At 56.6% G+C, this 53,176-nt stretch carries 71 protein-coding genes and 1 tRNA gene (1 of these 72 cut by a window edge); 19 read left to right on the top strand and 53 right to left on the bottom strand.

All coding sequences use genetic code 11. The features are described 5' to 3' along the window. The 6 genes in view from F617_RS0125805 to F617_RS0125780 are tightly spaced (at most 43 nt apart) and all read right to left on the bottom strand, a layout consistent with a single transcriptional unit that may run on beyond the window. Positions 1-254: the 5' portion of a hypothetical protein gene (locus F617_RS0125805; protein WP_019567286.1), read on the bottom strand. It extends 115 nt beyond the left edge of the window; 254 of the gene's 369 nt are visible here — the first part of the coding sequence; the start codon lies at positions 252-254; its stop codon lies beyond the left edge, outside the window. Beyond that, entirely contained in the window at positions 251-1,933 is a 1,683-nt protein-coding gene (locus F617_RS28985; protein WP_019567285.1) for a hypothetical protein, read from the bottom strand. Before F617_RS28985 ends, F617_RS0125805 begins: the two co-directional genes overlap by 4 nt. After that, the gene (locus F617_RS0125795) at positions 1,933-2,151 is read right to left on the bottom strand and encodes a hypothetical protein (RefSeq protein WP_019567284.1); all 219 of its coding nucleotides are present in this window, start codon (positions 2,149-2,151) and stop codon (positions 1,933-1,935) included. The genes F617_RS28985 and F617_RS0125795 overlap by 1 nt, the downstream gene beginning before the upstream one ends. 9 nt (positions 2,152-2,160) lie before the next feature. After that, positions 2,161-5,040 (bottom strand): phage tail protein, encoded by a 2,880-nt coding sequence (locus F617_RS0125790; protein ID WP_019567283.1) that lies wholly within the window; start codon positions 5,038-5,040, stop codon positions 2,161-2,163. Between the two features lie 43 nt (positions 5,041-5,083). Then, positions 5,084-5,512, bottom strand: coding sequence for a GNAT family N-acetyltransferase (locus F617_RS0125785; RefSeq protein ID WP_019567282.1), 429 nt, complete (start codon positions 5,510-5,512; stop codon positions 5,084-5,086). Next, positions 5,512-6,177, bottom strand: coding sequence for a hypothetical protein (locus F617_RS0125780; protein WP_019567281.1), 666 nt, complete (start codon positions 6,175-6,177; stop codon positions 5,512-5,514). Before F617_RS0125780 ends, F617_RS0125785 begins: the two co-directional genes overlap by 1 nt. 97 nt (positions 6,178-6,274) lie before the next feature. Between F617_RS0125780 and F617_RS0125775 the strand changes: the two genes are divergently transcribed. Then, entirely contained in the window at positions 6,275-6,502 is a 228-nt protein-coding gene (locus F617_RS0125775; protein ID WP_019567280.1) for a hypothetical protein, read from the top strand. 20 nt (positions 6,503-6,522) lie between these two features. Further along, positions 6,523-6,756, top strand: coding sequence for a hypothetical protein (locus F617_RS0125770; RefSeq protein WP_019567279.1), 234 nt, complete (start codon positions 6,523-6,525; stop codon positions 6,754-6,756). On the opposite strand, the gene F617_RS0125765 is transcribed toward F617_RS0125770, so the two are convergent. Both F617_RS0125765 and F617_RS0125755 read right to left on the bottom strand, forming a co-directional pair. Next, positions 6,757-7,401 carry a hypothetical protein gene (locus F617_RS0125765; protein WP_026331076.1) on the bottom strand — a complete coding sequence of 215 codons (645 nt, stop codon included), beginning with the start codon at positions 7,399-7,401 and terminating at the stop codon, positions 6,757-6,759. 448 nt (positions 7,402-7,849) lie between these two features. After that, on the bottom strand, positions 7,850-8,878 hold the full coding sequence (locus F617_RS0125755; RefSeq protein WP_019567277.1) for a DUF2806 domain-containing protein: 1,029 nt from the start codon (positions 8,876-8,878) through the stop codon (positions 7,850-7,852). A gap of 168 nt (positions 8,879-9,046) precedes the next feature. On the opposite strand from F617_RS0125755, the gene F617_RS27360 reads away from it, so the two are divergent. After that, on the top strand, positions 9,047-9,304 hold the full coding sequence (locus F617_RS27360; RefSeq protein ID WP_019567276.1) for a hypothetical protein: 258 nt from the start codon (positions 9,047-9,049) through the stop codon (positions 9,302-9,304). Continuing rightward, entirely contained in the window at positions 9,304-9,930 is a 627-nt protein-coding gene (locus tag F617_RS0125745) for a hypothetical protein (protein WP_019567275.1), read from the top strand. Before F617_RS27360 ends, F617_RS0125745 begins: the two co-directional genes overlap by 1 nt. A 30-nt stretch (positions 9,931-9,960) precedes the next feature. Here the strand turns inward: F617_RS0125745 and F617_RS0125740 are convergent, their stop codons facing one another. Next, on the bottom strand, positions 9,961-12,327 hold the full coding sequence (locus F617_RS0125740) for a phage tail length tape measure family protein (RefSeq protein WP_019567274.1): 2,367 nt from the start codon (positions 12,325-12,327) through the stop codon (positions 9,961-9,963). Positions 12,328-12,374: 47 nt separating this feature from the next. On the opposite strand from F617_RS0125740, the gene F617_RS0125735 reads away from it, so the two are divergent. Both F617_RS0125735 and F617_RS0125730 read left to right on the top strand, forming a co-directional pair. Then, the gene (locus F617_RS0125735; RefSeq protein WP_019567273.1) at positions 12,375-12,827 is read left to right on the top strand and encodes a YbjQ family protein; all 453 of its coding nucleotides are present in this window, start codon (positions 12,375-12,377) and stop codon (positions 12,825-12,827) included. A 17-nt stretch (positions 12,828-12,844) separates the two neighbouring features. Continuing rightward, positions 12,845-13,177, top strand: a complete 333-nt coding sequence (locus F617_RS0125730) for a hypothetical protein (RefSeq protein WP_245260864.1) — start codon at positions 12,845-12,847, stop codon at positions 13,175-13,177. Between the two features lies 1 nt (position 13,178). On the opposite strand, the gene F617_RS28175 is transcribed toward F617_RS0125730, so the two are convergent. The 15 genes from F617_RS28175 to F617_RS0125660 all read right to left on the bottom strand — a co-directional run bounded on the left by F617_RS28175 (position 13,179) and on the right by F617_RS0125660 (position 22,724). Continuing rightward, complete coding sequence (locus F617_RS28175) at positions 13,179-13,382, bottom strand: phage tail assembly chaperone (RefSeq protein WP_081626792.1); 204 nt, start codon at positions 13,380-13,382, stop codon at positions 13,179-13,181. Beyond that, a complete protein-coding gene (locus F617_RS0125725) occupies positions 13,379-13,738 on the bottom strand; it encodes a hypothetical protein (RefSeq protein WP_019567271.1) in 360 nt (119 codons plus the stop codon). The genes F617_RS28175 and F617_RS0125725 overlap by 4 nt, the downstream gene beginning before the upstream one ends. Position 13,739: 1 nt before the next feature. Next, entirely contained in the window at positions 13,740-14,171 is a 432-nt protein-coding gene (locus F617_RS0125720; protein ID WP_019567270.1) for a phage tail tube protein, read from the bottom strand. Positions 14,172-14,205: 34 nt separating this feature from the next. Continuing rightward, the gene (locus tag F617_RS0125715) at positions 14,206-14,616 is read right to left on the bottom strand and encodes a DUF3168 domain-containing protein (RefSeq protein WP_019567269.1); all 411 of its coding nucleotides are present in this window, start codon (positions 14,614-14,616) and stop codon (positions 14,206-14,208) included. Next, positions 14,616-15,110 carry an HK97 gp10 family phage protein gene (locus tag F617_RS0125710; RefSeq protein ID WP_019567268.1) on the bottom strand — a complete coding sequence of 165 codons (495 nt, stop codon included), beginning with the start codon at positions 15,108-15,110 and terminating at the stop codon, positions 14,616-14,618. The genes F617_RS0125715 and F617_RS0125710 overlap by 1 nt, the downstream gene beginning before the upstream one ends. After that, positions 15,107-15,463 (bottom strand): head-tail adaptor protein, encoded by a 357-nt coding sequence (locus F617_RS0125705; protein WP_019567267.1) that lies wholly within the window; start codon positions 15,461-15,463, stop codon positions 15,107-15,109. Before F617_RS0125705 ends, F617_RS0125710 begins: the two co-directional genes overlap by 4 nt. Positions 15,464-15,588: 125 nt before the next feature. After that, entirely contained in the window at positions 15,589-15,936 is a 348-nt protein-coding gene (locus tag F617_RS0125700; protein WP_019567266.1) for a head-tail connector protein, read from the bottom strand. Between the two features lies 1 nt (position 15,937). Further along, a complete protein-coding gene (locus tag F617_RS0125695) occupies positions 15,938-16,279 on the bottom strand; it encodes a hypothetical protein (RefSeq protein ID WP_019567265.1) in 342 nt (113 codons plus the stop codon). Beyond that, entirely contained in the window at positions 16,257-16,523 is a 267-nt protein-coding gene (locus F617_RS0125690) for a hypothetical protein (protein WP_019567264.1), read from the bottom strand. The genes F617_RS0125695 and F617_RS0125690 overlap by 23 nt, the downstream gene beginning before the upstream one ends. A 47-nt stretch (positions 16,524-16,570) precedes the next feature. After that, the gene (locus tag F617_RS0125685) at positions 16,571-17,779 is read right to left on the bottom strand and encodes a phage major capsid protein (RefSeq protein ID WP_019567263.1); all 1,209 of its coding nucleotides are present in this window, start codon (positions 17,777-17,779) and stop codon (positions 16,571-16,573) included. 11 nt (positions 17,780-17,790) lie between these two features. Beyond that, the gene (locus F617_RS0125680; protein ID WP_019567262.1) at positions 17,791-18,909 is read right to left on the bottom strand and encodes a S49 family peptidase; all 1,119 of its coding nucleotides are present in this window, start codon (positions 18,907-18,909) and stop codon (positions 17,791-17,793) included. Between the two features lie 9 nt (positions 18,910-18,918). Beyond that, positions 18,919-20,148 (bottom strand): phage portal protein, encoded by a 1,230-nt coding sequence (locus tag F617_RS0125675; RefSeq protein ID WP_019567261.1) that lies wholly within the window; start codon positions 20,146-20,148, stop codon positions 18,919-18,921. Between the two features lie 24 nt (positions 20,149-20,172). Beyond that, the gene (locus F617_RS0125670; RefSeq protein WP_019567260.1) at positions 20,173-21,816 is read right to left on the bottom strand and encodes a terminase large subunit; all 1,644 of its coding nucleotides are present in this window, start codon (positions 21,814-21,816) and stop codon (positions 20,173-20,175) included. A 12-nt stretch (positions 21,817-21,828) separates the two neighbouring features. Then, the gene (locus F617_RS0125665; protein ID WP_019567259.1) at positions 21,829-22,284 is read right to left on the bottom strand and encodes a hypothetical protein; all 456 of its coding nucleotides are present in this window, start codon (positions 22,282-22,284) and stop codon (positions 21,829-21,831) included. A 119-nt stretch (positions 22,285-22,403) separates the two neighbouring features. Then, the gene (locus tag F617_RS0125660; protein WP_019567258.1) at positions 22,404-22,724 is read right to left on the bottom strand and encodes an HNH endonuclease signature motif containing protein; all 321 of its coding nucleotides are present in this window, start codon (positions 22,722-22,724) and stop codon (positions 22,404-22,406) included. Between the two features lie 93 nt (positions 22,725-22,817). Here F617_RS0125660 and F617_RS28500 point away from each other — a divergent pair, with 93 nt between their 5' ends. Then, on the top strand, positions 22,818-23,414 hold the full coding sequence (locus F617_RS28500) for a hypothetical protein (protein ID WP_155846293.1): 597 nt from the start codon (positions 22,818-22,820) through the stop codon (positions 23,412-23,414). Between the two features lie 168 nt (positions 23,415-23,582). Here F617_RS28500 and F617_RS0125655 read toward each other — a convergent pair. From F617_RS0125655 to F617_RS0125630, 6 genes are all read right to left on the bottom strand, one after another. Further along, a tRNA-Met gene (locus tag F617_RS0125655) sits at positions 23,583-23,659 on the bottom strand. Between the two features lie 140 nt (positions 23,660-23,799). After that, positions 23,800-24,705 carry a hypothetical protein gene (locus F617_RS0125650; RefSeq protein ID WP_019567257.1) on the bottom strand — a complete coding sequence of 302 codons (906 nt, stop codon included), beginning with the start codon at positions 24,703-24,705 and terminating at the stop codon, positions 23,800-23,802. Between the two features lie 40 nt (positions 24,706-24,745). Further along, entirely contained in the window at positions 24,746-25,210 is a 465-nt protein-coding gene (locus F617_RS0125645; RefSeq protein ID WP_196811695.1) for a VRR-NUC domain-containing protein, read from the bottom strand. A 130-nt stretch (positions 25,211-25,340) separates the two neighbouring features. Next, on the bottom strand, positions 25,341-25,502 hold the full coding sequence (locus F617_RS28765; RefSeq protein ID WP_019567255.1) for a hypothetical protein: 162 nt from the start codon (positions 25,500-25,502) through the stop codon (positions 25,341-25,343). A 295-nt stretch (positions 25,503-25,797) separates the two neighbouring features. Continuing rightward, complete coding sequence (locus tag F617_RS0125635) at positions 25,798-26,694, bottom strand: hypothetical protein (RefSeq protein WP_019567254.1); 897 nt, start codon at positions 26,692-26,694, stop codon at positions 25,798-25,800. Positions 26,695-26,926: 232 nt separating this feature from the next. Then, positions 26,927-27,130, bottom strand: coding sequence for a CsbD family protein (locus F617_RS0125630; protein ID WP_019567253.1), 204 nt, complete (start codon positions 27,128-27,130; stop codon positions 26,927-26,929). 375 nt (positions 27,131-27,505) lie between these two features. Here F617_RS0125630 and F617_RS0125625 point away from each other — a divergent pair, with 375 nt between their 5' ends. Continuing rightward, a complete protein-coding gene (locus F617_RS0125625; protein ID WP_019567252.1) occupies positions 27,506-27,757 on the top strand; it encodes a DNA-binding transcriptional regulator in 252 nt (83 codons plus the stop codon). A 6-nt stretch (positions 27,758-27,763) separates the two neighbouring features. Here F617_RS0125625 and F617_RS0125620 read toward each other — a convergent pair whose 3' ends face one another. The 4 genes from F617_RS0125620 to F617_RS0125600 all read right to left on the bottom strand — a co-directional run bounded on the left by F617_RS0125620 (position 27,764) and on the right by F617_RS0125600 (position 31,286). Further along, complete coding sequence (locus F617_RS0125620) at positions 27,764-28,033, bottom strand: helix-turn-helix transcriptional regulator (RefSeq protein ID WP_019567251.1); 270 nt, start codon at positions 28,031-28,033, stop codon at positions 27,764-27,766. 290 nt (positions 28,034-28,323) lie between these two features. After that, positions 28,324-28,548 (bottom strand): hypothetical protein, encoded by a 225-nt coding sequence (locus F617_RS0125610; RefSeq protein ID WP_034502592.1) that lies wholly within the window; start codon positions 28,546-28,548, stop codon positions 28,324-28,326. 166 nt (positions 28,549-28,714) lie between these two features. Beyond that, positions 28,715-28,945: a hypothetical protein gene (locus tag F617_RS0125605; RefSeq protein ID WP_019567248.1), complete on the bottom strand. Its 231-nt coding sequence runs from the start codon at positions 28,943-28,945 to the stop codon at positions 28,715-28,717. Positions 28,946-29,060: 115 nt separating this feature from the next. Further along, positions 29,061-31,286 (bottom strand): bifunctional DNA primase/polymerase, encoded by a 2,226-nt coding sequence (locus F617_RS0125600; RefSeq protein ID WP_019567247.1) that lies wholly within the window; start codon positions 31,284-31,286, stop codon positions 29,061-29,063. Positions 31,287-31,363: 77 nt separating this feature from the next. Between F617_RS0125600 and F617_RS0125595 the strand changes: the two genes are divergently transcribed. Continuing rightward, positions 31,364-32,185: an HNH endonuclease gene (locus F617_RS0125595; protein WP_019567246.1), complete on the top strand. Its 822-nt coding sequence runs from the start codon at positions 31,364-31,366 to the stop codon at positions 32,183-32,185. A 5-nt stretch (positions 32,186-32,190) separates the two neighbouring features. On the opposite strand, the gene F617_RS0125590 is transcribed toward F617_RS0125595, so the two are convergent. Further along, positions 32,191-32,565, bottom strand: a complete 375-nt coding sequence (locus F617_RS0125590) for a DUF6511 domain-containing protein (protein ID WP_019567245.1) — start codon at positions 32,563-32,565, stop codon at positions 32,191-32,193. 72 nt (positions 32,566-32,637) lie between these two features. On the opposite strand from F617_RS0125590, the gene F617_RS0125585 reads away from it, so the two are divergent. Continuing rightward, the gene (locus tag F617_RS0125585) at positions 32,638-33,720 is read left to right on the top strand and encodes an MrcB family domain-containing protein (RefSeq protein WP_019567244.1); all 1,083 of its coding nucleotides are present in this window, start codon (positions 32,638-32,640) and stop codon (positions 33,718-33,720) included. Positions 33,721-33,737: 17 nt separating this feature from the next. On the opposite strand, the gene F617_RS0125580 is transcribed toward F617_RS0125585, so the two are convergent. Together F617_RS0125580 and F617_RS27355 are read right to left on the bottom strand one after the other, a co-directional pair. Then, entirely contained in the window at positions 33,738-34,556 is an 819-nt protein-coding gene (locus F617_RS0125580) for a methyltransferase (RefSeq protein ID WP_019567243.1), read from the bottom strand. Further along, positions 34,556-35,878, bottom strand: coding sequence for a site-specific DNA-methyltransferase (locus F617_RS27355; RefSeq protein ID WP_196811694.1), 1,323 nt, complete (start codon positions 35,876-35,878; stop codon positions 34,556-34,558). Before F617_RS27355 ends, F617_RS0125580 begins: the two co-directional genes overlap by 1 nt. Before the next feature lie 151 nt (positions 35,879-36,029). On the opposite strand from F617_RS27355, the gene F617_RS0125565 reads away from it, so the two are divergent. Beyond that, positions 36,030-37,061 (top strand): hypothetical protein, encoded by a 1,032-nt coding sequence (locus tag F617_RS0125565; protein ID WP_019567241.1) that lies wholly within the window; start codon positions 36,030-36,032, stop codon positions 37,059-37,061. 9 nt (positions 37,062-37,070) lie between these two features. On the opposite strand, the gene F617_RS0125560 is transcribed toward F617_RS0125565, so the two are convergent. The 16 genes from F617_RS0125560 to F617_RS0125485 all read right to left on the bottom strand — a co-directional run bounded on the left by F617_RS0125560 (position 37,071) and on the right by F617_RS0125485 (position 48,331). Next, positions 37,071-37,592, bottom strand: coding sequence for a siphovirus Gp157 family protein (locus F617_RS0125560; RefSeq protein WP_019567240.1), 522 nt, complete (start codon positions 37,590-37,592; stop codon positions 37,071-37,073). Next, on the bottom strand, positions 37,589-38,041 hold the full coding sequence (locus tag F617_RS0125555; protein WP_019567239.1) for a hypothetical protein: 453 nt from the start codon (positions 38,039-38,041) through the stop codon (positions 37,589-37,591). The genes F617_RS0125560 and F617_RS0125555 overlap by 4 nt, the downstream gene beginning before the upstream one ends. Before the next feature lie 80 nt (positions 38,042-38,121). Next, the gene (locus tag F617_RS29190) at positions 38,122-38,484 is read right to left on the bottom strand and encodes a super-infection exclusion protein B (protein ID WP_019567238.1); all 363 of its coding nucleotides are present in this window, start codon (positions 38,482-38,484) and stop codon (positions 38,122-38,124) included. A 141-nt stretch (positions 38,485-38,625) separates the two neighbouring features. Beyond that, on the bottom strand, positions 38,626-40,353 hold the full coding sequence (locus F617_RS0125545) for a DEAD/DEAH box helicase family protein (RefSeq protein WP_019567237.1): 1,728 nt from the start codon (positions 40,351-40,353) through the stop codon (positions 38,626-38,628). Continuing rightward, a complete protein-coding gene (locus F617_RS0125540) occupies positions 40,353-40,889 on the bottom strand; it encodes a sigma-70 family RNA polymerase sigma factor (protein WP_019567236.1) in 537 nt (178 codons plus the stop codon). The genes F617_RS0125545 and F617_RS0125540 overlap by 1 nt, the downstream gene beginning before the upstream one ends. 694 nt (positions 40,890-41,583) lie before the next feature. Then, positions 41,584-42,531 carry a hypothetical protein gene (locus tag F617_RS0125535; protein WP_019567235.1) on the bottom strand — a complete coding sequence of 316 codons (948 nt, stop codon included), beginning with the start codon at positions 42,529-42,531 and terminating at the stop codon, positions 41,584-41,586. A gap of 40 nt (positions 42,532-42,571) precedes the next feature. After that, entirely contained in the window at positions 42,572-43,624 is a 1,053-nt protein-coding gene (dnaN, locus tag F617_RS0125530; RefSeq protein ID WP_019567234.1) for a DNA polymerase III subunit beta, read from the bottom strand. A 59-nt stretch (positions 43,625-43,683) separates the two neighbouring features. Beyond that, positions 43,684-44,436, bottom strand: a complete 753-nt coding sequence (locus F617_RS0125525) for a hypothetical protein (protein WP_019567233.1) — start codon at positions 44,434-44,436, stop codon at positions 43,684-43,686. 60 nt (positions 44,437-44,496) lie between these two features. Then, positions 44,497-45,075 (bottom strand): DUF669 domain-containing protein, encoded by a 579-nt coding sequence (locus F617_RS0125520; protein ID WP_019567232.1) that lies wholly within the window; start codon positions 45,073-45,075, stop codon positions 44,497-44,499. A 30-nt stretch (positions 45,076-45,105) separates the two neighbouring features. Beyond that, positions 45,106-45,261 (bottom strand): hypothetical protein, encoded by a 156-nt coding sequence (locus F617_RS28785; RefSeq protein WP_019567231.1) that lies wholly within the window; start codon positions 45,259-45,261, stop codon positions 45,106-45,108. After that, positions 45,258-46,031 (bottom strand): ATP-binding protein, encoded by a 774-nt coding sequence (locus F617_RS0125510; protein WP_019567230.1) that lies wholly within the window; start codon positions 46,029-46,031, stop codon positions 45,258-45,260. The genes F617_RS28785 and F617_RS0125510 overlap by 4 nt, the downstream gene beginning before the upstream one ends. Before the next feature lie 89 nt (positions 46,032-46,120). Then, entirely contained in the window at positions 46,121-46,345 is a 225-nt protein-coding gene (locus F617_RS0125505) for a hypothetical protein (protein WP_019567229.1), read from the bottom strand. Next, positions 46,345-46,536 (bottom strand): hypothetical protein, encoded by a 192-nt coding sequence (locus tag F617_RS0125500; RefSeq protein ID WP_019567228.1) that lies wholly within the window; start codon positions 46,534-46,536, stop codon positions 46,345-46,347. Before F617_RS0125500 ends, F617_RS0125505 begins: the two co-directional genes overlap by 1 nt. Positions 46,537-46,596: 60 nt before the next feature. Further along, positions 46,597-47,709, bottom strand: a complete 1,113-nt coding sequence (locus tag F617_RS0125495; RefSeq protein WP_019567227.1) for a hypothetical protein — start codon at positions 47,707-47,709, stop codon at positions 46,597-46,599. Next, on the bottom strand, positions 47,709-47,990 hold the full coding sequence (locus tag F617_RS0125490; RefSeq protein WP_019567226.1) for a hypothetical protein: 282 nt from the start codon (positions 47,988-47,990) through the stop codon (positions 47,709-47,711). Before F617_RS0125490 ends, F617_RS0125495 begins: the two co-directional genes overlap by 1 nt. Further along, positions 47,987-48,331: a hypothetical protein gene (locus tag F617_RS0125485; RefSeq protein WP_019567225.1), complete on the bottom strand. Its 345-nt coding sequence runs from the start codon at positions 48,329-48,331 to the stop codon at positions 47,987-47,989. Before F617_RS0125485 ends, F617_RS0125490 begins: the two co-directional genes overlap by 4 nt. Before the next feature lie 103 nt (positions 48,332-48,434). On the opposite strand from F617_RS0125485, the gene F617_RS0125480 reads away from it, so the two are divergent. The 8 genes from F617_RS0125480 (at position 48,435) to F617_RS0125440 (ending at position 52,975) form a co-directional block, all read left to right on the top strand. After that, a complete protein-coding gene (locus tag F617_RS0125480; protein WP_019567224.1) occupies positions 48,435-49,037 on the top strand; it encodes a hypothetical protein in 603 nt (200 codons plus the stop codon). A gap of 623 nt (positions 49,038-49,660) precedes the next feature. Further along, on the top strand, positions 49,661-50,368 hold the full coding sequence (locus F617_RS27575) for an XRE family transcriptional regulator (protein ID WP_019567222.1): 708 nt from the start codon (positions 49,661-49,663) through the stop codon (positions 50,366-50,368). 98 nt (positions 50,369-50,466) lie between these two features. After that, the gene (locus F617_RS27570; protein WP_019567221.1) at positions 50,467-50,823 is read left to right on the top strand and encodes a hypothetical protein; all 357 of its coding nucleotides are present in this window, start codon (positions 50,467-50,469) and stop codon (positions 50,821-50,823) included. After that, positions 50,820-50,957 carry a hypothetical protein gene (locus F617_RS28760; protein ID WP_019567220.1) on the top strand — a complete coding sequence of 46 codons (138 nt, stop codon included), beginning with the start codon at positions 50,820-50,822 and terminating at the stop codon, positions 50,955-50,957. Before F617_RS27570 ends, F617_RS28760 begins: the two co-directional genes overlap by 4 nt. Before the next feature lie 34 nt (positions 50,958-50,991). Beyond that, complete coding sequence (locus tag F617_RS0125455; protein WP_019567219.1) at positions 50,992-51,225, top strand: hypothetical protein; 234 nt, start codon at positions 50,992-50,994, stop codon at positions 51,223-51,225. After that, positions 51,225-51,710: a hypothetical protein gene (locus F617_RS0125450; protein WP_019567218.1), complete on the top strand. Its 486-nt coding sequence runs from the start codon at positions 51,225-51,227 to the stop codon at positions 51,708-51,710. The genes F617_RS0125455 and F617_RS0125450 overlap by 1 nt, the downstream gene beginning before the upstream one ends. Then, positions 51,694-51,936 carry an AlpA family transcriptional regulator gene (locus F617_RS0125445; RefSeq protein ID WP_019567217.1) on the top strand — a complete coding sequence of 81 codons (243 nt, stop codon included), beginning with the start codon at positions 51,694-51,696 and terminating at the stop codon, positions 51,934-51,936. The genes F617_RS0125450 and F617_RS0125445 overlap by 17 nt, the downstream gene beginning before the upstream one ends. Beyond that, complete coding sequence (locus F617_RS0125440) at positions 51,926-52,975, top strand: tyrosine-type recombinase/integrase (protein ID WP_026331072.1); 1,050 nt, start codon at positions 51,926-51,928, stop codon at positions 52,973-52,975. Before F617_RS0125445 ends, F617_RS0125440 begins: the two co-directional genes overlap by 11 nt. Positions 52,976-53,176: the final 201 nt, after the last annotated feature.

Genomic DNA, 53,176 nt, shown 5'->3' with positions numbered 1-53,176 from the left:
CGCCATGCGACAAAGGCCTGGGCTTCTGCCGCCCACTTCGGTTTGGTAGACGCCGTGTAGGAAGCCAACGTCACACCATCGCGGAACTGACGCTCACGAGCGCTGCTGTCAACGAGTTCTTGGATGGCGTTTTCATAGTCGGTGATGGTGGGAGGAATTGGTTCAGGGGGAATCCCAATTTCGGCGATCTCGTCGTCGGTCATCGGGCGTTCAGTTGCTTCGCCTGTTTCGGCGTTGAATATCGCAATATTCATCCGCGAATTCCTTCAATGTGAATCAAACCGGATTGAACAGTTGAAGAATTTAATGAAAATCGAATAGCATTTTGTGCAGTTGCACGTTTGTGTGCTGAACCGATCACGCGAACATATCTGTCAGTGTTCGTGTTAATTCTACTATTGACAAACACTCCTGTGTTTCTCGCTTGATTGAATTCATATATGACGCATTCCGCTAAAGCGGGCCAACCGGTATCGCCGCCATGATATAAAAAGAGGACACCAGAACTAGCGCCGTCTTCCGTTTGTCCGACTGGTGTTGAGCCTGATGTCGGCGCTCTGGTTCCTACAAACGTGTATCTGAATTCATCACTATCGGCGCCAAATGCACTTCCGTTATTTTCAGAAAAACGAATACTCATGTCAGTATTTGCATTAAAAACGGCTGAAGCGTTTATTCTAAGAGTTCTGTACGCCCCGAGATTGGTGACATCCAAAGCACTCAGTCCTGCAAGACTGTATGAACCGATGAATTCCCACCCACCCAAAACCTGACGTGCCTGCGCCGGAGTCAAATCCTCCACATTGCCAGTGCCCGCCGTCAGCCGTCCTTTGATTGCAGGCGCGGTGAGCTGTGACAAAAGCGCATTGCCGACGACGTTGTTTGGTGCCTTCTTGAGGAGCTTGCCAGTATTGTCAGCAAAGACCGCCAAGTCATTGATCGCAACACCGCCGGCAGGCCCAACAACATCACCCGTACCCGATCCATCCGTCCCCTTCCGAGCCAGCAAGCGCCAGTAGGCATCATTTTCGGTCGGCAACGTCGGAGGCGCATTGCCCGTGGTCGGCTGAAGCGCAAGCCATGTCGAGCCGTTGTTGAGAACGATGTCATTCGCGTCATAGGCCGTCGCGCCGCTATAGGTTCCACGATCGACTACGCCAGCAGTCCCAGAGCGAGCGAACAGAATCCACTGTGTGTTTTCCGTGGTTGGTAACGTCGGAGGCGCATTGCCAGTCGTGGCAACCTTCGCGTACCAAGTTGAGCCCCCGAATTGAACGATGTCACGGACGACATAGGCCGTTCCAGCGCTGTAGTTACCACGCCACGTCACGCCCGTTGGACCTACAGGACCGGTCACATAGGACGGCGCACTCCAATCCCCCGACGTTACCGAGTTCTTGAAATAGAGCGCCGATCTGCCATCGCCGATATCGATAACGAGAACGGCGAAGCCAGCAGCAGCACCGTTATAAGCCGCCCTGCCCGCAAGGTTCGGTACGAATGCGTCGTATTCGACGCCTTGAACCAGCGCGGCCTTGTTGATCGTGCTAAAGACGCCGGGACCGATACCGATCGGGATATCATCAGTGCCGACGGTGATCTCGGACAGGCTGTCCAGATTGCCGTTCGACAGCGAAGCAAGCAGCCGCCGCATAGCCTCCACCGCCGCAATAGTAGGCGATGTCAGTTCAATCTTATAGGGCGCATTCGTTTGTGCTGGTCCGGGCCAATTATCGGCAAGCGTCAACTGCGTATCGCTATCGATGGATTCAATTACGATCGGGCGACCGACGTGAATGCCGTACTTATCACCGGCCTTGATCGGGGTCAGGCCGGCGACTTCCGTCAGCCAGCCTGTGTCAGTACCCGTCACCGTGCGGGAGCCGACAGCGACGGTTGCCGTGCCGTCGCCGTACCAGGTGGTGTTCGCCATTATTGGGATGCTCCGTCGTTGGTCTCGCCTTCACCGCGAGCGAGGCGCAGATCGGCTTCAAGGCCGTTGATCTTGTCGAGAAGGATCTCGTTTTCTTGTTTCTGCATCGAAAGATGCTGGGATAACAGCAGAGTGCGCTGCTTCAAAAAGCCTTCGCGCACTTCTGCTTCATGCAAGGCGACGAGAGCGTCGACCTGCATCGTGTTGCCGGTAGTCATGGGATTTCCTCAGCGCTTGAAGGTGGATGCGATCAAAATGGTTCTATCGACCGATCCGATGAACGGTCCGCCAGACACGGTTACTCGAAACGTTGTCTGAGACTGATTGGGCAAGGGAGTGTAGAGAACAATGTCGCTGCCAACGTAGCGGAATCCGCTGGCATCATCCGTCGAGTTGAAGATGCAGAAGTTGCTCACTTCGCCACCGTTGGTGATATTTTGGGTAACAATCTGAGACTTCCCGTTGACCGTTCCGCCAGATATCAGCTTGCTTACGATATCGAGACGCACAGTCGGTGATCCTTGGCCGTGGCTCACGGTGACATCAAACGTACCAGTGTCAGTTCTCGCATTGGCGTCGACCCGCGTGATTGCGCCTGGCTCGATGTTAGAGGTACCAACCTGAAGGTTGCCAATGTAGGCTTCCTCAATGTTGACGTTCCCGAGCACGGAGGTAAATGCCGATAGCTTGTTGACCCTGATGTCGTTGGCGTAGAGCACACCGCCCTGAACTACGAACGGCTGCTTGATTACCGACATATCGCCGCTGGCTATGACAAATTGGTCAGCGAAGCCGACCAGGCGCGTCGGGCTCAGCGGGTTTGCTGGTACATCCAACAATAGCGCCGCAGAACGATACTGACCGTCGTTGACAGCCGCCGTCACGCCATACCGAGCCGCGTAGCCTGCCGGTGTGGCTAAAGCCGCCCAGGCAATATTAACGAACGCGGAGCTGCCGCCTAGTGCCGCCGTCAACGTCTCCACCTTACCAGCGACGGCCATGGTTTCGTTAACGGCAAGCTGGATATCCTCGCGATATTCGGCGCGCGCCGCTCCCAGCTCCACGGAAAGCTCTCTGGCGAGATTGCGGGTGTCTTTGTAGGCAACCGTCGCCAATTCCATCTGCGCTGCAATCAGCCCGTCAATGGCGTCCTGAGCGGTTCTGGTGCTGTTGCGGAGCCAGCCTAGAGCTTCTTCAACGCCGGAAAGATCGACGTCAACGAACACATCCTTGTCGGAGAGAAGTACGTTCGGTGTAATGACCGGGATAAATCCAGACCACAACACAGGCCTGTCGCCACCGGGAATGTAGCGGCCACGAACGACGTAGCTCTCATTCGGCAGCAGCCCCTGCGAGATGAGCATTGAGCCGACCTGCGGTTGGTCTGTTCGGCCCTCGCTTACCTTTTCAAGCGTGGCTTGAAGCCGGACCTCGTACTCAATACCAATGACGTCATCGAGGCGTCCATCGGTGTTGTCCCAAGTCAGGCGGATGGCAGGTCGCCTATCGTCACCCGCTGCGTCTTTGATTGTGGCGGGTTCAGCGAACCAATCAACAATCGCTTGTGGTGATGGGCGAATTACCCCGAGCTGTCCATCAACCGGAGGTTTGAAGTCTGTATCCGTACTCCAATCGTAGTCGGCTGGATCAACTTCGGTGATGTCGACCATGACATCGAGATTGGCGCGATCCGCCACGCCGTCGAGGCGCATCAGCTTCGCGATATAACCGTTACGCTCTGACGTCCATGAAAACACCGTACCTGGTGTCGCATAGGCCCAGAATTTCGGAGGCAGAACAATCGTGTGCCTGCGGAAGCGTCGGGCCTCTTCTAGCGCCGACCGCATCAGCCGCTGCACCTGCTCCGCATACGGAACAAAGTTCAGATCAACGTCGGCCATCAGACGGCGATTGCCGTCGATCGCTTCAAGATCAGTTCGATAGAGCGGCGGCGCAGTCTTTGATACCCAGCCGTCTTGCGGAGAAGGATAGTTTGCCGACACACCGTTGATGGTATCCGCCAATCCAAGGAACGGCGTGAACTCCTGCTCTTCAGTCGACAAGATATCGTCGTCGGTGAATGCGATAACCGGAGCATCCGGAGCGCCAGAATGCAGGTAATAGACGCCACCAACTTCCGAGATCTTGCCTTGGCAGGCCGTGAGCAATGCCTCAACGGCAGACGTCAGCGGAGCCTCGACCTGAACTTCCCCACCGCTCCGATAGGTGTTGACCCAGCCTGTCGATTCCAGCGTGCCTGCGCGGTGCTTCTCGATCTGCGCAATCCACGCCAAAGCAGGGAGGCGGGCCGCCGCCATGTTCTGCAGGCCGTAAAACCACTGACCGTTGTAGCTGATGCCGCGCAGCAGATTGTAGATCTGTACCGCCGGCAGAAAGTCGCCGTCGCCGCCCCACGTCGCCGGATCGGCATAACGATGGGTGCCGACACCGCCTTGCGTGCTGTCCCGCGAGATATCGTAGAGGCGCATGCCTTCAAGGACGAACTTGAATGACGGCACGCCGGAGAACATGTTCTTGGAAACGCGAGCTGTCACGATCGCGTAAGCAACACCCCTACCGATACGGTCAGGATTCCACCATCTGTTGCCGTTCGATACCGACGTGAACAGGAAGCTGTCGGCAGTCGTCTGGGTGCCATCGTAGAACTTGACCCAGAGGCTGTCCGGATACTCGTTGACGGCATATCCGCGATCAGTCAGGCCACCGAGTGTTACACGCTCGCCGTTGACCCAGACTTCAGCAAGACCCCGGATCGGCATGTCAGATAGAGCGATAACCTGCGTCAGATAGGCGTTCGGTGTGTCTCCATCCTGCCCCCACGTATTGACGAACACGAGAGAGCCAGCAGTCGCAGTACGACCGATGATAAAGGAGCGCGAGATATCGCCGCCGCCTTGCAGTGTGCCGTTGATGGAGAATGTCGGATCTTTGGGCTTGCCGGCGAGCGACTGGGCGAGCAGGCTTATGCCAACGCCTACGGCCGTTTTCAGCAGGAAAGAGCCAACGACGCCGAGGCCACCAATAAAACTGGAGACAGCCGAGATCGCGCCGGAAATCGCGGTCGCGATACCAGAAAAAATAGCCATCGATTTTCCTTGGGATGCGCTGCGCTATCCGCGCGCTTAGCCGCTAGAGCGGCTTCATGAAGTGTGTTTCGACAGCGCTGTAGCCGCGCCTCTCGTAGAGGATGGAGACGTCATTGGTTGCCAGTGATGCCATACCGGCAGAGACGCAGCCGACTGATCGCGCCCATGTCTCGTAAGCGTCGAGCATCTTGATCGCGCCCCGGCCGCGCGCCTCTGGCGACACGAACCAGACCGTTTCCTTGGCAATGCGGCCAGCACCGAACGGATGCTCAAAAGCAGCGGCCATCAGAACGCCCTGCGCACGATCGCCTGCGACCAACACACAAGCCATCGGAGAAAGCATGTGCTGCTGAAACAGCTGGTCCGCGTAAGCTGCCTGAAACGGAAATGTGAAACCAGCTGCGTCATGGCTTTCGCGCAACAATGCGACCACGCGGTCGCGGTCCTCGGCAGTAGCAAATCGAACATCCATCAGAAGATCCCAAGAAATTTCTTGCGCTTTGGCTGCGTCGCGACCTTGCCCTTTTCAGAACCCCAGAAGAATTCCCATTCAGATGAAGTGTCCGCATCCTGATAGAATGCGTCACCAGCTTGGCGGAGAACCTGGGTGGCGTGACTGCGTGTGGCCGGATTGGATCGCGTCATTTCCTGTGTGTGGCTTGCGCACACCATCGTCACGCTGCCCTCTTCGTTTTCACTCGGCGTCGTGATCGTGATGGTGTCGACGAAACCGACGAAACGACATTCGGCAGGCGCCACCATCTGGCGGCTATCCGGATCGAACAAGCCGCGGTAGATCTCGACGCGAGCCTGTTTACAGTCGTAAAGGCGGACAAGCGTCTGAACGTGTTCGCTCACCTGCGACAGGCGAATGTTGACGTTTTGCACCGAGAGGTTGGCTACCAATGGAATGTCATCGATCTGCACCAGCGTGCCGGAGCCGTACCAGTCACGGGTGACTGGCAAGCCTGTATCCGGGTGGATAATTGCAGCCGTAACGTTACCGACGTCCGACCACATGCCATCAGTGACGGGCGCACCAGTCGCTCGATCGCGCGCAACAAACCAGAGGAAGTCACGCGCTACCAGTTGCCGCGCCCCAAGCGCAGCAAGGTTTTCTGCTGAGATGTTTCTCATTGATTTCCCGTTGGGATCTGACACCAAAAAGCCACCTGAGGTGGCCTAGACACAGACTTAAAGTTGAGCATTAATCCCGCCGTCACTGGGGGATTTCATGAAGTACTTTTTTCTAGCCATTGCGGCTTTGACGCTCACCGCATGCCAGACCCAAACGCCTACGGAATGGAAAGCGCAGAGGGCCATTGAAGACGGCGCCGATCGCTACTGCCGCACCACGAAAGGGAAGGAGCAGTTTGCTACGTGTTACGAGCGAGAAGTTCGCGGCCGTAAAAAATTCTATGACGGCATCATGGCTCGTTACGCACACGTGCAACCGCGTTGAGATTTTGCTCCGGAGATTTCATGAAGTACTTAATCGTCGCGCTATTGGCCGCGTGCCTGACTGCCTGCCAACAAGGCCCCATCGTAAAGTCAGAGCCGTTCGATTGGAAAAAAGCGGTCCACAGGAATGCCGAGCGCGCCTGCCGCGACAAGAAGGGTTCCGATCTCTACGCGAAATGCTTTGATCGTGAAGTTGCCAAGGGCACGCGTGAATCGAAGATGATCGCCGCGCATTTCGGGGTGAAGATTCAATGACTACCGGGCTTCAATCGCCTGAAAGCTGACTACAGCCCGTCCAGTGTCTTTGTCGGCGGTGGTCGAAACCGTTCCCGGCAACAAGGTCATGATGCAGGAAGGCTTAACGAGCGTGGCAGCGACCGGCGCCACCACTCCCGGCCAAAGATGCGGGCGCACCTCAAGCTGCGTTGTCACGCCGCCAGCGCTGGCCGTCATAGGCTCCATCACCATATGCAGGTCTTTGTCGCCAATCTGGATGTAATCGCCGATTGAGACCTTGTAGCCAGCGGGTAAGCCCGATAGCGAAATGGCCTTGCGGTTTGAGGCGATGGTAGCGACTTGCGCAACGCCGTCGAACGCGCCTCCCGTCGGCCAGCTTCCATTCGGATAGGCAACAGGGAAACAGCGAGATTTCGGAAAAGCCAGAAAGGTCTTTAGGACACCTTCTAGACTCATTATTCTAGCTCTCCAGTAATCCACCTCGTTAGGTCGGAGCGACTTTGATTGAGCCGTCATCTTCCAAAGCGGAGAACCGAAATCCTTGCCGATCGTCTGGCCGCCGGTCGTTCGTGAATATTCTTGCCGCCAAAGCGGCTCAAACTCGGTCGACCAGCCTGGGAACTCATCGAAGAAGGAAGTTGGGAGCGGGTACGTGATTGTCATTGTGGATTCCGCCTCTTGCGGGGACTCGACTCCCGATTGTGTTCGTGTTTTTTTGCGGTGGGTTCACGAGGCAACGCATGACAACAACGCTCATCGTCAGGACGAACCGATGACATGGGGGCTACAGTGAAACGAACTGCATTGCTTATAGCGTTAGTGGCTTTGGCTGGATGTCAGACTGCGGAGCAAAAAGAGCTTCCAATTGACACTCAAAAGGCGATCTTGAAGAAGGCAGAGCGTACGTGCCAAGCCTATAAATGAAGGCAGATTTACTCCACTTGTCTTACTATAGAAGGCCGGCGAGACATCTATCTGGCGTCCGAAAAACTAAATGCATCGCACTCTGGGAAGCGATGAAGCCGATGATGCAAAACACCGATGGCATGCAGAACCGCATATGATACAGGCGGCGTAAGCCGCCTAACTCGCTGTTTTCAATATGTCACCCCTAAAGCGACAACCGTGTCTCCGACACAAGCGCGTATCCGTTCGCACCATTAGGTTTGTAACGACGTACCCAATCGGCAACCACACCGGTTTCTAGAATACTCGCGTACCGTTCAAAAGCATTTGCTTGGTTGTCTGGAAGAATTGAGGCAATGGCCCTTCCAACATCAGTTAGCACGTAAACTGGGATTTTTGGTTTGGTACTTTCGATTCGCAGGCAAGCAGATTCCTCGTATTCGACTTTAGGTCTAACCGCTAAAGGAAGGCCGATCATGCCCCATTCTGTGGCAAATCCCCAAATTTTCCCCACATCTGGCGTGTCCACTTCCTGCAACCCTAAACCCTGCCCCAAACCTGGTTCTAACATTAGACCAGCTGTTGTTAGGGAAGCGGCAGCGAGGAATGGCAGAGCTCCGGAGACGCACCGGATGACTAAGTTATCTATCCTAGATTTGCAGACTTCTTCAAAGATTTGTGCTGTAGCAGTGTCCATCTCATCGATTACGCGTAGTACTTTTCCTGAGAAGGTTCCCGGCTTTCGCACTTCAGACGCCAAAACGCGCCCCCATCGCTGACGCAACTCATCAGTTGTGGCAGTCGAGGAGTATTCTTCAAACCGGTCCATGAACGCTTCGGACAGCTCCTCAGTCTGGTCTAGGTCGTCGGCCGCCGGCGGGTTTAGTTCGAGATCGGCTTTTGCCTCAAGGAGGACATAGTCAATGTTCTCTTGCTGTGACAAAACCTTACGGAAATGTCGTTGGAAGGCTCTCTCCGCGGTTTGCGGGTTGGCACCAAGCTGAGCTACACCGTAGTCGGTAATGGCCTCGATCAACCTGACCTCCCCTCTCGTTTTTGCGCGCCGCTTTTCGGCGTACGACTCTATCGCAGCATTCGCGGAATCCACAACGCTTCCACCTAGTCTGTCGATCGCTGCAATAAATCTGCTTTTCGCGCCGGCTTTGATGCTGTTGTCGCTGTAAGCGACGGAAACCGATATTTCTTTATCCAAGTGATCTGAATTTTCGGTCATGATTCCCCGCCCCCGTTTACAGAGGCATTGAAATCAAAAAATCACTCTTAACGCGAGTCCTATGATCGACTCTTGCGTGTGGGTGTGCTTATTTTCGCATCTGGGCAATCATGTAGATTTCCACCGAAGCTATCCCTGACGCAAAGCCTGAACCGAGACCGTAATTCGATGTCCACTGCCTCAGCGCCCAAACAAATTTCGGCAGCCCAACATAACGAACAGGCGAAATTTATAGCTAACTCATTTGATCGAGCTTCGACTGCCTGCATAACATCAGGCATCCTGACGCCGGCCCTTGCGTTACTCTATGGCTTGGAATGGAGGCTGGAAAGTTTGGCGTTCATCAGCATTGGTGCTATATTTTGTATGTCGATGGCATTTTTCCTCCACCTGCAAGGTCGAAAATACCTGATGGAGATCATTTGATGTACGCCCTCATAGGTCTTAGCCTTTTTTTAGTCCCCGCAGTCTTAGGGGCCGGGGCATGGTTGCTATCTAGGCGCGATATCAAAACGTTGCGGATGCAACGGGAAGAAATTCTGGCGCGAATGAACGAGGTTGAGGCTACGGCTACAGATGTCCAAGCATTAGATCCGGCCAAGTCCCCAATTGCGGATGCTGATACTGATACTGATACCGACGCACTTGAAGAAGACGTTGAACGTAACGCGTTTAGAAAATCTGGACGCAGGTTACATAATCAGCCCTCGACCCTTCGAATCGCTACGATGATAGGTGATGAACTTCATTTCTTTGATGAAAATGGCCATGAGGTCGGCGGGGTCGGCGAAGAAAGTTTTCTTTATTTTGAGACGATACCGGAGCCGCCGCCTTCCGAGGTGGAACATCTTTTCACTGAGGGGCGTATCGTGAAAAGCGCGCCCGTGAGGCATCATGGCATCATCAGCTATCCTGCGGAAATGCTCAAATTCAGTAAGGTAATAGCCAAGGAAAGTATATCGGGTCGGGTTTTCACTCAGGGCGGCATCAAGGCTAGAGGTCGAAAGAAAACCGTCTTTATCCCAACAAAAGACGAGAAAGCCTCAGGCTAACCCGCCACCCTCGCTTTTCACTGCGTCGCCCTACCCCAACTTCACGTTTCGTTTTTGAGCCGATCGCACAGCCGCCTCGACGCGGCCCTGCATTTCGGCGCCATGCTTTGCGACTACCCTCTCAAGTCGGGCCACAGCCTCAGCATCAGCCCCGCGCGCGTCAATGACAGGCGCGTAGTTGATCTTTACGGCATTGTCGTTTGCCGGGCGCAGCGACGGGATTGACGGAACCGAAATCCCGACAGGGCCACCGTTGGCGTAGCCTTTGAGATTGCGCCGCATTGCCTCCATCGCGGCGGGGCCGCCGGCAGCTTGAACCGCAGCCTTGTCAAAGACGTACTCGCCTTTATGAACGACGCCGGCCGGCTGGTATTTGCCACCGTCGCCGGTATAGCCGCCATCTGAGAAGCCGGGTCTTGCGGTAGGAACCGGCCCCGTCATTGGAAGAGAAGCAAACCCGCCGCCGCCAAACAGGCCGAGGAAGCTACTCAGGAGGCCGCCACTGCCGCCAGCTGCACTGTTTACCTTGAACAAGCTGGCGAGCACGTCGTCGAGTAGTGCGTCGCCGATCCGACTGAGTGCGCCAGCAAACGCGTCCGCGGCACTCTCGCCATGAATCAGATCGTCGATAAAGCCGCGCGTTGCATCTCTCGCGACGTTGTTCCACTCATTCAGCTTCTGCTGTTCCTCTTGCGCTTTCCTAAGCGCCTCAGATTGCCGAGCATATGCAGCAGACTCCTGCTCGATCGCGGCAATCTTGTCGGGCGAAAGCGTAATGCTTTCCAAGTCTTTTTCGCCCTTCTTGCGCGCCTCTTCGCGAAGGTCAGCGAGTGCCTTTTGCTCTAGGTCAAGGGCTGTACGGCGCTTGACTTGAGCCTCATTGGACAAGCCAATAAGGTTCATTTCTTGGCGCAACGCTTCGGTTCGATCGCGAACTGCCTGAAGGTCTTCCGCGAAGCGGTCGGATGCGGTCTTTTGCGGAGTTCTCGCCCGCTTGGGTGTGCCGAAACCCCTGTTTTTGTCTGTGTCCAGATCGGACGGGCGTCGATCTGGTGTCGGGCCGTTATCCGGTAGGGGAAACTGAGTTCCTTGGATTGTGGCGTCTGCGCCGAATTGTGAATCCTGCTGGCCTGCTCCGCGCCACGTCCTCGGATCATTGATCCTGGAGGTTGCTACAGACGTTGCGTCGTTGACTTTCTGGACGCTGTCAGCGGCCGACAGCGCAGCTGCCGATAGCGTGGAAAAGTATTTGGCGAACTCAGCGAGTGCAGGAATGCCGGTGCTGTTTATCGCCGCACTGAGGGCCGACTGCACACGGTCCACATCTTCAGTCTGCGCCTTGCCTTCTTCGGCAGCCTTCGCGAAGTCGTTGAATGCTGACTGGAGGTTCTTGATAACGTCAGCTTCTTCACCTGCAGACTGAAGTTGCGAGACCAGATCAGCAATAGTGGCGCGTGTGCTCTCGACCTCTTTGCGGACGTCAGCAAGCGTGTTGGTATTTACAATGTCAGCGCCCTTGCTGAGGTCGGCATTGTCCTGCGCACGCTTCAGCTGGTCAGCGTAGTCGCGTAAAGCGGGGACGGCATCGCCCCAGCGTTCGGCGACAGCAGCAATCAGCGCAGCCTGCTCTTTGAGCACTTCGGCGGACTTATCGCCTTCGCTCATTATCGTCGAAAAGTACTGAAATGCCGCTGTGCCTGCGGCGATGACGCCGATCGTTACCAGCGACAACGGAGAAATTACCGACGCAAATGCAGCCGCAAGACCTTGGCCGACACCCTGCCCGCTATCTTTAATCTGCTGCAGGACGGCCGAAAGCTGGGTGCCCTGCTGCAGGGCGATCTGGATGGGTGACATCCCCATCGCTGCCGTCACGCCGATGTCCTGGAACTGAGCGGCAATGTTTGCGGTATTGAAGCTGTTGCCGCTACTCGTTGTAACTGTTGCCTTCAGTGCGGCGTTACGGCCCTTGATGGCCGCAGTCGAAGCAAGGGCGGCCTGTCGCTCCCGTTGAATTGCCGAGGCCATCTCATTAGCAGAAATGGCGCCGGCAGCATGTGCCTGCCGGATCTCGGCGACGGCGTTCCTATAATTAGAAATTGTAGCGAACAACGGGCTGTATTTGGCGCGGAGGCGATCAAGCTCTTTCTGCTGATCAGCGAGAACCCCGTTCCATTCTTTTGCTGCCGTCGTCCCAATACCCACCATACTGTTGATGCGATCCTGCATCGACGTGGTGAGCGAATTGTTGATCGACTTCCCAGTCGCGGCAAAACGTTTCTCAATGCCACTGGATGCCGCGCCTACGTCCGACACCAGCCTGTTTAGGGCACGCTTTACGGTTGCAAGGTCGGTGCTGATTGAGATAATCAGATCATCATTATTATTACCGGCCAAGTCGGTGTCCTAACGTGAAAAGGCCCGCCAGGAGCGAGCCGAAAGGGATGGATATGCCCAAGTGCAAACGGTGCGGTTCGGACTATTATCTGGGCGGTAAGGACGGTCACTGCGTTGACTGCGAGGAAGTGCTCGCGAAGAGCGATGGCGACGCAAAAAAGCAGTCAATTATCATGACGACGTCAATCGACGTGCCAAATCGGCAGGTTGAGAGCGTCATATCGATAGTAGCGTCGGAAGCCGCATTGGGCATGAGCATTTACAAAGACGTGGCCAACAATTGGCGGGACTTTGTGGGTGGTCGGGCAAACGCTTCCCAAGCCTCACTAAAAGAGGCACGTCTCGCATGTTTGGATGGCCTTAGGTCAGAAGCCTATGAGGTCGGAGCGGACGCCGTCATCTCTGTTGACCTGGATTACAATCAACTGACGACCGGCGGCACCGGAGGCATACTCTTTGTCGCGGCGACGGGTACGGCTGTTAAGCTAAAGCCAGCATAATATCTTTGGGGGGTACCATGAAAAAAGCGATGGCAATGGCGGCCTCAATGGCCGCAGTCCTTACGGGCTGCACCAAAATGGAGCAGTACTATCCAAACGGGCAAGTCGTCGAGATTGACGGCATCGAATTCTCAGTCTCCCCCATGGGCAACAAGGCTGGCTCCTACAAGGCGATGCCGAACAATCCAAAAGACCAGTCATTCCTGATGCTCGATCCGATGGTTTGGGTTCGGAACACTAAAGCGATCGAAAAGGCTACCGGATGCAGCGTCTACCGCGAAAGCGTGAAGAATCATGAGAACACGACCTTCGCCGCGGTCGACTGCTCAGCTAAGCCGAACCCGGCTTAGCCTAACCACCATACTTCTTGATCAACTCGTCCATCTCGGCGTCTGACGGGGGAGCCACGGCTTTCTTGCCGCCGTTCGCTTCGGCCTTGCCCTTCACCGCAAGGGTGAACTCGGTCAGGCTGGACGACCAGAATATTCCTGGGGTCCAGCCGAGGCCGCCGAATGCGATCTTTTGCCAGTCGCGCCAGGGGAAAGGTTCTTCTATGCCGCCTTTTGAGCGGCTTCCCCGTTTCCCTCGTCGTCCTCATCGAAATGATGAGACAGCGCCTCGGAAATCGCCTTGGCCACGGCGCCGAAGTGCTTCAGCTTCAGCGCGCCGATGGCCGCGATCTTGTCGCCACGCACGGTAAGCAGATCTAAAGCTGCCACGGTAGCGGCCGGTTCAACGCCCGAAAGACGAAGAAACAAATCGGACATGCTCTTGCAGGAAAGGCGCGAAGACACAGCGGCAAGACCGCCCATCTCCGCAACGATAACCAGCGGCACCTTGCCAACGAACAGGCCGACTTCGCCTCGCGCACCATTCACTTCAAGCGGGAACGGCTTTTCAGCATCGGCCAAATTACACCTCCGCAACGAATGTCAGAACGCCAGCAGCAACGAACGTGGCCGTGAATTCCATGTTGCCCTCCATCTCGCCGCTGAACTCGAATTCAGAAACGAACCAAGGGCCGGTGTAAGTACCAAGACCGGGAACGATCACCTTAGCAGTGAACTTCGTGGCGTCGTTGACGTGGACCATGAACGCAGTGTTCGAAGTACTTTTCACGAACTTGCCTGAACCGGAAAACGTGCGGTTCTTGATGCCGGGCTCTGCCGTTTTCTGCGGAGTATTCGCCGGATTGACGCAGTCCGTGATAGTCGTATCGACCTCGTTGGCGGACATATTGAAACTGCGGGTCGTGAGACCGCACAGGTTCGAAAAGACTTCAGGAGTTTCGCCGTCACCGATCTGGATGAGCAGCGTACGACCAATCTGTTGACCGTCGGCCATGAGTAAACCTCAAAATTTAGGGGTTAATGGCCAATCAGGCCGGTGTCTCGACGCGCGCGACAAATTCGACGACGCCATGCGTCGTAACTTCATCCGGGTCTTTGAAATGACGGGTGCCTTGCCGCGTAATCGATATCAATCGATGTGAGGGCAGCACTAAGGGTGCTTCATCCAACGCCTCGACGACCTCGTGAATGATTTCCTTCAGCTCCTTAAAGCCTCCGGAATATTGCGACCAAACGTGGATCGTCACGTAGATGAGGTTCGACTTCAGACAGCCGACGTCATCTCTAATCACTTGGCTTTCGCCGTATTCGACGTACGGAAACGGAGTGTTGGTGGGAGGCCTGTCGTAAACCCTTTGAGCCACCTTCGCCGTCAGACCGGCTCGCGCCTTTAGTCTAGCAACGATGGCGCCCTGGAGTTCGAGATCTGGGTTAGCCATTACTTTTTCATGGCCTCCCTCACGCCTCGCCAGACGGCATCATTGATACGTTTTTTCGCCATGGCCCTAAACGCGCGCCATGTCGGGAAAATATGCGGTTGCGCCCTCGTGCCAGGGTGCATCTTTGCGCCGGCCGCCTGCTTCTTGCCTGCAACCGTACCGCCACCCTTTGCAACGTTGTGCGGCCGCGTACCAAATTCCAAAAAATGCCAAATCCACGCAGCGAAAACTCCGGTCGCGTCCGGATCCTTGCTGGCTGTTGCTCCGACGAGGGCCTTTGCGCTCGGTCTGTCAGAAATCTTGCCGCCCTGTATCGAGGCGGCGTAATCACCAGCCGTTGCGCTGTTACTTATCGGCGCCCGGTCGGAGATTTTATCGGCGGCCTCGGTAGCGATCTGTAGCTTCGCTTCGGCGGCGTATTTGTTGGCGAGCGGAGCGACCTGATTGAGCTTTTTCGTTAGCGCCTCGCGGCCCAGAACCTTTGCTTTAATCACGAAGCTTCCCCCTGCACCACCAGCAGTTCAATCCACTGATTGCGCTCGTCGATGTTGACCGCAGCCTTGATTGCGTAGACCACGCCAGACCGCTTATTCCGCGCCTGCCACGCGGGCGTGATGGTGCGCGTGCGTTCGTTGCTACGGACGGTCATGGTGTAGGGCTGCAAGCCCTGAAGGCGGCTTGCGATGACAGGCTCGCTGCCGACGCGCGGCTCAAGACGTGCGGGCTCTACGAATTGCTCCGCGAAGCCGACGACAACGCCACCATACCCGTCATCACCCTCGACCTCGGCCTCAAAAACGATGCGCTCACTGAGCGATCCCGCTCCGGATCTCTTGCGTTTTGGCATTCGGTCGATCCTTGGTGGGTTCAGCGGCCTTAGCCGCTATCGCAGCCGCGGCGCATTTGCGCGTGACGTTGTAGAGGCCAGGCGGATAGGCGATGGTGAAGCCTGGCTGGCGCCAGTCGAACGGTTCATGGAATCGGAGCCACATAGTCGTCCGCAACTGTTCGCCAGACACGCCACGGAGCCAGAAGCATCCGTACCGCTCGCGGAAGAACCGCGTCGCCCGCTGCCTTCGGGTCTGGCTCGCGCACCTCGTAGAGATCGCCGGTCACGAGAAGGATTGCCGACACGATTGCCGGCGCTGCAGCGATGCCGTCGGCGGCCGTGGGTGTTTCGCCTGCGGCTACGACTTCGCGATCAAGATGCTGCGTAACGATGCTTTCAGCGGCGTCGCGATAGAGGCCGATCTCCATATCTTCATCTTCATGAAAGACACGGAGATGCTTTTTGACGGTTTCGAGATCGACAATGGCCATATCAGGCCGCCACTACTGCGGCAGTCGGCGCGCTTGTGACAGGCACGCTGCCCTTGGCATTCGTGGCGGTTACGCGAACCGTGATGGCCTTGCCGACGTCACCCACGACCGGAACATAGGTCGCCGCCGTCGCTCCAGCGATTGCGACGCCCGCCGCGAACCACTGCCGTGCATAGGTCGGCGAGCCGGTCCACGTGCCGGCGGTAGACGTTAGCGTCTGTCCAACCTGCGCCGTGCCCGTGATTGCAGGCGCGATAGAATTCACCGGCGAGCCGATACCGTTGACGATACCGGCGCCGATATAGGATGCGACCCTGCGCTTACGAACCTTCGTTGACAGCATCGGGTTTGTCCTTCTTCTTCGTCGAGCGAGCAGAGGAGATCACCGGCTTGTCAGCGGCTTCATCCGCGGCGTCGTCTTCAACAGAGGCGTCAGCCTTAACCTCGCCGATGATGTCTACCAAGCCCAGCTCTTCGAGCTGCTTCGCCTCGCCCGCCTCGACCTTGAATGGATCGCTCTTTTTGCTCTTTAGCTCTTTGCCAACGGCAAACGTGCGCTTGGCTTTCACTTCTAGAAAATCGGTCATGTTCACTCCCTTTCAAGGAAGGGGAGCCGAAGCTCCCCTCAGATTAATCAGGCGCCTTCGACATCGCCAGTCACGAAGGACTCGGGGCGATAGACTGCGAACGCCAGACGCTCTTCAGCGCGGATGGTGAACATGTTCTTCTCGAAGTCGTCGACGTTCTCGCTGGAAAGCAGAACCTCGATTTCCATGCGGTCGAAGATCTGGGCTGCGAAGCTGAACGCACCGGTGAGGAACTCGCCTGCGGCCATGGCCTGCGTCGAAACAACCGGTAGGTTCCAGAGCGTCGGAGTGAGCGAGCCCTGCGGGTTGCCGATGATGTAGTTGCCGCCGGCGTCCTTGGTCAGCTCAATCTTCGCCCAGTCGATCGGGTTCAGAACGAACGCGGTTGCCGGATACTCAGCGAGAACGACCTGCAGAACAGCCAGACGGAGACGGTCGATGCCGGTTTCGTCTGCGGCAGCGAACGCCGGGTTGAACGCGGTAGCCTGCGGAACCAGGCCATGGATGTTCTGGCCGGTGCCAGAGCCATTCAGCAGCTGATTTTCTTCGGCGAAGCGCAAACCGTAGCGAGCGCGGCCGTCGATGTAGGAGCGAAGCGCTGGCGCGTCGTCCAGGATCTGGCGGGAGGCCTTAAACAGGTGCGCGATCGTACGAACCGGCGCGGACGTCATGTCGAACGTCAGATCCGAATAAGGCTTCGCAGTCGTTTCAGCGACCGGTGCAGCGTTGTTCGTGTAGCCGGTTTCCTTGACGTATTCGATCGAACTCGAAGCAGTCTGGCCGGGCAAAACCAGGTCGCGGATCGTCAGCTGGCGCTCAGGCAGACCAAAGATGCCAGGAACACGCGCGCCGGGAACCAGAGACGTACCCTGAGAGCGGCCGGCGCCGACGGTGGTATTGGCAGAGGTGATGGCAGCGCGGTCGGCCTTCACGCGAATCGAGCCACGAGATGCGCCGGTGAGCATTCCGGCCTTGAACTCGGCAGAATCGATGACGAGGTCACCTAGCGACTTCTGCTCGTTTTCGCCGATCTCGTTTTCTCGAGCGGCTCGCTTCTCCATCTCGCCGAGGCGGGTCGTAACGTCGCCAAGTTCAGACAGAGCCTTGTCAGTCTTTTCCTTCAGCTCCGCCGAAACTTCGCCGTTGGCGGCAAGCTTCGTGGTAAAGTCGGTTGCGAGGTTGCCCACCTGCTCCTTGATGGACGCAAGCGAAGTACCGAGCTCGCCGATCTTATCGGCAAGTTGATTATCAGCCATGAGTGGCTCCTTTATCGAATGAGTGGTGATTTTGCTTCGGCGATAAGCCGTTCAATGGCTGCCAAAGCAGCAGCATCCGTCTCGACGTCAGGAGCCCCCTGACCATCTTTGAGGTAGAGCCGAGCGGCCCGCTCTGCCTCAGAGCCCGACAACCCCATCAGTCCCCTGATGCCGTTTTCGAACTCGCGCTTTGTGATTTGCTCGCCAGCGGACATCTTCTCGACCAGCGTCTGCGCTGCCTCAGCCTTCGCAGCGTTGGCGGCTTTGATGCGCCTCACTGGCGCAGGTTCAACGTCGGCGCCGTAGCGGGCCAAAGTCTCGTCAAGCGTCGCAACACGGTCGACCATGCCGCGGTCCATGAGGGCTTCTGCGTAGAAAACGCGCCCCTGACCGTAGCCATCCTCAACCTTGCTGACCGTCACGCCGCGCCCTTCGGCGACAGCTGCAACGAAGCGATTGTACGAGCGGTTCACACCGTCCTGCACGTGGGCCAGCGTGTCCTTGCCGAGCGGCTCGGTCTCGTTACCCTCAACCTTGTGCTTGCCGGCTGAAATGTAGGTGCGCTTGATGCCGCGCTGATCAAGGGCAGCCGACAGGTCATCATGGGCGGTATAAACGCCGATCGAACCAGCACGGCCGGAAGGTGTGACGACAATTTCGTCGGCCGACGCCGCAATCCAGTAAGCAGCGCTTGCCGCAAGGCTGTTGACCTGCGCAATGATCGGCTTTTCGCCACCGCGTAGCTTGCGAATTTCGGTTGCGAGCTCGTCAGTGCCGGGCACCGTGCCGCCGGGGCTGTCGATGTCGAGCACGACAGCCTTGATATCCTCGTTCGAAAGCGCTTTGTGCAGCGCTTTCTTGATGCCGGCATAGGACGTGCCGCCGCTCATCGCGGAAAACAGGTCCATTTTATCGGCCAGAACCCCATAAACCGGGATTATGGCGACGCTGCCGGTCGATTCCGCGATTTCCTTCGCTCGGGCCTCGTCGATTGAGGCGGCGAACTCGGACGAAAACAGCTTCTCACCTTCGGCCCGCGCCACCAAAACATCAGCCAAAACGCCCAGTTTTTCGCGCTGAATAGCCCAAGGCTCGGCCAAAAAGACCGAAATCAGGTGTTCAAACTTCATGATTTTCCCTTATGCAGCGCGCGCTGCTGGCGTTGGCGCCGGAGTTTCGGTCTTCCCAAGCGTATCGAGGCGCGTCATCGTGCCGTTCACGATGGCCTTGTTGCCGCCGTCCACTGGCGCCTTGTCTTCGTAAGAGCGAGCCTCATCGACGAGGTAGATGCCGTTCGTGACCATCTTCGACAGGAATTCTGCTCGCGCCGTGCTGTCGCCGCGCAAGAGTTCTTCCATGTTGAACTTCACCTTCGTGGTCTTCCTCGTCTTTGCGTCCAGCAAGTCACGATAAATTGCCGCTTCGATGCGCTTGAGCATCGGCCGCATGCAGGTTTTAGTGAATTGGAGGATCAGCTGCTCAATGCCGCTGCCCCAGGTCGTGGTGCCATTTGCCGCGTGACCAATCATCACGGGAGGAACGCCGAAAATGCGGCAGATCTGCTCGACGCTGTACTGCCTCGCCTCAAGGAATTGAGCATCCTTTGGGTTGATCGACATCGGATACGGCTTGAAGCCAGCCTCCAATACCGTCACCCCACCAGCCTTCTCGGCACCGGCGAATTGCGTCAGCGTGTCGGATATCTGCTTGCGCTGCTCAGGCTTCAGAATCTGATCCGAGCTAACGATGAGCGAAGAAAGCAGGCCGTTCTTGAACATGCGGCCGGCGACCTTCTCGCCCGCCAATGCACTCCCGACCGTATTGCGCACCACGCCGATCGGCGACATGCCGCGATCACAGCCAGGCAAACGGACGCCGCGGACGTGAAACATCTTGCCCTCTGGCACTCGGCGCTTTTTGCCGTCTTCCGTCACCTCGTAGTAGCGCGTGTTCCGCCCATCTTTGGAGCGACACACATCCACGTTCAAAGGGTGAAGCGGATTAAGTGCAACGAGGCGCTCGCCGTTCATCTTCTTTTCGGCGAAGAAATTGCCGTCGAGCAGCAGGCACATCGCCGCCATCGACCAGAACTCTGGCGCAGTGTCGTCCATGTTCGGCATGTCGTGCAGAAGCTCGTAAAGCGCAGCGTTCTTGTCGACAGTCACGCCGTCCTCGCCGTAAACGATGCAAGGAAGGGTACCGGCCGCGTTCTGCACGAGGTTGACGCATGCCCAGACCGCATCGAGCGAAAGGGCGCTCTCAATCGTGACTGTCTCCCCAGACGTGGTGCCAAGGCCAAAGAAGCCTCTCCAGAACTCGCCGTCGGTGAGCTTGATAGGCCTTCCGACCCATCTCTCAAAAAAGCCCATCAGGCCTCACCACTAGGTTGCCCGTCACCAGGTGACAGAGATGATATTGTTGACGAAGTCGTCCAAGTCGCCGCTATCGCCGACCTCGTAGGTTCCGGCCATCGCCGTTGCCATTGCCAAGGCGACTGCGCCGTCGATGCGGCGTTCGCGGTTATGTTTGACGAGCTTTCGATTGCCGGCAGGATCCGCTTTGATGGTGGCATTCATCATGCACATCGTCAGCACTGGATGGTCGCCGTGGGCAAGGTTGCCGTTGAGGATGATGCTTTCGAGCTCGCGGAGAGCTGGCGACATCGACTGGAATCCCTGCCCAAACGGCTGGAATACAGCATCATCGCCCTCAAGCTGATCGTCGGTGAAGCCAGCCTTTTGCAGCCATGGCTTCAGATGTCGGAAGTTCCACCGGTCGAACGCAATCTTGCGGATGTCCATCTCTTCGAAGCGGTCGCGCAGGTAATGCGCGACGAACTCGTAGTCGACGGTTCTGCCTGGGGCGGCTTCGAGATGCCCATCCTTATGCCACACATCGTACGGCACGCGGTCGGCCTTTGCCTTCGCGCGTATCCCGTCGCCGGGCAGCCAGAACGTCGGCTTTACGTGCCAGGTGGTCTTTCCGTCCTGCTCTTTCGGCGCCATGAGCACCAGAGCAGTCAAGTCGCTCACCTCAGAAAGATCGAGCCCACCAAACACAGGGAGACCATCAAAGTCCACAACTCGAGCGTTACACGCTCGCCAAATAGCCGGAGACACAAACGGTGCATTGGCATCGATCCTTTGGTTGAGATGGAGCCAACGGAAGCTGGCCTCCTCAGTCGGCATACGAGCCGCGCGCTCAGCGTCGTCGCGAACCGATGAAACGGACTTGAACTTGCCAAGCGCAGGGTTCGCGGCCTGCCACGCTTCCTCGTCGAGGACGTCGCAATCAGCCGGAGCCGTGTAAAGGTGCGAAACCGTTCGTGGTACTTTTGATGTCTCGGCATCATCCAGCCATCGCGAGAAAAGGTCGCCGTCAGTCGCTGCCTGCGTCGAGATAGCGAAGATCATCGCCTTGTCGCCGTATGCGCCTTGCGACGTGACGATCGCTTCGACAAAGTCGTCGTGCGGGCCCTTGATCTGGCCAACCTCGTCGAGGATGGCGACCAGTGGCGAACCGCCGTGCGCGCTCTTGGCTTCCGCCGAACTGGCGCGGTAGACGACGTTCTTGCGCAAGCCGACAATCATCTTGCCGGATGGGACGATGCGATACAGCCCCTTCAGGCGCGGCGACATCATCAGCATCTTGCTGGCGTAGTTAAAGACTTCAGCAGCCTGGTCGCGGGATCGCGCGCCGGACATGATACGGCTGTTCGGAAACGCCTCTGGGCCAATCACGTGGCCGAGCAAGAGGCAAGCAATGGTAGCCGTCTTTGAATTCTTACGTGCGATCGACAAATACGCTCGCGACGTGCCGTTCGGGTTGTCATAGACTGACAGGATGAAGGCCACCTGGAAGTTCAGCAGCCTTATCGGCTGCCCGACGAGAGCGCCCTCTGGCACGACCAAATATTCTTCGATGAAGCGGCACATCTTCTCGCCGCGCGTTAGCTCCGACGTCGGCAGTCCGCGCCAGTCGCGCAGAACCGGGATCGGGCCGCACTTGATGGCGCCGACCACGGCCTCAGAAAGCATTCACAACCTCGATTAGGCTAGGAGTTCGTCATCCACGCTCGCGCCTGCCTCGATCTCCTTGGCTTGGTCTCGCCGCTTGGCCGCGTCCCTCGCCTCGCCTTGTACGGCGCGCGCATGCAGCGCCAGTGATCGGCGAAACGAAAGGATGGAAGAAGCGTGCATCTGGACTACGGATTTCCGTGGGTTGGCTACGGGCGTCCCTTTTTCAGTGACTGCGACCGAGCCCTCAGTGCGAAGCAGGTCTTGCTCCCTCACTAGGTCTGCCATCGTGCGGGCAAGCATCGCGGCAATTTCAAGCTGGTGCGCCGACCAATCGGCGCGGGCATATTCGGCAATGACATTCTTGAAAAATGGGACGTCGCCGTCGTCGAGCGGCACGTTTTCAGGAAACTGGATATCCTCAGAAGCCGCAGAGGCAATCCTCACGGCCTCATCAACGCTGTCGACACGGCTTTTCTTTTCAGACATGCGGAATCCCCTCGCGCACGCGCACTTGCGCACGCGCTAGGCAAAAATCTGTGTTTGCACTTGAATTGCGTTACCCCGGCGGTCCTGCGGTGGTCGGTCGGCCACTTTCGAGGCACCCCCTACCCACCGACCTCGACGGGATATCCATCAACACCAATGACCACGGCCTGTTGGCCTCGCTCGATGCGAGCCTTCAGCTTGTCGTGGCATGGAGCGCAAAGTGATTGCAGGTTGTTCGGGTCGTAGAACAAAGCCTCGTCGCCCTTGTGCGGCTTGACGTGGTCACACGTAGTTGCCTCGGTGACATCCTCGACAGCCAGGCAGAACCGGCATAGCGGCTCGGCAGCAAGCTGCGCCAAACGTAAGCGCTGCCATCGTGCCGTCTTGTACATTCGACGGTAGAGCGCAGCTTCGGCCGAGCGGCCGTAGGGTTTGGGCATTGGTGTGCCAGCATAAAAAGAAGTTCGCGGCTCTCGACAAACACATCATCGAGTGCAATTCTTATTTTATCTGCTATAGTTCAGGGGGAACTGATGGTCAGCACTCGTATTTTCACGTCGATAGGCTTTGCGGTTGGGTGTTCGTTACTTTTGCCGTCGATCGGCTTAACACAGGTTCCAGGCCAGCAGACTTGTCCGCAAGTTGATATAATTAAGTTACGTGAAGACTTTGCAGCGATTAACCTAGACGGATACACGGTCGGCCACATTCGCGCACCAAGCATCGCCGAACAGTTTCTGCCCCAGCGACCCAACGCAAAGGTGATAGCGATAAAGCCTATGTTTCCGACAGAGCCGTCGGCACCATTAGAACCAAATACGCCAAGCATTCCGCATTGTCCGGACATCGTTTTTAGCGCCGACAATAAAACTTTAAATCTTGGCCGCGATCTGGTTGCCAAGTTTGAAAGCTACACACCCACCGAAGAAGTTCTAGAGCGTATTAGAGATCGACATGGCTCTGTATCTGGTCGCCGTATCAAGTTCGATTTTCCGCGCCAAGGAGAAATGACAGCCAGAGTGGAAAGTGGGCCTGATCGGCCGCAGCCTACCGATGGCGGTGGCGGCGGCACCGACATTCCGATTCCAGATGATCTGCAGAGACCTGGTAGGCCTGACACTAGGCCGTAAGGAACCGCCAACAATTAAGAAAAACAAAAGCGGCCCGCTCTACCAATTAAGGGAACGGGCCGCACGATCACCATGCAAGCGGAGGAGAACGCGCATGGGATGGGGAAGCAGGCCGCATTGTGCGGTTCGGTTATCAGGGCTTACGCGTCCACGGCCTGTCCTGCTGACTGGTTGCGGAGGTGAGATTTGAACTCACGGCCTCCAGCTTATGAGGCTGGCGAGCTACCGGGCTGCTCTACTCCACGTGATAGTTACCCAAAGCTCAGAGGATGCAACGAGTGCAGCATGGCGATGGGCCCGACGCATAGCGCTCGGAGTGCAGTGGGGTTCGCAACTTAGTTGCGCCCCCTTCACCCTACTCTCTCCGAGATCGCGGAAAGGGACGCTATGATGATGCCTTTCGCAGCGCAGCCATCAGATTATCATTGGCTGCAATCAATCGTCGCTTGCCTTGGCGTTCAGCCTGCTTGCCTTGATGCCCAGCCTTCGCCCCGAGTTCCGCCATGTTCTTGGCAGTCCTTGCCGCTTCCAGCGTCGCCCTGTCCTCGTCCTTTAGCTCGTCAACCGCATCGAACCACTCCTTGCGATCAGCCATCGCAGTGACGATGTCCTGCCACATCATTGAGCCGCCGCCAGCGCATGTGGTCTTTTGCATTCCCAGAAAGCTATCGGCAATCTTGGCGGAGCCGCATGGCAGCCCGTCAGGGCAGCGGGTGAAAGTAACTTTGCTCATGTCGGTGTTGGCGTAAGCCCTGGCCAACTGCGCCTTGGCTTCGTCGTGGTTGAGATTGATGCGAATGCCCTTGTGCCTGTGCCCTGTGACGTATCTGGGCTTCTTGGTGTCCAGCATCTCGGCGAAGTAGTTGTTGCTTTCGATCACCTCACGTGGGTTTTCGTCACCGCCAAGCGCAACGTCAACCTTGTCGCGTGAACCAAGCATCGCACCTGCTGGCATCCTTGCGGCATATTCCTCAACGCCTCCGTCGATCGTAAGCCTGAACGCTCTTTCGGTCTGGTTCCCGTCACTGAAACGAAGTCGACCGATGCGAATCGTCTGTCCTTCTTCGTTTTTCTCCACTTCACCTGATGCAACGTTCTTCATGATTTCCGCTACCGACGGAGTGACCAGCCTTTTGCGGTCATGCTTGAGACCCTCGACATCATCCGGATTGTTGTCGTTCGCGGCAACAACCGACCAGTTCGTCTGTAGCGGCTCGGGTTCATGGTCTGGTGTCGTTACATAACGGCGAACTGCTGCAAGCTGTTCTGCAAGTGATCCATGTCTGGCCATACTCGTCTCCCCTGTGGTGCTGGCGCTTGGTAGGCGCCGGTTACTGCTGCTTGGTGTTGTCGTTGTCAGCAAGCCACTGGCGCACCAGCGATACGGCCTTGCTTGCCGCTTCACCTGTGGACGTGAAGCGCACCACTTCAACCGGGTGCCCCAGTCTGACGAGTGATGCGTGGCGCGCGACCTGTGCCGGAGACAGCCGACCTTTGCCGACCTTGTTCTCGATCATCCGCAGCACACCGCCCTTGAGGTAGATCCGCAGGTCAGCTTCGCCAGGCGTCATGCCAGTCGCGATAGCGTCAGCCTGGGCACGTGGACCGCGCTTGGCACTGTTCATGTCACCCGCGAGCAGGAACTGGCGGCCGTACTCCGGCAGCGACCGCAGGGCGCGGACCTGAGCCGCCTGCCCTTCGCTTTCCTTGATGGGTGCGTCTGCGAAAGTGACAGTGCCTTTTGGCGAAGTACGGATGATGACGCGCTTGCCATTGATGCGGGTGGTTTGCTGCATGCTGGCCTCCTCGTGTGGTGTTGTCGTGGTGGCGACACACATACTTTCCGAGATAGGAGTGAAAACGGGTAGTCAATTTGTGAAATATTTTTTGGCCAAAAGAAAAGACCGGCTGAACGCCGGTCGTTTTTTAGTGCTCGTCACCGCGGTGCGGACATCGCTTCATCAGCTTCTTGATCGTCCGTCGATCTCCGCCAAAGCGATCCATGACCTCGACGGCCTTTGGCAGGCTGACCGAATATTCCTGTTGCAGTTGCTCGACGGTGTACGGCTGCGTTTCGTTGTCTGGCATGGTGCCCTCCTTCTAACACGCAAATGCGACCACCTTGATTCGAGTTCCAGTCGAAATGCAGGTTGCATCACGACCGCCCTTCTGCCCGCTGCTCGTTGCCCGAATAAATCATCATGAGAACCGTGCGCGCGGCACACCGCCCTGCACGGTTGCACGTGTAGGGGTATATATAAATATATACCCTACTAAACGTGCACCAACCGGGCAGCGCTGTGCGGGTGTCTCCGCCCGTATGTGCACAGTTAGTGCACGGATAAATAATGCGCTATGCGTGCAGCATTAGAAGTTGTATTTGCTATTTTTCGAGTTGCATGGAGGGAAGCGATGCGCCAGCGTTGTTTGCGATTTTTGCCACAGCGCCGCCGCTCTTGAGCTTACGGATGTCGCGAACAATTTCGCCAACGGTAATTGCGCACAGCTTATAAAGCTGATCGGCCGAAAGGGTATCGAGGGTGTCCCTCGGATGCATCAGAGGATTTCGATCTAATTCCCGCATCCTGTCGAGCATCGCGGCGACCTTTGGAGACGGTTTCGAATTTGCCTTGTCATCATCGATCAGTTTTTTCGCGGCCTGAATATACATATTCCAACTTCTCAGCCGCTTCGTATTGACGCCAAACGCAGCCAGGTATGCGTCCATAACGAGTTCCAGCCCTCTCAACGCATGAAAACCGCAGGATGTCGGCAAGTCGAATGCTAAACATTTGCCAGCATTGTCGAACTCAGCGAGCGCCTCTGCTGGTATGTCACTATGGTACTCTTCTGGAATTATCTTTGCGCCGTTCGAAACGAGGGTCTGCGTTTTATAAATTGATATTTGGCCAAGTGAATAAACATCAACGCCATGGCACTCGGCCTCAAATACTGTGCGGAACGCCTCAACCTTCTTTCTTAGTTGAGCCCACTCCCACGGATCAATCTTCTTATCAAATCTTTCACTCGAAAAGCCTCCACCCGGGAAGACTTTCTCATCAATCCACCCGCTTACCCCTGCCAAAAGTTCCGATGCAGCATGCTTAGAAGCAGAGAACCCGTTGTCGTCACTAAGAAATGTATTCAGTCGCGGTAGCAATCCGGAGATCGAAAAATAGATCGAGGCAACCTCAGTTGAAGAATTCGTGCTCAGCCCGGACTTTGCAGACATCACACTTTCTGCCAACTCAAAATATTCAAGAAGGTTCACTCTCTTCATTGCCGATTCCTTCTCAATTCGCTCAATACATATTTAGCTCCTAAGGCAACAAAATAAAAGTTGAATGACGGGAAAGATACAACCAGACCCACAAAAAAGGCCAGCGCATCTCTGCACCGACCTTTCTTTTGCTTCTCTGCGCCGCCAGTACATCCGTGGTCGACGATAAAGCCGCTGCGCTAACGCGCTGCCATGACCTATCTAACTGCCCGGCGCGCTTAAGGTTCCAGCATTACCAACCCTGACGACCATACCAGTCGTCGATGTCTTTCTTGGTCTGGTCCTTCGCATAGCCATAGCGCTCCTGGATTTTGCCTTCCAGCTGCTCACGCTTGCCATTGATGACATCAAGGTCGTCGTCGGTGAGTTTTCCCCACTGCTCCTTAACCTTTCCCTTCATCTGTTTCCAGTTACCTTCTACGCGGTTCCAATCCATTGATATGTCTCCTCTTTGTTGTTTGAGGAGAAAACGCAAGGTGGCGCAAATGGTTCCCCGATAAGTGAGAACGGCGATAATCTCCCGTCGTATAAGAGACAAAAAAAGCCGCCAGCCCTGTAAGGCAGACGGCTTTATTTTTTACCACCAAAATGGTGGTTTTCGCTTGCGCGACCACCAAAATGGTGGCATAAAGAAATCACCGAAGCAAACCCGCTTCGGCAACCCGACTGGAGGATACCATGAGCATCAAGCTCACCGTCCAAGTCCGGTTCGGCAAGTGGAGAGTAACGATCTCCATCGGCCGTTAAACTGGGGCCGGAGAGGCTGCAACCTCTCCGGTTCCCAAAATAGCAAAAGGGAGTGTGGAATTCAATGTCGGCTGAAGAACTGAAGGCGTTGCGTCAATCTACCTGTATGTCCCAGAAAGATTTTTCGATAGCGATGGGACTTCCTCTACGGACATACGAAAATTTAGAGAGCGGACGAGTAGATGTTCGGCAAGTCCACATGAATGCGGCGAAATGGGCGATAGTCGAGATACTGGCACAAAACCACCCAGGACTGATCCATGCGCCAGATGAGATCGTTCTGACAGTTCAACGTGCCGCAGGAAATATTGAGTGAAACTAATTATTTCGGCCAGTCTTTCGGACGGTATCCCTCGTCGTACGCTCGCATAAGGCGTGCCAACACGTCTGGGATTGGCTTAGGATTGGTCGCGCGCTCAAACTCTGAGATACGAACGTGCGAACCATAATCAAAAAATGCGGCGAGTTCCGCTTGAGTGAAGCCAAGCTTCTCTCTGATGCTGCGGAACTCTGCGTTGGTCATTTGGGCCTTTGGCATGTGGTCCATGAGCGACGATTCTTTCATGACGTCAAGGACCGTCAAAAAAACCATCCGTGCGGGCCATCATCGTTTTTTGCTCCATGGATGAGCATTCCAGCGAACAGGATAGCAGCAAATACCCAAAACGCGATGAAGTATTGAAGCTCAGGGGCCATTCCAAGGACCTCCCCATCCGTCCGTTCCTCGGGCATTAGCACCAACCCACATTGCCCACAGCCCGATTGGCACAGGAACGATAAGATGGAATGGCTGTGTCGGCCATAAGAGCGCGATCCACCCGCCAATCCAGATACCGACAGCCAAACCGAAGATGATGGAAGCCTGAACCCACTTGTTGCCCATCATAGAGTTGCACTCTCATATTCAGAGCCATCAAACTCTTCCACATCACTCGACTCATCAACTGAATATGTCGGCGGCTGAGGCGTATCAAACCACTGGCTCGGTTTCTTCCTGACGATAGCAAGCGCCAGTTCCCTTGCCTCTGCCTCGTCGTCGGCATCCACAACCACGTCGGCGTAGTCTTCGTCTGTGTCCCGCAGGATGCGGACCATGAACTGTGTCACTTGTCTTCCTCCTTCACCGCTTCACACTTCTCCCGGTGATAGCGCCATTCTCCGGCGGCGCTGTACTTCGCGCCTTTCCCGAACCATGTGGCGGAAGTCCACCCACATGAGCACGAGCACATAACGCCAAAAGAAAACCTCGCCTTGTGATCTGGATTGGTCTTGCTCATCGGACGAACTCCCGAAACTTGGGGAGTTCGAACCAGTGAAATCGAGCGCTGTCCCAGCTCTGAACCATAGGGTCTTTCTTGCACCACGTTTGACCCCGATTGGTTTCTTTTATCCAGCGCTCGTAAACCCTGCGCTCCTCTGCGGCCCACTTAGGCCATATTTCCTCGCGCTCACCGGAGGGCATATCCATTCCGGCGATAAGAAATTTTGCGAATTCTTGAAGCATGTAGGTCTCCTCAATGTGGTGTGGTTTGGTTTGGTTTGGTGACCTGCATATAACGCTTTTACGTTAGTAACGCAATAGCGTTACAAAGAAAAAGGGGCGAAGCTCCTCTTTTTTTTCAAGCCGCCCTAACAAACACCGCCAACTCGCGCCTGACCGGATCTCGCTCCTCTCGCTCGACAAGCGCTCCTTCACGCATCAGCGCACTCACAAGGCTGGACGCGCGCTTGCGCTGCACGTTGTCGTCCAAATCCAGCCCCACAGCGTACGCCACAGCGGCTCCAACCCAGTTCTTGGCCTTCGGTGACTTCTTGTAGTCGGACGCGCTCACAGCCGCCAGAATGGACGCACGCTGGTCGTCTGTGAGGTCTCCCGCCACATCCTCGGCGCTCGGCCAATGCCACTCTGTAACTACCGGCGCGAAGTCTTGCGGCTGGGCAAGACCTGTCCCGTTTCCAAGCGGCGTCGACACCAGATGGCGCCACTCCGCCTTGTGCGACAACGGCGTTAGGTTCGACTTTCCGTAGGTGGTGTAGAAGTACCCGAAGCGGTCCTCCTTGTTGATACCCGCCTCGCCTGCCTGCTCTTCCGACATGCGGTTGAGGACTCGCACCGAGCGCGCCGCGCCGATCAGCGATACTGCACCTCGAGCGTCTTCGACGGTGGCCTCTCGGTCCGCCACCTTGCGCAGATGGTGCACGATATCGATCGAGCAGTTGGTGTAGTCGGCGATCTGCGCCCAAAGCTTAGCGACCTTGTCGATCGCGCCGTTGTCGTTCTCGTTGACGCCATGCGTGGAAACGAACGGGTCGACAATCATCACGTCAATACCGTTGCGCTCGATCTGCTCAACCACCGCTTCGACAATCGGCTGCTGGATGCGCACGCCTGCCTTCTTGTCGTCGATGGCGACGACCAGCTCCTGTTCGCGACCACTGTCCAGGAACAGATGTCCCTCGAGATCGGCGGGCTTCAGCTTGTAGTGGATGCAAGCAGCCATGATGCGCCGCTCCATCTCGTCGCGCGGGTCTTCGGCATTGAATATCCATGTGCGCAGCCGCTTGGGTGGCTTGATGCCGAGCAGTGCCCTACCCGACACCATGGCAAGACCCTCAGCGATGCTGGCCGACGTCTTACCAAGGCCGCCAGGAGATACCGTGACCGATACGTATTTGCGAATGAAGTGCGATCCGTAAGCGAACTCACGGCGCGGCAATGTCTTTGGGTCTATCCACTTGAACGCAGTGGCCGTGATTGGCGATTGCGGTGTGTTATCGTTTGCTGGCTCCATATCACCGTCTGGTGATGCAGATTCCCGCTCGGGAATATCCGTGCCGTTGTGCAGCACTTCTTCCTGTACAGTAACGTCTGCATCGACCCTTGCCGCTTGCTCGCGCAGCCTGCCTTTCTCGAGACCGCGCTGGATCATCCGCGTGATGTCCACCAGACGCGTGTTGTCGTGCGCCGGGAAGTCAGGCTCTGGAATATGGCGAGGGTTTTGGATGCCAGCCTTGAGGCCGTTCTCGATCGTCTTGCAGCAACGTGACCAGTCCCTGCCCCAGCCACGAGCCACATCCTGAAGCAAGGCGCGCGCCTCCGCTTCACCGAGCGCACCCGCTCCGACGATAGTGCCGATGGAAAAAGCAGCATCGTTCAGTGCGTTGTTACGGCTGCCCATCGGCGCACCAGCAAGGTCCGCCAGTTCACGGTCGACGGCGGCATCGACGTAAGCGTTGTTCGTCGCAGCCGACAGGCTGTACTGCGTATGGGCCGGCGCCGACTTTGGCAGCAGCAGGTCCAACAACCATGCCGGCGCGTCGGCTATCTCGCGGGTGTCAGTGTCCCACTTGTAGGAGCGGCCATTGGCCATCGTGCTGCCGGCGGCGAGCACGTATCCACCTTCAGAGCGGATATCGACGCCAGCGCCCAGAGCGCCGCGGTTGCGCGTGCCCACGACGTACTTGAAGTAGATATGCAGCCCGCCGTTCGGGCTCGTCACGCGTGCTGTGTCTGGCAGCGGACCATGCTCGGCTTCCATCTCCGACAGCCAGTCGAAGCCATTGGCGCCGCCCGGCTTGTTGTCGATGTCGAGCGCGAAGAAGCCTGTCTTCTCGCCCGTGGGCAGGCCAACGGCGGCATTTGGCCAGTCCGACCACCATCTTTCAATAATGCGCGGAAAGCGCGTTGCGCCTTTGAAGCCATTGGGCGTCAAAGGCGTCTTTTCTCCGAGAGTGATGATCTCGCCGGTTGCCTGGTCGACGTGCTCCTCGGCGTGCGAACGGCAGGGAAATACCGGCCAGCCTTGGCCGACGTAATGTTGCGCTAGTTCAAGCGGCGTTTGCAAAGGGGGTCTCCTTGGCTTGATAAGGCGAGCCAGCGGCTGCTACACAACGCAGGCACGCATTTTGGCTAGGGGTGGCTATGTCCTGGGGATTCGATAAAGGTCGCATTTACAACAGACGCGCGAGCATTCACGCGCCGTTCGGCGGTCAGCAGCAGGGTGGTATCATCACCCCTAAGAAACATAATCTGGTGATTATCGTGACGGGCGAAGAAGGTCACGAACATGGCTACAATGACACGTGGTCCCCAGATGGAAGGTTCGATTACTTTGGCGAGGGCCAAGTCGGCGACATGAAGATGGAAAAGGGCAATCTCGGTATTGCCAGCCATTCGGCCCGCGGCAAAAGCCTCTTGCTCTTCACTAAACTGAAGGCAGGCCTAAGGTTCGAAGGCGAGATGGTTTATGAGGGCCACAAGATCGTCAGAGCTCCCGATCGCCTGGGGAATATTCGTGACGCCATAGTGTTCACCCTTCGCCCGATCGACACGGTGTTCGAGCACGTCGAAAATATGCCTGTCGCTTCTCCACAGACAGCCAAGTCCCTTGATGAACTCAAGAAGCGTGCCTTTGCCGCATCTGTCCAGAAACCGGCTAAAAATCAGGTGACTACGAGCGTCTTTGACAGAAGTCGTGACGTGCGAGATTACGTGGTTGCTCGCTCTCTCGGCAAATGCGAGGGCTGTGGGAAAGACGCTCCCTTTACGCGGCCGAATGGTGTGCCCTACCTCGAGCCCCATCACATCCGCCGCCTTACTGACGGTGGGCCAGACGACCCGAGATTTGTGATCGCGCTCTGCCCCAACTGTCATCGACGCGTTCATTCCGGAGGTGATGGTGCCGATTACAACGGCACCCTCCTCCGAAAGATGAAGACTATCGAGCTGGGCGTGCCCAATTAGCCGGCTCAAAACGGCGCCTCACTCAGCGCTGCCCTCAGACCCCGCGCGCAGCCCTCCCATGCGGCCTTCACCATCATGCGCTGCATAAGCTCGTCGAAGTGCGAGAGGTCCGTCACACCATGCTCGGCGATGTACTCGCCGACGGCATCAACGCCGGCGTCCAAAGCGCGCAGCTCGTAGTCGTCGAGGCGATCGATCCTCTTGTAATTGTCGATGCCCACGGCGCACCTCCGGCAGATGTAGTGAGGGTCTTTGTCGCGCCCGTTGGCGTTCACGCCGATACCGAAGGCGTGCATGCCGCAGACAAAGCAAGTGGTGGGGTTATGGTCGGCGTCGACCGTCGGCGTGTGCTGGCGTGGGGTTGTTGGGAGTTTGGTCATGCCTGCCTCTCCTAGAACGAAATTTTAAAAGTTTTTCGCCACGTATCCTTCAACCTATGATGGAGGAATAACATGCGAGACTTGCTTATTCAGGTGCTACAGCTTCAGCTCGAGTACTCACACGAAAACACTGATCCAATGTCGACCCGAGGCGTTGTTATCAGGCAGCGCATTCCCAGATGGATCAGGCTCCATCAACCACAGCTCGCCCCTCGTCTCGGCGAGTTCGCAGACCAATTCGATGTTGCGGGAAAAGATGGTACAGGCAGGAAAACGCTGGTGCCGTGGGTCAGAATCTTTGCGGATGGAATGTCTCCAAACCCGCAAAACGGGTGGTATGTGGTTTACCTTTTCCACCCTGACGGAGGTGCAGTCTCGCTCTGTATCAGCCATGGCTCTACAACCTGGGACGGCCTCACTTTTCAACCTCGCCCTGCTGAAGAGGCACAAGAACTCATGGATTGGTCCCGAGGGGAGATCGGAGATGCAGCTAGGCGCCTGAATTTTACCCCAGGAGTTCGGCTTGGAAGCACCGCCCAGCTTCCAAGGGCATACGAGCGGACAACGGCATTCTCCAAAACATATCCCGTCGCGGCGATTCCAGACGAACAGGTTCTGCTCGCTGATCTGGGCGACGCTATCGAACTCCTTCGGGCGTTGTATGATGCCGCAGCTGCTGGGCGGCAACCGCGAGCTTTTCAGCGCGATGTCGTAGAGTTGAATGCCGAAATCAATGAGCTTATCAACCCGAACCGACGACGGCGCGGACAGGGCTTTGGATTGAATGCTGTTCAACGAAGAGCGGTTGATGCCCGGGCAATGCTCGTCGCCAGGGAATGGCTTGCGGCAAATGCTTTTACGCGAATTCGTGACGTCAGCTTGAGAGAACCTTGCGACTACAGAGCGCAGTTTTATGGTGTGGAAAAAGTAGTCGAAGTTAAAGGCACGACTGGCGGTCCCTTCACCATCCTGCTGACTAAAGGCGAAGTCGACCTTCACCGCCAGGCGTTTCCTAACAACCTCCTTCTGATAGTGCATGGAATTCAGCTGAACGGCGATGTCGCGAACGGCGGCGAAGTTGAGGCGCATAACCCTTGGCAAGTATTTGAAGAAGCCCTCACAGCAACGGCGTTTCGTTACACTTTCCCGGAGTGACGAATTTTTTGGGGTGGTCATGCTGCCACCCCAAACAAATCCGCCTGAACCGGCGACACATTGTCATTTGCCGCCTCAATGAGACACGCTTCGTCCGGTCGCTCAAATTCGACGCACACGATCTCGCACATGGGCGAAACACCTTTCCAATCGTTGATGTAGAAAGCCGTGTCGATCCCGCAGCCAGCCTCGAAGTGAAGGCCGGTGAGCTCTTGAAATTTGACCGCCTTGCCGTCCTTCTGTTGCTCGTAGGAAGGCCGACCGCTGTAGTTGAAGCCAGCGGACATCTGCGGCACGATGAACGCGCCAGAGTCAGCCAGATGAGCGGCTATATCGATCACATGGAATTCGAACTCCGCTCCTGTGTAGCGAGGAGCGCCGCCGTCGCGTTTGATCTTACCAAAGGGCGGATTGCTGATGGCAACGTCAAACCTGCCCAGCCCCATGTCCAGCACGTCCAGCACGTCAGCGAGAATCCACTCCGCCTCCGGTAGTATCTTCTGACCAACCGCGAGATAGTCGGGATTCCGCTCCACGCAGGTGATGCGAGCCTTATGATGGCTTCGGTGCCAGCACGCGTAGGACAGCATGCCGATGCCAGCGCACAGATCGATGATCCGCCCGCCGTATCCGCCTTGCCCGATGGCATCGATGGTGAAATCGAACGCCATATCGTACGGTGTGAAAAACGCGCCAGCAGCGCCGTTAACGTGGTTCGCGCCCTCGTTCCAGTTCTTGAGGACGAAGTCCTTGTCGTCTTCGGTCAGCACGGCTTTGGTGAGGATGTCGCAGGCCTGCGCATGGGCCTTTGCTTGAGCTTTGGTGAGCTTAGCCATTACGCTGCCTTCGAAAACAAGTCAGCAGGACGGTTGTCATTCACCGGTACCGCAGCGAGTTCGTCATCCTTGCTCACCACACCGATAGCCCACGCAATCCGGGCCGTAGCGATCGGCATGTATTCGTCCTCACGCTCGCAGCCGATGAACTGAAAGCCCTCGAGAACAGCCGCCTTGCCTGTGCTTCCTGAGCCCATGAAAGGATCAAGAATTACGCCGCCGGGAGGCGTGATAAGGCGGCAAAGCCACTGCATGAGGGTTGTTGGCTTAACGGTTGGGTGAGTGTTGGCGCGCGGTTCAGGCTTGTAGCCTTCATCGCGACGGGTCATGTGCTGACCGCTGGTGTTTGACACCATGCCGCCTGCTTTCTTCGGCAGGTGATCCAGACCAGCATCACGGTCCGCGCGACTCGCCTTGGCGCAGTAGAAGAAGCGGGCGGCTGACGTCTCCGCCTCGACGCGAGGATGGCTATCAGGCCTCGCGCCAAAGTCACCATAGATACCCTTGCTTGGCCGCTCGCCGTGTTTCGGCCCAACATAGCCCTGCTGGCCCTTTGCGTCTGGGAACGCCGACAGCACTTCTTCGCTGCCGTCGTGGATAAGGTTGGCGGGCCAGCGGCCTCGTGGATCGCCGCCACGGATGCCCGGCACCAGCGAAAAGCTGGTACCGCCAACGTCGGTATAAATGCGTGATGCGCTCGGCTCACCCTCTCGATAATGCGACCAAAGTTTTCCAGCTCCATCGCGAAGTTCTTCATCCGTCTCCACCCTGCAGCCATCCACATTGATCGCACCCACGCCCCACTCAGCAAGGTTAGCAGCGACGGTGCCAGTCAAAGGTTTGCGCACCAGAGCAATAGGCTCCCATGCTGGCTTGAGCGCGGTACCCCAACCCTCCCAATCGCCATGCTGGTTGTGCGACTTCGGGAAGCCAGAACCAAACACCCAGCCCAGTTGATCACGGATCTCTAATCCAGCATCTTCGATAGCAACGGCCATGCGGTGATAGGTGCGCGTGCCAGAGAACGCGACGACATGGCCACCCGGCTTCAAGACGCGCAGCACTTCGGCCCAGAACTCTTCGGAGAATGCTACTTCTCCGGTGTCCCACTGCTTGCCCATAAAGCCGGCTGCTCCGCGACCATAAACGTCCTTGGCCGGGACGGAGCCCGGCTTTCCGAAACGCTTCTGGATAGAGACCAGCGCATAAGGAGGGTCCGTAACGACGCTGTCGATCGAGCTGTCGGCAAGACCGCGCAACACGTCGCGGCAATCGTTTTGATGCAGCACGACTCTTCCGTCGTGCATCGAGGTGATGCTCACTTTGGTATGTCTCCTCAGACTGTGGTGTTCCCGCCGAAGCGGAAGCCGCGTTGGTGGCGCGGCGGGTGTTGGTTAGTTGTGGATACCTTTCAACTTATTAGTGAGAAAGAAATGGGAAATGCTAGTGTGTGCCCCAAGAAGGGGGCTGCATATGGAAAATAAACCCGTTAGAGACTGGCCCAAAATCACCGAAAAAGACTGGTACGTCATCTCCATTTCACTTGTTCTAATAGGCTTGACTTGCTTTTTATTCGCAAGTTCGTGGGTGTTATCTGCTCCCGATCTCAAAGCCATGAAGGAACGCGTCGATATTTCTTCCCCCTTTGCAACAATCTTCCTAGCACTCGTTACATTTAGCACAGTCGCGTGGCGCGGACTTGTTGGAGCGAGACAAGCGGACCAACAGAAAGCCCAAAACGACGCGAACGATGATGCGAATTACGCGAAGTTACTGCAAGAGGGCGCAAAATTGCTGGGGGATCCCAACAAGCATCAGGACCAACTTGCGGGGCTGGCGACGCTGGAGGTCGTGATTAACGAACCGAAACGTCGCTTCTCTCGTCAAGCACTGAACGTTGTAGCAAACTTTTACGCATCAATGCACAACGACGTCAGCAAGGACGCGGCGCGCGCCTACCAAACAAATTCATCAGCTCGTCTCGCGCATTCAGTCATATTCAACGCAAACTCGAGCGGCATGAAGAGCACGATCCGTGCCAAATTTTCTGCCCAGACCCCCGATATGCGATGGCCTGGTATAGCTGGCTTCGAGCATCAGTCTTACTCAGGCGGCACGCTTACGAAAAATGCCTTGGAGGTAATTTCACTTGATTCATTTTCGGTACGAAACGCCGTGATTCATCGCGGTAACTACCCAGTAAAAAATGGCACTTATGACGCGTGCACCTTCCAAATGTCCGAAGTGTCAAGAATCAGCGAAATGGACTATCATTTTGACAACCATCGTTTCGAGCGTTGCAATTTTTCAGGGTGCAAATTTCACGACGATCCTGCTGATATCGATGAAGTTCTAAATTTGCGCAAACAGAAAAATTGGTACGATGTGGATAATCCGCCACAATTCGAGAGAGAGGTCGAATGGAACCGCTTCCTTATCCCGAGGCGACGGCGGCCGGACGGGTATTTCGAGAACGTGGACGCAACTAGCGACATTCTTGTTTAGGCCTCCCGTTTAAGCCACCCTCACCGACAACAGCTCACCCGCCTCGCCCATCTTTGCACCACGGACCTTCTTGCCAGCCTGCAGAGCTTCCTTGATGGCGGTCTTGTCCGGCGACGTCGAAACACGAACGTAGGCCTTCGGCAACAGAGCCTCGTCGACGATCTCAACAGATGCAGCCTTCCTGCCGATCGAGATCGTAGCCTCAGCCAGAGGTACGCGCGGCACGCCGGCAGCTTTCAGCAATTTGAACATCAGACTGCGCATTGCTTCCTTGCGGCGCTCAGCGCGCGACTTGCGTGCTTGCAGATCTGAGATGCGCCCTGCTACGGCCTTTGCCAGACTGTCGGCGTCGCGCTCGCCGTTGACGAGACGCGTCAGGACGGCGTGGAAGTTGGTCTCGCCTTCCAGCATATCAGCGCGAAGCTCTTCGTCGGCTTCGAGCTCGGGATAAGCGGCCAGCATGTCGGCGAAAAGCGCTTCAAGGTTGGCGACGTCGGCAGCCAAATAGTTGTCGTTGGCTGGTTTGGTCATGCTGCGGCTCCGACGTTGAGGATGATCGACTGCAGGATTTCGAGACTATCTCGCTGCTTCTTCATCTGTTCCTCAAACTCAGCAGTCCGCTGCTGAACAGCCGGCAGAACTTCGTCGGTCAGAAATTGTGCAAACTTCTCGCGGACATGCGGCGGTAGTCTTCTGGCCATGTTCAGCATTGCGACACGATCAAATTGGTTGATGCTGGACCCATTTGCGTCGCGGGACTCAAAGTCCACGAGCCACAAGAATGACAGGCCGGCTGGGTCGTTGGCCTCGATGCGAACGCCAGTTGGGCCATTGAGACGATACCCACCGCCAGCCTTTACGCTCGTCACCTTATCCCATGGAAGGTGTGGGTCGTTCTCGTCGAGCCATATCTCGCGCCGGTCAATTGCCAAGTAGTGTTCTGCCAGAGCGCAGGCGCGCCTGTACGTCGTTCTGCTCATATCTATCTCCTCAACGTGGTGACGCCATTGGTGTGGCGCAGTATTCAAAACTAAACCGTTTTTACAAATTTGTCAACATTCTATAGTCTGTCACCATTTTTTTTGATCACTTTCCAGACCTTTAGGGGCACATAATGGGGGAAATCGATCATGCTGTGTTGGCCAGACCCCCGTCGCACTAATCCTCTATGTATCAATGTTGCTGTGACTGGGCTGGTTAGGCTGGTCGTGTAGTGAGATTGGTTATTCTCCAAAAGACTGCGAATGAACCGCCTCTCGTCCACCGAAAGGGAATCCAGTTGATCGACGACATTTCGTGAAAAAGTGATTTCGTGTCGTAACCAGAGGATAACATCACGAAGCCACCTCACGATCCAAACCACAGTGAGGGCGCCAAAGAAAAAGATGCCTATGTTGGCTACCACAACGAAAGCCAAGGGCATGAAAGACAAAAGAAATATTTCATTTTCATACCCGTAACTGACGCCTGCGCAGGTGGCAAAACATGCCAACACAGTAGGTCCAGAAAGATCAAATATCTTTAGCCAACCCGAATCCATTCTATTCCCCCAGCGTAACTAAACCTAGAATGGAATATCATCTTCAACTAACACCCGCCAATCCTCTGCTTCCGGCGCATTGTCATTGGCCGGTGACACGTGATTGTCGTTCGCAGCACCAACCATGTGGCCCACAACATCCCAATACTTCTGGCGCGGCTTCACTGTGATCTCGACCGTTTCGGCCAGTTCTGACTGACGCTCGATCCATTCCAGAACGGTCTTTGGAAACGGCATTTTGCCGCCATGCGCGCGCCAGTAGCGGTCGGCCTTTGACTTCGGGAATCCGCTATGTTGCGGGCAAATCCACTCATTGATCGCCGTCATGCCGGACATGTAGCTGACCTTCACCGACGGCGGTTTATCCCCCTTGCCCTCATGGTAATAGAAGCTGCGCGACGTGACGGTGCGGGGTTCTGGTGCCTGGGTCGATATAATGGGCGCATCGGTGGGCTTCGATTGCAGCTTTGGTGTCTCGTCGAATACAAACTCATGACCACAGCACCAGCAGACGCGGATTGACGCGTGAAGTTGCTCCTCGCACTGAGGGCAGACCTTAATTGGCGCCGTGCCGTCGCCCTTTGACGGCTTAGTTGGAACAATCATGTCCACAGGCCCGTGTTCGCCGACGTTTCCCGCAAAGTCCATGTATCGGCAGTTTGGTTTATCGCCCCCAAATATTGCGGCACGGCGCTCTTCTGCACTCGCTGCTTCAGGGTCAAATCCACGCGGATAAATCACACGAGTACCTCGACCCACGCGCTGCACATATCGGCTTGCCGACTTTGTCTTGGCCGCGTCGACGATGAGATCGATACGAGGAACGTTAGTGCCCGTTGACATCACATTGTCATTGCAAATGCCCCAAATCTCGCCGCGCTTGTATGCCTCGATAATCTTTCGACGCTCACCTTTTGGTGTTGTACCCATGATGATTTCGCAGGATCTTCCCGCCGACCGTATGACGTCGCGCATGTTCGTCGCGTGCTTTTCTCCCGCGCAGAAGAATAGCGCCGTTTTGCGGTGAGGCTCTGTATCAAAAACCTCCTCGACGATACGCTTGTTGAGCCAGTCGTGGTCGACTGCTTTTTGAAGGGCGCCTTTCGCCAGATCATTTCCTCGCAAGGGAACGGTAGACGTGTCCTGCTTCGTAGACGTTGGTTTCGAAGTGATCGGCGTCAAATAGCCATCATCGATGCCCTCGCGAATGCCGTAGCTGTAAACCGTTCGATCAAATAGCCGATCCTCACCCTCATCCAACCGACCACTATCGAGTCGGTAAAGGGTGGCCGAAAGACCAACAATTTTCATTTCCGGGTTGATGGCCAAAAGCGCCTGGATAAAGACGCGGTACATTGTGTTCTCGTCGTCGGGCACAAGGTGCACTTCGTCGATCGCCAACACGTCAACGTGCCCAATTTCTTTCGCCTTGTTCCAGACCGTTTGCAGTTGGGCAAAGAGGATCTGCGCGCGCGCGTCGCGGCGACCCAACGCAGCAGCGTAAAGGCCGACCGGGGCGAACGGCGCAATGCCGATCATTTCCTTGAAGTTTGACTCTACGAGTTCTTGAACGTGAACGGCATTCAAGAGGCGCATGTCAGGCCAGCCAGTGATCATCTCATGGAAAAGCGTGGCCAATGTCATGCTTTTGCCTGTGCCCGTAGCCATATCGATGAGCGGATGTCCGGCCTCTTCGCGCCAGTAATCGAACGTCGCGTCGACAGCCTCACGCTGGTAATACCGTAGTGCCATCAAGCCGCCTCCCGCAGCAGCCCGAGCACCCTCGCCCGCTCCTTGATGACAACCTGGCGAACACGTTCTTTCGTGAGGCCGTGGTCGTTGCCAATGGCTTCCAGCGTCTCGCCCATCGCTCGGCGCATTAGCATCGCGCCATTGCGGCCTTCGAGCAGGGAAACAACACGCGATAGGTCGGTGCCATCCTCCTGATGCGGATCGGTAGCGCCCGGCATCTCGTCGAACGCCGAGAGACTGCAGACCTCAGCGGACCGCGATTTGGTGGAATTGGTGCGAACGAATTCCTGCGCCGTTCCGCGAACGCAAAGGGTGGCCCACGTCCAGAAGGTCTCAAGGCGGCATTCGCGATGCCGGCGCAACATGACGACCATCGCCGACTGAAACAGTTCGTCGGCGGCGTCTTCGTTCCTGGTGATTTTGCGCGCCAGTCGTCGCAAAGCAGGCTCGTAGGCCAAAAGCTTGCGGTCGAACTCGGGGCGGCGCGGATTATTATCGTTGGCAGCGACAAGCGCCGTGCGTGCTACAAGCGGCATGGTGGTCTCCTCATGTGGTGGCTCAGGCGTTGGTGGCGCCTTCAAATTTATGTTGTCATTTCATTAACTATCAGCGATCCTATCCATTACGTATCCGCATACATGGGGAGCTATAGATTTTGAGAAAGAGGTATCGAAGTTCGAACATCAGTATAACGAACCATTTTTACCCTTCCCCCACAGTGAACGTTGGTAACAAAAGACCAACGCTTGCAGACATTGCAAACCTCGCGACTGTCGCTACATTTTGTTATCCGATATTAGTTGTTCTCTCACTTAGCATACTAACTGTACTCCCCGGCGACGAAGTCAGGTCTTCCACTGGCAAACCAGCAAGCACCCGTGTTGACATCAGCGCTTCGGAAAACCAGACGGGCAGTCGTTTCACCCCTTCCTTCCCTTTTCTTAAACAAGAAAATCCCCAACCTCTGACACCAAACTCGCTGGAGTACCCATCCAGAATTTTGCGTGCGAAGGAGACATCAAGATTGAATTTCGCGTCACCTGGCAGAAAAAAGCAGATGCCCAGATGCACAGGTACCGACTTAATGCAATTCGAACGCTCAGAGGACGCAATTTACTCCAACCACATTTCCGGCGTCACCGTGTCCGTTGCAAGACGTAGCAGAATAGTTGGTGGTTTTGACGTCGTCAGGAAAGGCCCTCGCATTGCGCAGTCTGCGTTCGCAGACAATCAAACTTTTACGTGTTGGATTGGATCTCCTCCACCATCCACCCAATGATTTCCGTCCCGCAGCACGTAAGTGATCGTCTCAGCTTCCTCGTCGCAATCCGTCTGTTCGCCTGGCACGAGAGCCGGGATGGTGAGATGCGTGGGACAGCCTTCCTTTTGCTCGTCGAACGAGATCGGCTTTGCCCATCGCGCGCACGACCAATGACCATCGCCGCCCATCTCCGGTGAAGAGTGGATGCAGGACCGGCACGTCACGCGGGGCCAAGCGCCCTCCTTGCAGACAGGCTTGTGCTTGCAGAACATGCATTCGAACCAGTCCTGTGCCTCGTTGATGCGTGAAGGCGGCTCCGGCGAGTTGATGATACGTTCTAGCCGCGCCAGCAGACGCAGGCAGAACTCCGGATCGTATTCGATGCGCTCAGCGTAGAGCGTGTCGTCATCTTTGCAGCTGACGAGATAGAGGCAGCGCGATAGCCCGAAGGCATGCATTCCGAGCTGGCACTGGCCGTAGTGAAGTGGTTTTGCCTCCTTACAGCCCTTCTTAATGATCTCCTTCATGCCCTTAGCGTTGCTCGACTTGAATTCGAGCAGGTGCTCGGTCTTTGGCGCCTCGACGACACCCATGGCCTTGCCATCGCACTTGCCGCGCACGTGGCCCTGTACCAGCCTGATTTTGTCCTGCTGGCCATAGACATCGACGCCGATGCGTTCGAGGTCGGCAACTAGCCGGTCTTCCTCGATGTTGCCGGTTTCAAACAGGCGCAGCTGGCGACCGTGGTGCTTTTCGAGCGGCGAGGCCCAGCGGAAGGCGTACCAGAGTGCGCGGTCGCACGGATTGTTGGCCTCGCCGACGGATATGCCGAGGCTGTCCCATGACGAGGCTGCGGCTTCGTAGGCTGCATAGATGGCGCGGACTGTACTGGATTCTGGTTTGGGTAGTGGGGCCATTATGACCCCACCCCAGAAGCGAAGATTACAAGAGCCACCATCAGCTGACCCTCATAGGCATGCAAACGAGAGTCAGCCCCTCAAAGCCATCGGACGTAATCAGTCCCGGCGTGCCACCATCTTGCAAGGCCAGCTTGACCGGTCCAGACGGAAGCACATTCAGCACGTCGCGGACGTATGCCGCATTGAAACCGATATCCATCGGCTCGCCGCTGTATTCCGCCTCAACTTCGTCATTTGCCGACGCCTCGCCAGCTGCAACAGCGAGCGCGATGCTGCCGGGCGCGATGCTGAACTTCACGGCGCGGCCACGCTCAGACGACACCGTCGACACACGATCGGACGCCTTCATCAGTGCATCGCGATCGACAGTCACGACGCGTTCGTTGCTTTTCGGAATGACGCGTTCGTAATCTGGGAACGTGCCATCGATCAGCTTTGAGGTAATGCGCACATCGTCCGAAACAATGCGGATTTTCTGCTGGCTCACAGCCACCTGCACCTTGCCTTTTGGCAACAGGCCAACGGTCTTGCGCGGCACGATAATGCCGTCGAAGGCTGGCAGCTCTGGACCGTAGTGGCGGCCGAGACGGTGGCCGTCTGTCGCAACTGCTTCGGACTTGCCGCCCTTGAAGAACACGCCGTTTAGATAATAGCGAGTTTCCTCGGTCGAAATGGCGAACGAGACTGGCGCGAACAGTCCTGCCAGATCAATCTCGAATTCAGCGTCGAACTTGTCGTCGCCGAGCGTTGGGAAGTCATCTGCTGACAGCGTGGCAAGAGAAAAGCGCGACCGTCCGGACTTCACCAGAAGTTTGTCACCATCCAGCGTCATGGTGATGTCGCCGGTTGCCTTGCGCGCGATGTCGTTGAGCAGCTTCGCGCTGACGCAGATGTTGCCTGGCTTGCTGACCTCAGCAGGTACGCCTGCGGTGGCAATAATATCGAGGTCGGTTGCCGTGATAGCAAGGCCTTCACCTGCGGCAGCAACTTGAACGCTCGACAGGATGTGAATGGTGGATCTTGCCTCGACGACTTTCGTCGTGGCGGCAAGCGCACGCGTCAGGTCTTCCTTGTGGATGACAAGGTGCATGGGTGTCTCCTCGGTGATTGTGGTGGCGCCTGCCGTGGTGAGCGGCAGGCGGGTGGTGGTTAGTTGTCGAAGAAGAATGTCGCTCGCACGTTGTCCGCGCCGCCGGCATCGTGAGAGACCTTGAGCAAGCGCGGGATGGTGCGGCTGAAGAACTCGCCGTTGATGGCCTCGAAATACGGTTCAGTCCAAGACACTAATGTGTATGGCGAGCCGCCGAGAATCTCCCTGAAGCGCTTCAGGTCACCCGCATCTTCTTGATGACGGTTCAAGTGCGCAGACGCGTAGCGCTGCTCGGGATAGCCTTGTTCTTGGCGCACCTTCTGCCAAGCTGCCTCGAATTCCTGGTTGCTGAGATGGCGAACGTTGCCGCCGCCTACATCGCCGCTCCAGCCGTTAGGCTTCCCGTAGTCGCGCCACCGAGCCCACTCAATCGGGTTGACCCAGCCCTGTTGTTGCGTGACTTGCGTCCAATCGTAAGCCAGCAACTCTGCGAGGGTGAAATACGAGTGCGAGTGCCCATCGCAACCATAGTCCTCCATCATCTGCCGATATTCAGAGCAGCAATCGTCGGGCACTCCGCGCGGAGCGGCGATCGGGTTAAACCCTTCTCCTGTCTTCACCCCTGCAAATCCGCGACCGTTGCGGACGTCGGCTAGGATGGCAAACAGATTGTACGATCTGCCGCTGTAGAACTGCTTCTTGTAGTCTACGGTCTTTCGACCCTCGTCGTATTTGTCGTCTTCCCATTCGTCAGCAGTGACCCACTGGTCGCCGATTTTCTTTTCAACATAGAAATGAATATCGCATCCCATGCGCAAATCTCCTCTTGTGGTGAAATAGCGGGCCGCTGGTGAGACAGCCCGCGTTGACGGTTACTTGCTGCCCCACGGCCGGCGCGTCGTACCAGCGGCCGCAGCGGCGGGCTTGTTGTCGTTGCTGGCGGCAGTGCGGCGGTTGTCGTTGGCTGCGGCTGGCGCAGCATCAACCTTCGGCTCAGGCAGGTTGCCCTCATCTGGGTAGTAGTACTTCTTCAACTCGTTGCGGGCCGCGTACTTCGGGGTACCGTCGGCGTTTTTCTCCTTGCTGTCCTTGCCCATTCCGATGCGGGCAAAGAACGAGATGAAATGCAATTCATCAGAATCTTCAGGTGCCTCATTGAGGCCGAGTGAGCGCAGGAGGCAGGCAAACTGGCGCTGGCCGATCTCCTGCGTCTGAGAATTTGGATGCTGCAGATTGTAGTTGTTGAAGACCTTGCGGCCTTTGAGTTCCTCGGGAGCAAGGACGTCGATTGTCACGCTCAGATTGATGGCGTGGTCGCGGGTATCCTTGTTCTTTTCCTTGATCTCGGACGCGCTGATCTCAAGCTGGTAGTCGCCATTCGGCAGGTTGGTGAAATCGCGCTGCTGGGTGTTCTCTTCGGTCGCTTCAACTCTGACGCCAATCTTGGCCATGCGTAGTCTCCTTGTGGTGTGGTGGGGTGCTTAGCGGAGGTAGTAGCGGAAAGGCCCGCTACCGAATTGCGTCGATGCCTGGTCGCGCCAGACATAAGTGAGCCAGACCCAGATCAACTGGCCGGAGCGAGTGCGCGCCTTTACGGGGTGCCACGCGAACCACGACTCGCCGCGGAACATGGTCATGCGGCCACTCCCGTCGGCGCCGGGAAGTGCTTCGCCAGTTCGGCATAGCCCTGCCCTTTTCGGTAAGGCACGGCATCAGGCATGCTGTAGCGGTTCTTCGCGTTGAAGCCGGCGCCTTCCGACAGATGCACCTGACGCTCTTTGCCGCCCTCAGCGTGTGAGACTTTGGTTTGCCGCGCGACTTCCTTCTCCTTGATAGAGATGCGATAGTTCATAAACGCGACGATGTCGGACTTCTCGCGCACCAAGGCATTGGCGCGCTTGTGCAGCTTCGGTTGATAGCGGCTGTACGGGTCGGTGACAGGGCTGTCGAAGCGGACGATTTCAGGGTGAGCAAGCATGACCACGCAGATGCCGCGTTGAGCGAGGGCAGATACAGCCGCCATGAGCTCATTCCATTCGCTGTCGGCTTCAACGTAACCCTTGCCGAAGCCAGCCTCCTCGATCGAAGCCACACCGATACGACGGCATGTCGCGGCCCATACCAACGGCTCCAGACCGTCGAGGCTGTCAATTATAACTGTCTTGCGGTCGTGCTCATCAGTTAGCAGTTCGCCGAACACGTCGAGCAGCTCGTCGAAGCTTTCAATGGTGCCGGGCGTGACAAGCTCGATATCGGACGGTGTGCGCTCGCCTTCCGTGGGCAGATAGAGCGCGTCAGGAAATTCGGCGGCAAGGCTGGTTTTGCCGATACCGTCGACGCCGTAGAGTAGGATGACTGGCGGGTCAGCTCTCTTCGTCGACTTCAAGCTGCTAAGTGAAATAGCCATAAGGCCTCCTCAGTGTGGTGGTGTGGTGAAAACAATGGCTGCGATGTAGGCAGCGGCTGCAAAGACGATCAGCCACTGCCAGTTTGGGATCAGCGAGCGTAGAGGAGGCAAAACAGCCACCAGAATGCGCCGAGCACGGCGATAGCCACGATCGCCAACGGGAACAGCATAACGAGGCCAATGGCCACTACCGCTGTCAGGGCGGCGAATGCACCGCGCTTCAATCCGCGAAGGACATACTTGCGCGGCGTTGGTGTGACCGGCACGTAGTCGATGGGTGGCGTGGTGGATTCGGTGTACCAAGGGGACGTCATTAGAACGCTCCCAACCAAACGCCGATGCCGTGGATGATGCCGACAGGCGCGACGACGCACCCGAAGGCTAGCAGGATCCATGCACTGGCCTGAATACACACATAGACGTGCGTCACCCAAGCAGCGACGGCAGCGCTGAGCGGCACAAGCGTGATGAGCGTCGCGACGAGGATTGCGAATGCATCCTTCATAATTGTCTCCTCAATGATGTGGTGAAGTGCGGCTGGTTGGTAGCCAGCCGCTGGCGCCGGTTAGGCGGCGTTCTCGTATTCGATCCACGCCTCGACGGCGTCTTTGGCACCCTTCAAAGTAAGGCCGGCAACAGCTCGCAGTTCCTTGATCGCGTCGATCTTGAGGCCCAGAGCCGCCATGTTCTGCCACTTGTGGTCATAGACCGGTGCGGCTTCTTCATGCGTGGTGGTCAGCGTGAACACGCCGAACTGCTGGCCCTTGTATTTGGCCGCAAGGCGCTTGGCTTCCTTCTCGGCCGCGCCGGCGGAAGTGTGGACGTGCGGTGTCGACGATGGCTTGGGCTGGCCGCTCTCGATGAGGGCGACGATGGAGGTGGGTGTGGGTGCCGGAGTAACCAGCTCGAATTCATACCCGCGCCAGGTATCGATACTACCTGGTCCGCCGACCAGCCATTCGACGCTATAACGCTCGCCCTCGACTTTGGTGATGCGAAGTCGCTGGTGAGGCATGAAACCATTCGAACGCTTCACGATGTCGCCGACCTTGAACTTCGGCTTCGCGTTGTCGTTGCTGGGCTTGGCGACGGGCTCGTCGATCCATTCGGCGACAATATCGTTGTCTTTGAGGCTCAATTTGTCCTCACGGCTCGACGATCGACCGTCATCCGACCAAACAGCGCTAGCATAGTTGCTTGCGTTGCCGAACGTAGCGATGTTTCCAGAGATGAAGGCGGGCCCGGCTTTCCGTCCGTCGCGCGTCTTGTAGAACTTGCCAGCCTCGATCTTGATAGTGGCGGGCTGTTCGGGCGTGGCGGCTGTGATGATGGGCTCGATGTTCTCGATATATTTCGCACCCCCGGTCATGATGCCATCGACAATCGCTTTGTCCCATTTGACAGTGACGAGATTGCCATCCAATCCGGTGACCTGCCCTTCAATGCCAATCAGCTCCTTCTCGCTGTAGACTGTGCTCCTTCCGCCGTAACGCACCCGCTCGCCGACGCGCGGCTGCCATGGTTCGAAGCGCTTGGCAAACATTCCGGGCTTTTTATTCGAGAAGACTAGATCGTCGCGCACGGCGCTGATTTGGCAAACGTCGCCATTCTTATAGTCCATCGGCGCACCGCGATTGTCTTTAACGCGCACAAAATCACCCTTCTTAAACTCACCCATCACGCCGCTCCTTCCGTTGTTGTTTCGGCGGTCATCGCGCGCCGTTGTGTGAAGTCCACCTTGACGACGTTGGTGTCGTCGTCCTCTTTCGCTGGCGGTTCGCCATCCGGATCGTGCTCGATCTCGAAGCCGTGCCACCAGATCGTCGTCGCGCCGTCAGCAAGGCGCACCTGGTACTCGCTGCCCCAGTTGCGATCGCCGATGACGACGCCAGTGAGATGAGGGTTTTGTCGATTGCGGACTGGATCGCCGAAATTGAAGAAATCGCAGTCGCAAGTCATGCCGCCACCCCACGCAGCGCGTAGTCGTTGACCGCCTGCCCGGCTGCCAGATCGTCAGCATTGTCGTTTGCGGCTGCAAGAACGCGCGGCAGCGAAACCGGCAAAAGGCCGGAAAGCGTGGAGCAGCCGCCGTTGTGCGGCGCCAAGTGCGTCGTGCGGTCTGGGGCGTTATCGTTGGCCGGGATGAAGGCGCGCTGCTTGTGCAGGCCGTATGTGCGCCGCAGCCGCTGGTATGCAGCCATTGGCTTGACGTTGTGTCTGGCGGCGATATCTGCGACGCTCTCACCGTTTTCACGGCGCGCGTGCATATCCGCCAGCATAGTGCTGGTGATAAGCGTCATGTCGTCTCCTCTGCGTGGTGGCCGCCTTGTGGTTGACAAAGCAGCAGGGCTATGAAACTAAACTATTTTTACAAATTTGTCAAGATTTCACCAAGGTGAATGCATGCCTGAAGTTAAGTCGCGCCTCCTGCAGTCGATACTGAAAGAACAGAAGCGGAGAGCCGTAAAGGATCGCGCTGTGTACGAAGAGCTAGGCGTGCCTCAGCAGACCTACAGCACCTGGAAGGCTGGCGTCATTCCAAGACCTAGGCAATTCCCGGCGATTGCCGCCTTCCTGGGTGTCTCCGAAGATCACGTGGCAGAGATGGCTCGCGAGGCGGCAGAAACCGCTCCTTCCATCACGCCTATTACGGTTGCCCGCACCTACGGCAAGATCTCCGACCGCAAAGCCGGAAAATTCAAATTCGAGCCCATCAACGACGGCCGCAAACGTATCCCCGAAGGCCGGTACGCGATCGTCATCGACACGAAAGTGATGGAGCCCGTCTTCCACGTCGGCGTGAAAGCGTGGCTTGACCCTTCCCGCTGGCCAGCCGTTGGTGACGACGTGCTCGCTCATTCGGGCGGATTCGCTTGGATCGGGCGATTTGAAGGAATGAGCAACGGCGCTGTTCAGCTTAGCCGCTACGATGGCTCGCAGGTTGAAGTGAAGAACGTGGAAGCTGTTCATGTCATCGTCCTTTCGGAGCGGGTGGTGGCGGCATAGCAGGTTGGCAACCTGCATTGCCACTTGACAATTCCTACAAATTTGTGTAGGAATTGGCTGTCCGATGTGGTGTCGGATATGGAACACGCGCTTTGATCCCGCCTTACGGCGAAGGTCTCCTCGGCGTGTTAGTACGGAGAAGGGGCGGAGTTACGGGTGGTGCCGGCTCATTACGCCCCTTTTCGTTTTATGCTGCATGCACGACAACGCCGGCAGAGCTTCATGCTCCACCGGCGCTAAGTTTTCGAAGTCATTTTTTGCGGTCTTTCTCATAGTCGTCTCCCCTTCTGGCATTATTGGTTTTGTTATCGCCAGTCGGTTTCTGGCGTTTACGGCGGCCCGGTCACTGGCCGCCATCTTCTTCTGCGGTCGGGAGCTTCATGCTCCCATCTTCTTCTCGCCATCATGGCGCTCATGCCGATCAGCGCTTGGGTCGTCGATCGTCTTCTTTCGCAATCCTTAAACATGCGCATTCCCTTTCATGCTGCAGGTTCGTCTTGGGGTCTTTTGCCCTGTCGGCTTCTTGTGTGGCCGCTGTTGATTTTGGTTCTACCGCTTTACCGGTTTAGTGTCAACTCTAAACCGGTTTTATTTTCCGATATTTTTCCGTTATACCGGTACGCATGGCAAAGCTGAGCGACATCATAAGGTCTAAGCGCAAGGAAATGGGCTTAACGCAGAAGGCGTTCGGCAACCTTTTTGGTGCGCAGCAGACCACCGTCTCCGATTGGGAGAAGGGGAAGATATCGATGATGCGCAACTGGCAGAAGCTCGCCGTGTCTCTTGGCCTGCGCGAATCGGAATTTCTCGACCTCATGGCCGAGGCAACGACAGAATCGGAAAAGACAGAGCGGATGATCCCTGCTCTGCGTCAGGCAACTGCGCCTCAAATCAGTACTGGCAGCATTATTGCCGCTCCTAAACCGCCGTCCGGGGAGCGTGACGTACCCGTGCTGGGTAGGTCAAAAGGAGGGTCAGACGGTGAGTTTGAGTTTAATGGGCAGGTCATGGGCTGGGAGTGGAGGCCGCCACACCTGGCGGGAGTCGTCGAGGCTTACGCAACGTACGTCGACGGCGAAAGCATGTACCCTAGGTATAAGCCGGGCGAAACCGTCTGGACAAATCCACCCAAGCCAATAGCGCGTGGCGACGATATCATCGTTCAGTTAGCCCCAAATGAAGAGGATGGCATTCCTCGAGGCTTCATCAAGGAGTTTGTAAGGTGGGAGCCGAGCTATCTGGTGGTTTGTCAATTCAATCCGCCGATGGAAATAAAGTATCCACGCGATGACGTGGTATCCATCCACAAGATCGATTACGCCCAAAAATAACGGTTTACCGGTTTAACGGTTGACGCCATTCCAATATCGATCTATATCTCCTCTTGCAACCAGCAAACCAAGCTGGCCACCACAAGAGGAGACTACCAATGTACAGACCACGTCCCGAAGAGTTTGACGACGTCGCCGTTGCCGCCCAGTCCGATGAGCCCATGAAGCGCCCGGACCACAAATCCAAGAAGCACGGTAAGCCCAAGACGAAATATGAGTACATGCGCCGCTTCCCCAAGAAGCCGCGTAACGGCGAGGAAGTCGGCGGCGGCCATTTCGTATTCCGCCGTGGCGATAGCACTGGACGCATCCGTCCCTGCATGTGGCCCTTCGAGCATCCCTCCTACGATTCTGCGTTGGTCGAAGCCGCACGCCTGCACTCTGAGCACGGCGGCACTTACGATGTCCTCTCCGTTTGCGGTCAGGTCAGCACGACGCCGGATGCCGGCGAATGAGTGCGGCTGTCATCGAGAAGCCGACTACCGTCCAGCAGATCATCCTTACCCAGCATGCAGACCTGATGAAGGACATCGCCGGTTTTCTGGCGCTGTCGCTCTTCATCGCTGCTCTGCTCATCTGGGCCTACTGACCACCAACCCACCACCACACCCGAGGAGACCGACATGAGAAGATTTCACGTTCTGTCCGCAGAGCAGTTCATCGCGCAAGGCACCAGCCCTGGCGCCATCCTTTCCATCGCGTCCACTCAGAAAGACCGGGCGCTGCGCAGCCAGCTTGAAGACGCAGCGCGTATCGTGGCTCTCGAGACTGGCCTGCCACTGCAAATCCCCGGCGCCGCGAGCGATGCGCGTCATCGTGGGGCGAATGACAATAAGCGCAGCCGGAGGGCTGCGTAATGTCTGAGGACGTCAAGAAGCCCGTATCTGCTGCGGAGCCGGTGAAGACGCCGTTCGAAGTCGCTTCAAAACACATTCCAGAAGGCCGCGCCTCACTGCTTTCCAGAGCAATTCGCCAAGGCTTGAACGATTACGGATGGAAGAACTTCGGAACTCTCCCCGAGGTTTTGATGGGCTACATCGTTCAGGCAGAGAAGGCCGAGGCAGATGCGCACCCGCAAAAACCGCGAGACTGCGGTCATGATGGTGGCGACCTGTCTGAACGCCGGGACAATATCGGTAGCGCATACACCCGCTCAGCCCTCTTCGCACAGGTGCAGGACGTGGCGGTGCGAAAGCTAGAAATAGCTGAAAACGCGATGCGATCAACCATCATGTCTGGCAGCATCTGGAAGCTTGAGGAAGCTCTGGAGGAAATGGAAATCATCGACCTTTCCGACGCAGCACCCGTAAAGCAGGACGGCGGCAATGTCACCAGCCAATGACAACTCCCCTCGCCTCATTGGTCGCAGGGAGGCTGCAGAATATCTTGGCATAGCCGAGTCCACGTTCTCGATGTGGGTGGCCACTCTCAAGATGCCGCAGCCGATCGCCGGCACCAGAAGATGGGACAAGAAGGCGATCGATGCGCGCCTTGACGAACTGAGCGGCTTGTCAGCCAATGACAACGAAGACCCGTATGAGAAATGGATGAGGGAAAATGCGAGTTAAGCTCAAAGGGCTGATGAAGGTCAAAAAGACCCTCGCGAGCGGCAAGACCATCTATTACTGCTACGCCTGGCGCGGCGGTCCGCTTCTCAAAACAAAGAGCGGCGAGCCAATGCAGCCGGGCGATCCCATGTTGATCAAGGCGTTTTCGGACGCGACGAAGGATCGCCACGTTGACCCAAGCGAAACGTTGGGAGCCCTCATCACCGAATATAGGGCGTCTACCGAGTTCCTATCGAAAGCCGACAAGACGCGGCGCGAGTATGACCGGTACCTCGATCTAATTCGAGAGAAGTTCGGCAAGGTACCATTCTTCATGCTCCAAGACCCTCGCTACCGAGGCGAGTTCAAGAAGTGGCGCGACAGCATGGCGGACAAGCCTCGGACAGCGGATTATGCGTGGACCACCCTTGCCCGCATCCTTTCCTTCGGCAAGGACCGCGGCAGGCTGTCGGTGAACATTGCGGAGAAAGGCGGCCGCCTTTATTCCGCCGACCGCACCGAAAACATCTGGACAGAAGAGCACTTGCAGAAGCTGTTCGCCGTTGCGACGACGGAGATAAAGGCTGCAGTTGTCTTCGCCCTGTGGACTGGCCAGCGCAAAGGCGACCTGCTGGTTGCCCCATGGAGCGACTACGACGGAAAAACCATCAAGGTGAAGCAGAGCAAGACCGGCGCGCGCGTTAAAATCCCTTGCGGCAACGAACTGAAACAGATTTTGGACGCGATGCCGCGACGGTCGACGGTGATTCTCACCAACACGAAAAAGAAGATCCCTTGGACGTCGGATGGCTTCGACACGTCGTTCCAGAAAACGAAAGCAAAGGCTGGCATCGATGACCTAACGTTCCACGATCTACGCGGAACCGCGGTCACGCGTCTGGCCATGGCGGGCTGCAACAACAGCCAAATAGCATCCATCACCGGCCACAGCCTGCGCGACGTCGACGCTATCCTTGACGCTCACTATCTGGGCGGACGAGCTGAACTCGCTGAACAAGCCATTGCCAAGCTGGAGGATTATCAGGGCCAAAAGAAGTAGCTTGACGCAACCCTGAATGTAAAACTACTGTAAGGCGACTGAAAAATTCAGTCGCTTTTTCAGTTTGCAGACTTACTGTAAGTCATTGAAACTCGATGTACGTTATAAGATGTAGTTTGAAATTAAGCGGTTTAAAAACATTACATAAAAGCCTGACTTTTAATCAGTAGGTCCAGGGTTCGAATCCCTGCGCTCTCACCA

It is taken from the genome of Agrobacterium sp. 10MFCol1.1, assembly GCF_000381165.1.
GTDB classification, from domain to species: Bacteria; Pseudomonadota; Alphaproteobacteria; order Rhizobiales; family Rhizobiaceae; genus Agrobacterium; species Agrobacterium tumefaciens.
Note: the sequence above shows the minus strand (reverse complement) of the source record. Positions and strands in the feature narration are given on the sequence as shown.

Coding starts and splice junctions, on each gene's coding strand:
- F617_RS0125555 (WP_019567239.1), bottom strand. CDS start 38,041: ATGAGCAGAACGACGTACAGGCGCGCCTGCGCTCTGGCAGAACACTAC.
- F617_RS0125680 (WP_019567262.1), bottom strand. CDS start 18,909: ATGAAGTTTGAACACCTGATTTCGGTCTTTTTGGCCGAGCCTTGGGCT.
- F617_RS0125510 (WP_019567230.1), bottom strand. CDS start 46,031: ATGGCTATTTCACTTAGCAGCTTGAAGTCGACGAAGAGAGCTGACCCG.
- F617_RS0125495 (WP_019567227.1), bottom strand. CDS start 47,709: ATGGGTGAGTTTAAGAAGGGTGATTTTGTGCGCGTTAAAGACAATCGC.
- F617_RS0125580 (WP_019567243.1), bottom strand. CDS start 34,556: ATGGCTAAGCTCACCAAAGCTCAAGCAAAGGCCCATGCGCAGGCCTGC.
- F617_RS0125730 (WP_245260864.1), top strand. CDS start 12,845: ATGAAAAAAGCGATGGCAATGGCGGCCTCAATGGCCGCAGTCCTTACG.
- F617_RS0125755 (WP_019567277.1), bottom strand. CDS start 8,878: ATGACCGAAAATTCAGATCACTTGGATAAAGAAATATCGGTTTCCGTC.
- F617_RS0125780 (WP_019567281.1), bottom strand. CDS start 6,177: ATGAGAAACATCTCAGCAGAAAACCTTGCTGCGCTTGGGGCGCGGCAA.
- F617_RS0125630 (WP_019567253.1), bottom strand. CDS start 27,130: ATGGATTGGAACCGCGTAGAAGGTAACTGGAAACAGATGAAGGGAAAG.
- F617_RS28785 (WP_019567231.1), bottom strand. CDS start 45,261: ATGACCATGTTCCGCGGCGAGTCGTGGTTCGCGTGGCACCCCGTAAAG.
- F617_RS0125715 (WP_019567269.1), bottom strand. CDS start 14,616: ATGGCTAACCCAGATCTCGAACTCCAGGGCGCCATCGTTGCTAGACTA.
- F617_RS0125795 (WP_019567284.1), bottom strand. CDS start 2,151: ATGACTACCGGCAACACGATGCAGGTCGACGCTCTCGTCGCCTTGCAT.
- F617_RS0125535 (WP_019567235.1), bottom strand. CDS start 42,531: ATGGCCCCACTACCCAAACCAGAATCCAGTACAGTCCGCGCCATCTAT.
- F617_RS28765 (WP_019567255.1), bottom strand. CDS start 25,502: ATGCCAGACAACGAAACGCAGCCGTACACCGTCGAGCAACTGCAACAG.
- F617_RS0125735 (WP_019567273.1), top strand. CDS start 12,375: ATGGATATGCCCAAGTGCAAACGGTGCGGTTCGGACTATTATCTGGGC.
- F617_RS0125790 (WP_019567283.1), bottom strand. CDS start 5,040: ATGGCTATTTTTTCTGGTATCGCGACCGCGATTTCCGGCGCGATCTCG.
- F617_RS0125540 (WP_019567236.1), bottom strand. CDS start 40,889: ATGCCGCTTGTAGCACGCACGGCGCTTGTCGCTGCCAACGATAATAAT.
- F617_RS0125500 (WP_019567228.1), bottom strand. CDS start 46,536: ATGAAGGATGCATTCGCAATCCTCGTCGCGACGCTCATCACGCTTGTG.
- F617_RS0125505 (WP_019567229.1), bottom strand. CDS start 46,345: ATGACGTCCCCTTGGTACACCGAATCCACCACGCCACCCATCGACTAC.
- F617_RS0125705 (WP_019567267.1), bottom strand. CDS start 15,463: ATGCCAAAACGCAAGAGATCCGGAGCGGGATCGCTCAGTGAGCGCATC.
- F617_RS0125480 (WP_019567224.1), top strand. CDS start 48,435: ATGCCTGAAGTTAAGTCGCGCCTCCTGCAGTCGATACTGAAAGAACAG.
- F617_RS27575 (WP_019567222.1), top strand. CDS start 49,661: ATGGCAAAGCTGAGCGACATCATAAGGTCTAAGCGCAAGGAAATGGGC.
- F617_RS29190 (WP_019567238.1), bottom strand. CDS start 38,484: ATGCCCTTGGCTTTCGTTGTGGTAGCCAACATAGGCATCTTTTTCTTT.
- F617_RS27360 (WP_019567276.1), top strand. CDS start 9,047: ATGTCCACTGCCTCAGCGCCCAAACAAATTTCGGCAGCCCAACATAAC.
- F617_RS0125720 (WP_019567270.1), bottom strand. CDS start 14,171: ATGGCCGACGGTCAACAGATTGGTCGTACGCTGCTCATCCAGATCGGT.
- F617_RS0125445 (WP_019567217.1), top strand. CDS start 51,694: ATGTCACCAGCCAATGACAACTCCCCTCGCCTCATTGGTCGCAGGGAG.
- F617_RS0125625 (WP_019567252.1), top strand. CDS start 27,506: ATGTCGGCTGAAGAACTGAAGGCGTTGCGTCAATCTACCTGTATGTCC.
- F617_RS28500 (WP_155846293.1), top strand. CDS start 22,818: ATGGTCAGCACTCGTATTTTCACGTCGATAGGCTTTGCGGTTGGGTGT.
- F617_RS27570 (WP_019567221.1), top strand. CDS start 50,467: ATGTACAGACCACGTCCCGAAGAGTTTGACGACGTCGCCGTTGCCGCC.
- F617_RS0125645 (WP_196811695.1), bottom strand. CDS start 25,210: ATGCAGCAAACCACCCGCATCAATGGCAAGCGCGTCATCATCCGTACT.
- F617_RS0125675 (WP_019567261.1), bottom strand. CDS start 20,148: ATGGGCTTTTTTGAGAGATGGGTCGGAAGGCCTATCAAGCTCACCGAC.
- F617_RS0125690 (WP_019567264.1), bottom strand. CDS start 16,523: ATGACCGATTTTCTAGAAGTGAAAGCCAAGCGCACGTTTGCCGTTGGC.
- F617_RS0125685 (WP_019567263.1), bottom strand. CDS start 17,779: ATGGCTGATAATCAACTTGCCGATAAGATCGGCGAGCTCGGTACTTCG.
- F617_RS0125660 (WP_019567258.1), bottom strand. CDS start 22,724: ATGCCCAAACCCTACGGCCGCTCGGCCGAAGCTGCGCTCTACCGTCGA.
- F617_RS0125665 (WP_019567259.1), bottom strand. CDS start 22,284: ATGTCTGAAAAGAAAAGCCGTGTCGACAGCGTTGATGAGGCCGTGAGG.
- F617_RS0125450 (WP_019567218.1), top strand. CDS start 51,225: ATGTCTGAGGACGTCAAGAAGCCCGTATCTGCTGCGGAGCCGGTGAAG.
- F617_RS0125490 (WP_019567226.1), bottom strand. CDS start 47,990: ATGACTTGCGACTGCGATTTCTTCAATTTCGGCGATCCAGTCCGCAAT.
- F617_RS0125605 (WP_019567248.1), bottom strand. CDS start 28,945: ATGCTTCAAGAATTCGCAAAATTTCTTATCGCCGGAATGGATATGCCC.
- F617_RS0125700 (WP_019567266.1), bottom strand. CDS start 15,936: ATGGCCATTGTCGATCTCGAAACCGTCAAAAAGCATCTCCGTGTCTTT.
- F617_RS0125745 (WP_019567275.1), top strand. CDS start 9,304: ATGTACGCCCTCATAGGTCTTAGCCTTTTTTTAGTCCCCGCAGTCTTA.
- F617_RS0125765 (WP_026331076.1), bottom strand. CDS start 7,401: ATGACAATCACGTACCCGCTCCCAACTTCCTTCTTCGATGAGTTCCCA.
- F617_RS0125695 (WP_019567265.1), bottom strand. CDS start 16,279: ATGCTGTCAACGAAGGTTCGTAAGCGCAGGGTCGCATCCTATATCGGC.
- F617_RS0125525 (WP_019567233.1), bottom strand. CDS start 44,436: ATGGGATGCGATATTCATTTCTATGTTGAAAAGAAAATCGGCGACCAG.
- F617_RS0125565 (WP_019567241.1), top strand. CDS start 36,030: ATGGAAAATAAACCCGTTAGAGACTGGCCCAAAATCACCGAAAAAGAC.
- F617_RS28985 (WP_019567285.1), bottom strand. CDS start 1,933: ATGGCGAACACCACCTGGTACGGCGACGGCACGGCAACCGTCGCTGTC.
- F617_RS0125785 (WP_019567282.1), bottom strand. CDS start 5,512: ATGGATGTTCGATTTGCTACTGCCGAGGACCGCGACCGCGTGGTCGCA.
- F617_RS0125545 (WP_019567237.1), bottom strand. CDS start 40,353: ATGGCACTACGGTATTACCAGCGTGAGGCTGTCGACGCGACGTTCGAT.
- F617_RS28760 (WP_019567220.1), top strand. CDS start 50,820: ATGAGTGCGGCTGTCATCGAGAAGCCGACTACCGTCCAGCAGATCATC.
- F617_RS0125585 (WP_019567244.1), top strand. CDS start 32,638: ATGCGAGACTTGCTTATTCAGGTGCTACAGCTTCAGCTCGAGTACTCA.
- F617_RS0125770 (WP_019567279.1), top strand. CDS start 6,523: ATGAAGTACTTAATCGTCGCGCTATTGGCCGCGTGCCTGACTGCCTGC.
- F617_RS0125650 (WP_019567257.1), bottom strand. CDS start 24,705: ATGGCCAGACATGGATCACTTGCAGAACAGCTTGCAGCAGTTCGCCGT.
- F617_RS0125440 (WP_026331072.1), top strand. CDS start 51,926: ATGCGAGTTAAGCTCAAAGGGCTGATGAAGGTCAAAAAGACCCTCGCG.
- dnaN (WP_019567234.1), bottom strand. CDS start 43,624: ATGCACCTTGTCATCCACAAGGAAGACCTGACGCGTGCGCTTGCCGCC.
- F617_RS0125635 (WP_019567254.1), bottom strand. CDS start 26,694: ATGAAGAGAGTGAACCTTCTTGAATATTTTGAGTTGGCAGAAAGTGTG.
- F617_RS0125670 (WP_019567260.1), bottom strand. CDS start 21,816: ATGCTTTCTGAGGCCGTGGTCGGCGCCATCAAGTGCGGCCCGATCCCG.
- F617_RS0125775 (WP_019567280.1), top strand. CDS start 6,275: ATGAAGTACTTTTTTCTAGCCATTGCGGCTTTGACGCTCACCGCATGC.
- F617_RS0125455 (WP_019567219.1), top strand. CDS start 50,992: ATGAGAAGATTTCACGTTCTGTCCGCAGAGCAGTTCATCGCGCAAGGC.
- F617_RS0125620 (WP_019567251.1), bottom strand. CDS start 28,033: ATGGTTTTTTTGACGGTCCTTGACGTCATGAAAGAATCGTCGCTCATG.
- F617_RS0125560 (WP_019567240.1), bottom strand. CDS start 37,592: ATGACCAAACCAGCCAACGACAACTATTTGGCTGCCGACGTCGCCAAC.
- F617_RS0125520 (WP_019567232.1), bottom strand. CDS start 45,075: ATGGCCAAGATTGGCGTCAGAGTTGAAGCGACCGAAGAGAACACCCAG.
- F617_RS0125485 (WP_019567225.1), bottom strand. CDS start 48,331: ATGACGCTTATCACCAGCACTATGCTGGCGGATATGCACGCGCGCCGT.
- F617_RS0125590 (WP_019567245.1), bottom strand. CDS start 32,565: ATGACCAAACTCCCAACAACCCCACGCCAGCACACGCCGACGGTCGAC.
- F617_RS0125595 (WP_019567246.1), top strand. CDS start 31,364: ATGTCCTGGGGATTCGATAAAGGTCGCATTTACAACAGACGCGCGAGC.